51 protein-coding genes (2 of these 51 only partly in view) are annotated in these 57,085 nt (G+C 73.7%); 23 read left to right on the forward strand and 28 right to left on the reverse strand.

The features are described 5' to 3' along the window. Positions 1-1,425 carry the 5' portion of a hypothetical protein gene (locus ACGF5G_RS18000; protein WP_393263942.1) on the reverse strand. It extends 840 nt beyond the left edge of the window, so only the first 1,425 of its 2,265 coding nucleotides appear in the window; its start codon is at positions 1,423-1,425; its stop codon lies off the left edge, out of view. A 183-nt stretch (positions 1,426-1,608) separates the two neighbouring features. Here ACGF5G_RS18000 and ACGF5G_RS18005 point away from each other — a divergent pair, with 183 nt between their 5' ends. Then, positions 1,609-3,531 (forward strand): hypothetical protein, encoded by a 1,923-nt coding sequence (locus ACGF5G_RS18005; RefSeq protein ID WP_393263944.1) that lies wholly within the window; start codon positions 1,609-1,611, stop codon positions 3,529-3,531. 67 nt (positions 3,532-3,598) lie between these two features. On the opposite strand, the gene ACGF5G_RS18010 is transcribed toward ACGF5G_RS18005, so the two are convergent. After that, positions 3,599-5,635 (reverse strand): hypothetical protein, encoded by a 2,037-nt coding sequence (locus tag ACGF5G_RS18010; protein WP_393263946.1) that lies wholly within the window; start codon positions 5,633-5,635, stop codon positions 3,599-3,601. 371 nt (positions 5,636-6,006) lie between these two features. On the opposite strand from ACGF5G_RS18010, the gene ACGF5G_RS18015 reads away from it, so the two are divergent. Together ACGF5G_RS18015 and ACGF5G_RS18020 are read left to right on the forward strand one after the other, a co-directional pair. After that, on the forward strand, positions 6,007-7,578 hold the full coding sequence (locus ACGF5G_RS18015) for an LLM class flavin-dependent oxidoreductase (RefSeq protein ID WP_393263948.1): 1,572 nt from the start codon (positions 6,007-6,009) through the stop codon (positions 7,576-7,578). Positions 7,579-7,661: 83 nt separating this feature from the next. Further along, positions 7,662-8,090, forward strand: a complete 429-nt coding sequence (locus ACGF5G_RS18020; RefSeq protein WP_393263950.1) for an archease — start codon at positions 7,662-7,664, stop codon at positions 8,088-8,090. Between the two features lie 13 nt (positions 8,091-8,103). On the opposite strand, the gene ACGF5G_RS18025 is transcribed toward ACGF5G_RS18020, so the two are convergent. The 8 genes from ACGF5G_RS18025 to ACGF5G_RS18060 form a co-directional block, all read right to left on the reverse strand. Next, a complete protein-coding gene (locus ACGF5G_RS18025; RefSeq protein ID WP_393263952.1) occupies positions 8,104-9,312 on the reverse strand; it encodes an RNA-guided endonuclease InsQ/TnpB family protein in 1,209 nt (402 codons plus the stop codon). Positions 9,313-9,410: 98 nt separating this feature from the next. Continuing rightward, on the reverse strand, positions 9,411-10,829 hold the full coding sequence (locus tag ACGF5G_RS18030; protein ID WP_393263954.1) for an RtcB family protein: 1,419 nt from the start codon (positions 10,827-10,829) through the stop codon (positions 9,411-9,413). Positions 10,830-10,857: 28 nt separating this feature from the next. Beyond that, positions 10,858-11,484 carry a GNAT family N-acetyltransferase gene (locus tag ACGF5G_RS18035; protein ID WP_393264430.1) on the reverse strand — a complete coding sequence of 209 codons (627 nt, stop codon included), beginning with the start codon at positions 11,482-11,484 and terminating at the stop codon, positions 10,858-10,860. A 100-nt stretch (positions 11,485-11,584) separates the two neighbouring features. Continuing rightward, positions 11,585-12,454: a carbohydrate ABC transporter permease gene (locus tag ACGF5G_RS18040; protein ID WP_393264433.1), complete on the reverse strand. Its 870-nt coding sequence runs from the start codon at positions 12,452-12,454 to the stop codon at positions 11,585-11,587. Positions 12,455-12,492: 38 nt separating this feature from the next. Continuing rightward, a complete protein-coding gene (locus ACGF5G_RS18045; protein WP_393263956.1) occupies positions 12,493-13,530 on the reverse strand; it encodes an ABC transporter ATP-binding protein in 1,038 nt (345 codons plus the stop codon). After that, positions 13,527-14,849, reverse strand: coding sequence for an ABC transporter substrate-binding protein (locus ACGF5G_RS18050; RefSeq protein ID WP_393263958.1), 1,323 nt, complete (start codon positions 14,847-14,849; stop codon positions 13,527-13,529). The genes ACGF5G_RS18045 and ACGF5G_RS18050 overlap by 4 nt, the downstream gene beginning before the upstream one ends. A gap of 26 nt (positions 14,850-14,875) precedes the next feature. Next, positions 14,876-15,730 (reverse strand): carbohydrate ABC transporter permease, encoded by an 855-nt coding sequence (locus tag ACGF5G_RS18055; protein ID WP_393263960.1) that lies wholly within the window; start codon positions 15,728-15,730, stop codon positions 14,876-14,878. A 26-nt stretch (positions 15,731-15,756) separates the two neighbouring features. Continuing rightward, on the reverse strand, positions 15,757-18,549 hold the full coding sequence (locus ACGF5G_RS18060) for an exo-alpha-sialidase (RefSeq protein WP_393263962.1): 2,793 nt from the start codon (positions 18,547-18,549) through the stop codon (positions 15,757-15,759). Positions 18,550-18,990: 441 nt separating this feature from the next. On the opposite strand from ACGF5G_RS18060, the gene ACGF5G_RS18065 reads away from it, so the two are divergent. The 4 genes from ACGF5G_RS18065 to ACGF5G_RS18080 all read left to right on the forward strand — a co-directional run bounded on the left by ACGF5G_RS18065 (position 18,991) and on the right by ACGF5G_RS18080 (position 22,347). Beyond that, the gene (locus ACGF5G_RS18065; RefSeq protein WP_393263964.1) at positions 18,991-20,670 is read left to right on the forward strand and encodes a serine hydrolase; all 1,680 of its coding nucleotides are present in this window, start codon (positions 18,991-18,993) and stop codon (positions 20,668-20,670) included. Between the two features lie 150 nt (positions 20,671-20,820). After that, positions 20,821-21,723 carry a pentapeptide repeat-containing protein gene (locus tag ACGF5G_RS18070; protein ID WP_393263966.1) on the forward strand — a complete coding sequence of 301 codons (903 nt, stop codon included), beginning with the start codon at positions 20,821-20,823 and terminating at the stop codon, positions 21,721-21,723. A gap of 110 nt (positions 21,724-21,833) precedes the next feature. Beyond that, complete coding sequence (locus ACGF5G_RS18075; RefSeq protein WP_393263968.1) at positions 21,834-22,070, forward strand: preprotein translocase YidC; 237 nt, start codon at positions 21,834-21,836, stop codon at positions 22,068-22,070. Positions 22,071-22,119: 49 nt separating this feature from the next. After that, positions 22,120-22,347 (forward strand): hypothetical protein, encoded by a 228-nt coding sequence (locus tag ACGF5G_RS18080; RefSeq protein WP_393263970.1) that lies wholly within the window; start codon positions 22,120-22,122, stop codon positions 22,345-22,347. Between the two features lie 31 nt (positions 22,348-22,378). Here the strand turns inward: ACGF5G_RS18080 and rnhA are convergent, their stop codons facing one another. Further along, the gene (rnhA, locus tag ACGF5G_RS18085; protein ID WP_393263971.1) at positions 22,379-22,858 is read right to left on the reverse strand and encodes a ribonuclease HI; all 480 of its coding nucleotides are present in this window, start codon (positions 22,856-22,858) and stop codon (positions 22,379-22,381) included. A 130-nt stretch (positions 22,859-22,988) separates the two neighbouring features. After that, complete coding sequence (locus tag ACGF5G_RS18090) at positions 22,989-24,239, reverse strand: lycopene cyclase family protein (protein ID WP_393264435.1); 1,251 nt, start codon at positions 24,237-24,239, stop codon at positions 22,989-22,991. Between the two features lie 146 nt (positions 24,240-24,385). Between ACGF5G_RS18090 and ACGF5G_RS18095 the strand changes: the two genes are divergently transcribed. Together ACGF5G_RS18095 and ACGF5G_RS18100 are read left to right on the forward strand one after the other, a co-directional pair. After that, complete coding sequence (locus ACGF5G_RS18095) at positions 24,386-25,495, forward strand: hypothetical protein (protein ID WP_393263973.1); 1,110 nt, start codon at positions 24,386-24,388, stop codon at positions 25,493-25,495. Positions 25,496-25,759: 264 nt separating this feature from the next. Continuing rightward, complete coding sequence (locus tag ACGF5G_RS18100; RefSeq protein ID WP_393263975.1) at positions 25,760-26,584, forward strand: inositol monophosphatase family protein; 825 nt, start codon at positions 25,760-25,762, stop codon at positions 26,582-26,584. A 36-nt stretch (positions 26,585-26,620) separates the two neighbouring features. On the opposite strand, the gene ACGF5G_RS18105 is transcribed toward ACGF5G_RS18100, so the two are convergent. Further along, positions 26,621-27,157 carry a GNAT family N-acetyltransferase gene (locus tag ACGF5G_RS18105; protein WP_393263976.1) on the reverse strand — a complete coding sequence of 179 codons (537 nt, stop codon included), beginning with the start codon at positions 27,155-27,157 and terminating at the stop codon, positions 26,621-26,623. A 142-nt stretch (positions 27,158-27,299) separates the two neighbouring features. On the opposite strand from ACGF5G_RS18105, the gene ACGF5G_RS18110 reads away from it, so the two are divergent. The 7 genes from ACGF5G_RS18110 to ACGF5G_RS18140 all read left to right on the forward strand — a co-directional run bounded on the left by ACGF5G_RS18110 (position 27,300) and on the right by ACGF5G_RS18140 (position 33,010). Then, a complete protein-coding gene (locus tag ACGF5G_RS18110; RefSeq protein WP_393263978.1) occupies positions 27,300-27,674 on the forward strand; it encodes a hypothetical protein in 375 nt (124 codons plus the stop codon). Between the two features lie 463 nt (positions 27,675-28,137). Next, positions 28,138-28,626, forward strand: coding sequence for a hypothetical protein (locus ACGF5G_RS18115; protein WP_393263980.1), 489 nt, complete (start codon positions 28,138-28,140; stop codon positions 28,624-28,626). A gap of 89 nt (positions 28,627-28,715) precedes the next feature. After that, a complete protein-coding gene (locus ACGF5G_RS18120; RefSeq protein WP_393263982.1) occupies positions 28,716-29,336 on the forward strand; it encodes a class F sortase in 621 nt (206 codons plus the stop codon). Positions 29,337-29,399: 63 nt separating this feature from the next. Next, positions 29,400-30,503, forward strand: coding sequence for a magnesium and cobalt transport protein CorA (locus tag ACGF5G_RS18125; RefSeq protein WP_393263984.1), 1,104 nt, complete (start codon positions 29,400-29,402; stop codon positions 30,501-30,503). 426 nt (positions 30,504-30,929) lie between these two features. Next, the gene (locus tag ACGF5G_RS18130) at positions 30,930-31,859 is read left to right on the forward strand and encodes an STM4015 family protein (protein ID WP_393263986.1); all 930 of its coding nucleotides are present in this window, start codon (positions 30,930-30,932) and stop codon (positions 31,857-31,859) included. Positions 31,860-32,099: 240 nt separating this feature from the next. Continuing rightward, positions 32,100-32,471 (forward strand): hypothetical protein, encoded by a 372-nt coding sequence (locus ACGF5G_RS18135; RefSeq protein ID WP_393263987.1) that lies wholly within the window; start codon positions 32,100-32,102, stop codon positions 32,469-32,471. Positions 32,472-32,593: 122 nt separating this feature from the next. Then, on the forward strand, positions 32,594-33,010 hold the full coding sequence (locus ACGF5G_RS18140) for a YchJ family protein (protein WP_393263989.1): 417 nt from the start codon (positions 32,594-32,596) through the stop codon (positions 33,008-33,010). A gap of 36 nt (positions 33,011-33,046) precedes the next feature. Here ACGF5G_RS18140 and ACGF5G_RS18145 read toward each other — a convergent pair whose 3' ends face one another. The 8 genes from ACGF5G_RS18145 to ACGF5G_RS18180 form a co-directional block, all read right to left on the reverse strand. Next, positions 33,047-33,604, reverse strand: coding sequence for a gluconokinase (locus ACGF5G_RS18145; RefSeq protein ID WP_393263991.1), 558 nt, complete (start codon positions 33,602-33,604; stop codon positions 33,047-33,049). Next, positions 33,594-34,823, reverse strand: coding sequence for a D-mannonate dehydratase ManD (manD, locus tag ACGF5G_RS18150; RefSeq protein WP_350708225.1), 1,230 nt, complete (start codon positions 34,821-34,823; stop codon positions 33,594-33,596). The genes ACGF5G_RS18145 and manD overlap by 11 nt, the downstream gene beginning before the upstream one ends. A 33-nt stretch (positions 34,824-34,856) precedes the next feature. Beyond that, positions 34,857-35,810, reverse strand: a complete 954-nt coding sequence (locus tag ACGF5G_RS18155) for a sugar kinase (protein ID WP_393263993.1) — start codon at positions 35,808-35,810, stop codon at positions 34,857-34,859. Continuing rightward, positions 35,807-36,445 carry a bifunctional 4-hydroxy-2-oxoglutarate aldolase/2-dehydro-3-deoxy-phosphogluconate aldolase gene (locus ACGF5G_RS18160; protein ID WP_393263995.1) on the reverse strand — a complete coding sequence of 213 codons (639 nt, stop codon included), beginning with the start codon at positions 36,443-36,445 and terminating at the stop codon, positions 35,807-35,809. The genes ACGF5G_RS18155 and ACGF5G_RS18160 overlap by 4 nt, the downstream gene beginning before the upstream one ends. Before the next feature lie 4 nt (positions 36,446-36,449). Then, entirely contained in the window at positions 36,450-37,598 is a 1,149-nt protein-coding gene (gene dgoD / locus ACGF5G_RS18165; RefSeq protein ID WP_393263996.1) for a galactonate dehydratase, read from the reverse strand. 7 nt (positions 37,599-37,605) lie between these two features. Next, complete coding sequence (locus tag ACGF5G_RS18170) at positions 37,606-38,421, reverse strand: carbohydrate ABC transporter permease (protein WP_393263998.1); 816 nt, start codon at positions 38,419-38,421, stop codon at positions 37,606-37,608. Continuing rightward, positions 38,418-39,368 (reverse strand): sugar ABC transporter permease, encoded by a 951-nt coding sequence (locus ACGF5G_RS18175; protein ID WP_363706493.1) that lies wholly within the window; start codon positions 39,366-39,368, stop codon positions 38,418-38,420. The genes ACGF5G_RS18170 and ACGF5G_RS18175 overlap by 4 nt, the downstream gene beginning before the upstream one ends. Before the next feature lie 81 nt (positions 39,369-39,449). Next, positions 39,450-40,736 (reverse strand): sugar ABC transporter substrate-binding protein, encoded by a 1,287-nt coding sequence (locus ACGF5G_RS18180; protein WP_350708213.1) that lies wholly within the window; start codon positions 40,734-40,736, stop codon positions 39,450-39,452. Between the two features lie 142 nt (positions 40,737-40,878). Between ACGF5G_RS18180 and ACGF5G_RS18185 the strand changes: the two genes are divergently transcribed. After that, on the forward strand, positions 40,879-41,640 hold the full coding sequence (locus ACGF5G_RS18185) for a FadR/GntR family transcriptional regulator (RefSeq protein ID WP_393264001.1): 762 nt from the start codon (positions 40,879-40,881) through the stop codon (positions 41,638-41,640). A 221-nt stretch (positions 41,641-41,861) separates the two neighbouring features. Then, positions 41,862-42,596, forward strand: a complete 735-nt coding sequence (locus ACGF5G_RS18190) for a DUF4287 domain-containing protein (protein ID WP_393264003.1) — start codon at positions 41,862-41,864, stop codon at positions 42,594-42,596. Positions 42,597-42,716: 120 nt separating this feature from the next. Here the strand turns inward: ACGF5G_RS18190 and ACGF5G_RS18195 are convergent, their stop codons facing one another. The 5 genes from ACGF5G_RS18195 to ACGF5G_RS18215 all read right to left on the reverse strand — a co-directional run bounded on the left by ACGF5G_RS18195 (position 42,717) and on the right by ACGF5G_RS18215 (position 49,456). Continuing rightward, positions 42,717-44,075: an MFS transporter gene (locus tag ACGF5G_RS18195; RefSeq protein WP_393264005.1), complete on the reverse strand. Its 1,359-nt coding sequence runs from the start codon at positions 44,073-44,075 to the stop codon at positions 42,717-42,719. A 200-nt stretch (positions 44,076-44,275) separates the two neighbouring features. Then, entirely contained in the window at positions 44,276-45,235 is a 960-nt protein-coding gene (locus ACGF5G_RS18200; protein ID WP_393264006.1) for a hypothetical protein, read from the reverse strand. A gap of 140 nt (positions 45,236-45,375) precedes the next feature. After that, complete coding sequence (locus ACGF5G_RS18205) at positions 45,376-46,602, reverse strand: hypothetical protein (RefSeq protein WP_393264008.1); 1,227 nt, start codon at positions 46,600-46,602, stop codon at positions 45,376-45,378. 44 nt (positions 46,603-46,646) lie between these two features. Beyond that, positions 46,647-48,272, reverse strand: a complete 1,626-nt coding sequence (locus ACGF5G_RS18210) for a serine/threonine-protein kinase (RefSeq protein ID WP_393264010.1) — start codon at positions 48,270-48,272, stop codon at positions 46,647-46,649. A gap of 308 nt (positions 48,273-48,580) precedes the next feature. Beyond that, the gene (locus ACGF5G_RS18215; protein WP_393264012.1) at positions 48,581-49,456 is read right to left on the reverse strand and encodes an SPFH domain-containing protein; all 876 of its coding nucleotides are present in this window, start codon (positions 49,454-49,456) and stop codon (positions 48,581-48,583) included. Positions 49,457-49,705: 249 nt separating this feature from the next. Here ACGF5G_RS18215 and ACGF5G_RS18220 point away from each other — a divergent pair, with 249 nt between their 5' ends. Further along, on the forward strand, positions 49,706-51,574 hold the full coding sequence (locus tag ACGF5G_RS18220) for a transketolase (RefSeq protein ID WP_393264438.1): 1,869 nt from the start codon (positions 49,706-49,708) through the stop codon (positions 51,572-51,574). Here ACGF5G_RS18220 and ACGF5G_RS18225 read toward each other — a convergent pair. After that, complete coding sequence (locus ACGF5G_RS18225; protein WP_393264014.1) at positions 51,540-52,448, reverse strand: ATP-grasp domain-containing protein; 909 nt, start codon at positions 52,446-52,448, stop codon at positions 51,540-51,542. The two genes, ACGF5G_RS18220 and ACGF5G_RS18225, sit on opposite strands and share 35 nt — an antisense overlap. A 25-nt stretch (positions 52,449-52,473) precedes the next feature. Between ACGF5G_RS18225 and ACGF5G_RS18230 the strand changes: the two genes are divergently transcribed. The 3 genes from ACGF5G_RS18230 to ACGF5G_RS18240 all read left to right on the forward strand — a co-directional run bounded on the left by ACGF5G_RS18230 (position 52,474) and on the right by ACGF5G_RS18240 (position 54,711). Then, positions 52,474-53,133 (forward strand): SigE family RNA polymerase sigma factor, encoded by a 660-nt coding sequence (locus ACGF5G_RS18230; protein WP_393264016.1) that lies wholly within the window; start codon positions 52,474-52,476, stop codon positions 53,131-53,133. Then, on the forward strand, positions 53,130-54,317 hold the full coding sequence (locus ACGF5G_RS18235) for a hypothetical protein (RefSeq protein WP_393264017.1): 1,188 nt from the start codon (positions 53,130-53,132) through the stop codon (positions 54,315-54,317). The genes ACGF5G_RS18230 and ACGF5G_RS18235 overlap by 4 nt, the downstream gene beginning before the upstream one ends. Positions 54,318-54,423: 106 nt before the next feature. Continuing rightward, positions 54,424-54,711, forward strand: a complete 288-nt coding sequence (locus tag ACGF5G_RS18240; protein ID WP_393264019.1) for a DUF1905 domain-containing protein — start codon at positions 54,424-54,426, stop codon at positions 54,709-54,711. Positions 54,712-54,753: 42 nt separating this feature from the next. On the opposite strand, the gene ACGF5G_RS18245 is transcribed toward ACGF5G_RS18240, so the two are convergent. Then, positions 54,754-56,238 carry a peptidoglycan DD-metalloendopeptidase family protein gene (locus tag ACGF5G_RS18245; protein WP_393264440.1) on the reverse strand — a complete coding sequence of 495 codons (1,485 nt, stop codon included), beginning with the start codon at positions 56,236-56,238 and terminating at the stop codon, positions 54,754-54,756. Between the two features lie 392 nt (positions 56,239-56,630). On the opposite strand from ACGF5G_RS18245, the gene ACGF5G_RS18250 reads away from it, so the two are divergent. After that, on the forward strand, positions 56,631-57,085 hold the 5' portion of the coding sequence (locus ACGF5G_RS18250; RefSeq protein ID WP_393264021.1) for a DUF4185 domain-containing protein. Its footprint extends 661 nt past the window's final position; only the first 455 of its 1,116 coding nucleotides appear in the window; it begins with the start codon at positions 56,631-56,633; its stop codon lies off the right edge, out of view.

Raw genomic sequence — 57,085 nt, forward strand, 5'->3', positions numbered from 1 at the left:
GCCGCCCCAGAGGCCGTAGTCGGGCGTGCTGCCGACGTAGACCCGGCTGCCGGCCGAGGCGAAGGCGATCGGGCGGTTCTGGCCCTCGGGTTGCAGCCGGAACAGCTCGCGCGGATTGGTGCCGAGGCGGTACGGCTGGGTCGGGTCGTAGACGAGCACCCCGCCGTACGGGTAGACGCCCTGGTACATCTTCCCGTCGTGCCAGCCGAAGCCGTCGGCCTGCCCGAGCCGGCCCACGTTCGTCACCGCGCCGGTGGCCGGGTCGAGCACGGCGAGGTTGCCGTTGATGTAGAGGTTCGTCCAGATCCGGCCGTCCGGGCCGGCGGTGATGTTGTTGATGTCCAGCGCCTGCGGCGGGAACGGCAGCCGGTAGCGCTCGCTGGCGCCGGTCGCCGGGTCGTACCGCAGTGCCTGCCCGGCGTAGTTGCCGACGACGGCGTAGAGCTGGCCGTCGAGGAAGCCGAAGCCGATGCCCGCCCCGTCGCTGCGCACCGGCGCGCCCGCGGCGTCGCGCACCGGCCCGGCGGTGTCGGTCGGCAGGTCGTAGCGCCAGAGGTCGGTGCCGGAGGTGAAGTAGACCGACCGGCCGTCGGGGGCGAGCGGCGAGGTGCCCCGGGAGCCCATGGTGAAGCCGTCGGCCAGGACGGCGCCGGTGTCCGGGTCGAGGACGAGCGCCTGGAGCTTGCTGCGCTTGACGAAGAGCTTCCCGCCGACCAGGTTGATGTCGTACGGGTGGTTCGCGTCGCCGCGCAGCGCCTCCGGCCAGATGTCCCGCTTCTCCCCCGTGGTCAGGTCGAGGCGGATCAGGTGGCCACCCGTGCCGACCGCCGCCCACAGCACGTTGCGCGCGGCGTCGACCGCGACGTCGATCACGTACTGCTCGCCGGGGTGCATCCGGCCGTGGTCACGGAACCCCTCGCCGGGTGCGTAGGAGAAGACGTGCGCCCCGGGGTAGGTGCCGCCGTAGACCCGGCCGTCGGCGCCGGGGCGCAGGCCGTAGAGGACGGTCTGCCCCGGCACGGGTGCGCCGAGGTCGACGGTGGCCCGGGTGTCCGGGTCGTACGAGTAGAGGTGGGCGTTGGGGTAGCTGCCCGCGTAGACGGTGCCGTCGCCGGCCTGGGTGATGCCCCAGGCGCCGGAGGAGTCGGGCAGGTAGGCGGTGTCGAGCAGTTCCCGGGTCACCGGGTCGGCCACGCTGAGCACCCCGGGCGAGCCCATCTGGACCCCGTAGACGACGGGCCGGCCGGCAGCGCCGGTGCCGTAGTGGCCCTCGAAGACGGTGAGGGCGGTCTGCTGGACCCCGAAGTCGGTGACCGCGCCGGGCGTGGGGGCGGCCGGCACGGCCGTGGCGGGGGCGGCGGGCAGCAGGGCGGCGGCGAGCGCCAGGGCGACGGCGGGCACAAGGGGACGACGTAACGGCGACACGGCGCGACCTCCACGTTCGACGATGCCGGCACCCTATTACGGTGGCGTCCGGAACTCCAGAGGTACCGATGAATGCCTGCGCCCAACCGGTGCGGATTCCGCGCCGAGGGCTCGACACGGCGCGATCAGCGTGGTGGGCTGTGACGGTTAGAGCCCGGACCGAAACCTGAGACTCTGGAGGTCGTGTTGCGACGTACCGCGCTCACCGCGGCCCTGCTGCTGGCCGCCGCCACCCTGGCGGTCCCGGCGGGGCCCGCCCACGCCGAGGCGCCCCCGCCCGGCGCCGTCACCGACCTCGGGCCCGCCTCCGAGGTCACCTCGGTCAACGGCTCCGAGCTGATCGACGGGACGATCTACACCGCGACCGGCGGCGTGAACCCGGTCGTGGTGGGCGGCTACGACCTGGCCGCGCAGACGGTCGACCAGCGCTACGAGCTGCCGACCGGCGGCGGCGCCTGGGCCACCACCTCGGTCGGCACCGACCTGTACGTCGGCACCTACGAGCCGGGCGACCTGTACCGGGTGGACACCACCGGCACCGGGGTCACCAAGGTCGCCGACGTCTCCCCCGACCGGTACATCTGGGCCCTGGACACCGCGCCCGACGGCGTCGTCTACGGCGGCACCTACCCCGGCGGGCGGGTCTTCTCCTACGACCCCGCCACCGGCGCCACCCGTGACTACGGCGTCGCGGTGCCCGGCGAGCAGTACGTGCGCAGCATCGCCGTCGACGCGACCACCATCTACGCCGGCGTCGGGGCGCACGCCCACCTGATCGCGATCGACCGGGCCACCGGCGCGAAGCGGGAGATCCTGCCGCCCGAGTTCGCCGACCGCACCTTCGTCGGCACCCTCGCCCTGGAGAACGGCCTCCTCGCCGCGGCCCTCTCCCCCACCGGCACCATGCTGCTGATCGACACCGCGAACCCGTCGAGGTACGAGGTGGTGCAGACGCCGGACAGCTTCATCACCGCCATCGCCGTCGACCCGGCGCGCAACGACGTCTACCTCGGCACCCGCCCCTCCGGCACCCTGCGCAGGTACGACCGGGACACCGGGCAGCTCAGCACCCTCGCCGTGCCCTACGACGGCGCCTCCTTCGGCCGGATCTTCGTCACCGGCGACCAGTTGCGCGGAGTCGTCACCAACACGGTGGTCACCTACGACCTGAACACCGGCGAGCTGACCGGCGTCGACCTCACCCAGGCCGGAATGCCGCCGGCGCCTGAACTGGCCATGGCGATCGCCACCGACGGCCCCCGGGTGTACGTCTCCGGCAAGGCCGGCGTGCAGGTGCACGACCTGGCGGCGGGCACCTCCACCCGGCGGTTCCTGCCCGGCGAGGCCAAGGCCATGACCCCGGTCGCCGGCGAGATCTGGATGTCGGTCTACACGCTGGCGTACCTGTTCCGGATGGCGTCCGACGGCGACCCGCGCCGGGTCGCCGCGATCGGCGCGGAGCAGACCCGGCCGCTCGACGCGACCTGGTCCCCCGCCGACGGACTGCTGGTCGTCGGCACCGAACCGGACTACGGCCGGTACGGCGGCGCGGTCAGCCTCTACGATCCCCGCACCGGGGCCCTGCACGTGCACCGTGACGTCATCGCCGACCAGTCGATCCGGTCGGTGGCGGTGAAGCACGGCACCGCCTTCCTCGGCAGCAGCGTCAACGGCGGCTTCGGCACCACCCCGCGCGCCACCGAGGCCCGGCTCGCCGGCTTCGACCTCGCCAGCCGGACGAAGACCTGGGAGATCACCCCGGTCCCCGGCGCGAAGCAGATCGTCGACCTCGTGGCCACCGGCGACCGCGTCATCGGCCTCACCGAGACCGGCGTGCTCTTCGCCGTCGACCGGCGCACCCGCCAGGTCGTGTCGACCGCCGCCGTCGCCCCGGGTCAGAGCACCCTGGTGCAGGTCGGCGCGACGATCTACGGCACCAACGGCAGGGACGTGTGGCGGCTCGACCCGGCGACGATGACGGTCACCCCGTTCGTCACCGGCCTGAACGCGCAGTGGTACGGCGGCGGGGCGCTGCTCACCGCCGCCCCGGACGGCTCGGCGCTCTACGCGCTGCGCGGCCGCAACCTGGTCCGCATCCAGCTCTAGGCCCCGGCACGACCGACGGCGGGCCGGCGCTCGGAGGAGATCGCCGGCCCGCCGTCCGCGTCGGGGGTCAGCCCGTCACGGTGACCCGGTGCAGGTGCTCGCCGGCCCCGACGAAGAGCCGCCCGTCGGGGTGCACGGCGAGGAACTCCGCCGGCTGGTCCAGCAGTTGCCGCGTCGCGCCGGTGCCGAGGTCCACCTGGACCAGCAGCCGCCCGCGGACCAGCGCGTACAGCAGGTGGCGGGATGCGTCGTAGCCGAGCTTGGCGCGGCTGTCGGCGACCCCCGGGGCGAGCTGGACGCGCTGGGTGACCGAGCGGGTGGCCAGGTCGACGGCGAAGAGCTGACCGCCGGCCAGCCCCCACAGCAGGCCGCTCCGGTCCACCGCCAGGGCGGGGATCGCCGTCGCGCCTGGCACCGGGACGAACTGGAACGCCTCGCTGTCGGTGGCGACGTCCCAGCCGAACAGTCGCGCCTCGGTCTGGGTGGGTGCAGGGACGCTGTACCCGCCGGAAACCGAGGTCCCGCCCACGATCAGGCCGTTGACGTGGGCGAGGCTGACGATCGACTGGTCGGTCACCACCGGCCGGTGCACGCGCGCCGCGCCGGTGGCCTTGTCGACGACGGCCAGCGCCCCGCCGAGGGTGGTGTTGGGCATCGTGCCGTAGGCGACGCTGTCCCCGGCGTCGGTCAGCGCCCGCGCCCGCACCTGGTCGGCGGCCTTCAGGTCGAGCAGCTTCACCGGGTTGTCCGCGCTGCCCGGCAGGCCCGGCGAGTACTCGGGGCTGCTCCACGGCTTCGCCGGGTCGTACCGGTAGAGCCGCGAGTCCGGGTACGCCCCCAGCCAGACCTGGCCGCCGGTCTCCAGCACGCTCTCCACCTGGGCGAAGCGCTGGAACGTCGACACCCCGGTGTCGGGGTCGACGCGGGCGAGGCCGCCGTTGAGGTATCCGCCGACCCAGACCGCGCCGGAGGCGCCGACGTGCAGCGCGGCGATCGGGATGGGCTCGCCGGGCACGTCCGTCCGCACCACGTCGGCGCGGCCGGTGACCGGGTTCCAGCGGAACATGTCGCCCCGCCAGAGCAGCCCGGCCAGCGTGCGGCCCGGCCAGTCCGGGTCGGCGAGGGTGACCCAGCCGATGCCCCGGTTGTTGACCACCCGCCCCGGGAAGGCCAGCGGCGTGTCGGTGAAGCTCCCGGTGCCCGGGTGGTAGCCGGTGAGCCGGCCGGCGCGGGTGAGGTAGACCAGGCCGCCGGGGCCGGGCGCGGAGACGTCCAGCCCGGCGACGTCGTCGATCAGGTCGGTCCACCGTCGCCCCACGGTGTCGTACACGCCGAGCCGGCCGTTGATGGCGGAGCCGAACCGCGCGTACACCCGCCCGTCGTGGGCGTTCAGGTCGTACACCGTCTGGCCCGTGCCCGCGCCGAGCCCGTCGGGCAGGGGCAGCTCCCGGATCTCGCCGCTGACCTTGTCGATCTCGAAGAGGTGGGCGTCCGGCTGGGTGCCGGCGTAGACCTTGTCGGCGGTGACGGCGAGGCTGCGGACGTACTGCGCGCCGGGAAGGACCTGGCCGTAGTCCCGGGTCGCCCCGGTGGCGGGGTCGTGGGCGAAGACCCGGGCGCCGGGAAAGGTGCCGCCGTACACGACGCCCGCGTCGTCCACGGCGATCCGCCAGATGTACGTCTCGGAGGGCAGCGGCCGGCCGAGGTTCTCGACGGGACTGTCCGGGCCGGGCCGGCGGCGGTACAGGTCGCCGGTGCTGTACGCGCCGACGTAGACGGTGCCGTCGGGCGCGGCGGCCACCGCGTACGAGCCGGGTGCGCCGGTGAGCTCCTGGTCGGAGACCGTCCGGCCGGTCGCCGGGTCGATGGCGGCGAGCCGGGCCGGCTCGCCGGAGACGGCGGACCAGAGCACCGGCCTGCCGTCCGGGCCGGGTGCGACGGTCCCGCCGATGAGCAGGACGTCGCGCAGCGGGATGCCGAAGGGGTCGACGGTCACCCCGGCGGCCGGCTCGGCCGACGCGGGCGACGCGGGCCAGGCGGCGGGGACGGCCGGTGCCACCGCGAGGGCGGCGGCGTAGCGGATCAACGTGCGGCGGTTCGTCATGAGCGCCTGCTCCTCTTCCCGCGACCGCCGGAGGCGCCGGCGGTCGAGCCGTAACGGTCGGATCCGGAATTGCAGCGGGAGCACCCGGGCGACTGACTTCCTCCCCCGGACGCCGGGACCGACCCGTCGCGCGACGAGCACCCGGCTCGGGGAGGGGCGCATAACGGTCCGGTCCGTAAGGACCCTAGGGGGCCTATCTACCGACGTCAACGCCCCCGCCGTGGGGCGGCCCTCCACCGGGGCACCGGGGCCCCTGCCCGACCGCCGCCCCGCCCCTCGGGATCGTCGGTCGGGGGCGGCCGACGTCCGCGCCCGGCATACCATCTGCCGTGCGGCTCGGGCGCAGCCGCGGGACAGGGAGAGAGGCCGACATGGGCGACTACGGGCACCCGTTGACCTTCGGGTCGTTCCTGACGCCCGGAAACGCCGACCCGAGCCGGGTGGTGGGCCTCGCCGTGCTGGCCGAGCAGGTCGGGTTCGACCTGGTCACCTTCCAGGACCACCCGTACCAGCCGGCGTTCCTGGACACCTGGACGCTGATGAGCTTCGTGGCGGCCCGGACCCGCACCGTCCGGCTGGCCGCGAACGTGACGAACCTGCCGCTGCGCCCGCCGGCCGTCCTGGCCCGCAGCGTGGCGAGCCTCGACCTGCTCTCCGGCGGCCGGGTCGAGCTGGGCCTGGGCGCCGGCGCGTTCTGGGAGGCCATCGAGGCCATGGGCGGGCGTCGGCTCTCCCCGGGGCAGGGCGTGCGGGCCCTGGCGGAGGCGATCGAGGTCATCCGCCAGGTCTGGGACGCGGACGCGCGCGGCGGCGTCCGGGTCGACGGCGAGTTCCACCGGGTGGTCGGCGCGAAGCGGGGCCCCGCGCCCGCCCACGACGTGGGCATCTGGCTCGGCGCGTACAAGCCGCGCATGCTGGCCCTGACCGGGCGCCGGGCCGACGGGTGGCTGCCGTCGCTGGGCTACCTCCAGCCCGGCGACCTCGCCCGGGGCAACGCCGCCATCGACGAGGCGGCCCGGGAGGCGGGCCGGTCCCCCGGCGACGTCCGCCGGCTGCTCAACGTGACCGGCCGCTTCACCCCGGTCGGCCGCGGCCTGTTGCAGGGCCCGCCCGAGCAGTGGGCGGAGGAACTCGCCGAGCTCGCGCTCGGCGACGGGATCAGCACCTTCATCCTGGGCAGCGACGACCCCGAGGACCTGCGGCGCTTCGCCGCCGAGGTCGCTCCCGCCGTACGCGACCTCGTGGCCGCCGAGCGCACCGCCGCCACCGCGCCCGACGCGCCGGGACCGGTGCCGGTGACCGCCCCGACGGAGCCGCCGGTCGAGCGTCCGCCCGCCGGGGCGGGAGCCTTCGCGGTCGTGCCGACGCCCGACGACGGCGTCCGCCGCAGCGCGATCCGGGTCTGGGACGAGACCACCCGGCCGACGGGCCCCGCGCCGGACCCCGCCCGCACCTACACCCCGCACGACCAGGCCGGCGCGCAGCACCTCGTCGACGTGCACGACGGGCTGCGGGCCGAACTCGCCCGCCTCCACGACCTCGTCGAGCAGGTGGGCGCCGGGCTGCTCGACGCGGGCACGGCCCGCTCGCACATCAGCACCATGACGATCCGGCAGAACAAGTGGACGCTGGGCACCTACTGCGAGTCGTACTGCCGGGTGGTCACCACCCACCACACCCTCGAGGACCGGGGGATCTTCCCGCACCTGCGCGCCGGCGACCCCCGCCTCGCGCCGGTGATCGACCGGCTGGAGCAGGAGCACCACGCCATCCACGACGTCCTGGAACGGGTCGACCGCGCCCTCGTCGCGTTCGTCTCCGTCTCCGACGGGATGGCCGAACTCCGCGCGGCGGTCGACCTGCTCAGCGACACGCTGCTGTCCCACCTCGCCTACGAGGAGCGCGAACTCGTCGAGCCCATCGCCCGCCTCGGCCTGCGCTGAGCCCGTGTCGGCCCGCACCGAAGCCCGCCTCGGCCTGCGCGGACCCGCCCCGGCGCGGCGGCCCGGTGACGGATGATCGGGGCATGGAACGACGACCGGAGCGCGGGCACCGCTGCGTGCCGCACACCGCCGACGTCCGCATCGAGGCGTGGGCGCCTACCCGGGAGGAGTGCGTGGCCGAGGCGGTCGCCGCGATGGTCGGGACGTTCGTCGACCCCGCCGGGGCACCGCCCGGCGGCGAGCGGGAGTTCCGTGCGCCGGCCGGCGACGACGAGGACCTGCTGGTGGCCGTACTCGACGAGGTGATCTTCCGGATGGAGACGGAGGGCGAGCTGCCGCTGCACAGCGAGGTGGCCGACGACGGCGCCGGCGGCCTGACGGTGCGCTGGCGCACGGCGGGCACCGACGCCGTCGAGCTGGTCGGCGCGGTGCCGAAGGCCGTCTCCCTGCACGAGCTGCGCTTCGGCCGCGACGGCGAGGGCTGGTCCTGCGCGGTGACCCTCGACGTTTGACATCCTTCCCCGCCTAGAGTCGGGGAATTCCCACCCTCGCAAGTTGGGGTTCCTGGTTCACCGCAGACCGCACGGAAGGAGTTCCTTCGTGTCTGACGTCCGCTCCGCAGGCGTTTTGTGTCTCGACCAGCCCGGCCGCGACAGCGATGTTCTGGGCGGCGTTGACGTCCCGGTCATGCCGGGTGCCGCAACCCGGACACGACCAATGCCGTGTGCCGAGGGAAAGCTGGGCGAGCAGGTGCCCGCACGCCGAACACGTCTTCGACGACGGGTACCAGCGGTCCACCACCGCGAGGATACGGCCGTCGCGGTGCGCCTTGTAGGTCAGCAGGGTACGGAACTCGGCCCAACCGGTACGCGAGATCGCTCTGGCCAGGCAGCGGTTGCGGACCATGTTCGCCACCGCCAGGTCCTCCACCGCGATGGCGGCGAACCGGCGCACCAGGGCGGTCGACTGCTGGTGCAGGAAGTCCCGACGCGCGTCACGTACCCGCGAATGCGCCCGCGCCACCCTCCGTTTGGCTTTGGCGCGGTTGGCGGAACCCTTCTGCCGGCGGGCCATCATCCGCTGATACCGCTTGAGTCGGCGTTCCCTCCGTTCCATGTGCCTCGGGTGGGGGATGCGCTCGCCGGTGGACAACACCGCGAAGTCGGTCAGACCGAGGTCCACGCCCACCACCCCAGCCGTCGGTTCGGGTGCGACGGGTGCCTCAACGTCGACGGCGAACGTCACGAACCAGCGGCCGTCCGCCTCACGCGACACCGTCACCATCGTCGGACCCAACCCCGCCACGTCCAGGTCCGGCCACGACCACACAAACCGCAGCACGCCAGGTGTCTTTCCCAGCAACAGGTTTCCGCCGCGCAGCCGGAACGCCGACCGGGTGAAACTGGCGGACTGGCGGCCGTGCCGCGACTTGTACCGCGGATACCGGGCCCGCTTGGCGAAAAACGCCGTCATGGCGGTGTGCTGGTGCCGCAGCGTCTGCTGCAACGGCACCGACGACACCTCACCCAGAAACGCCAGATCGGGCTGCTTCTTCATCTCCGTCAACGCCCGATCCGTCTCCGCATAGGAAGTGGACTTCCCTTCGGTGTGCCAACGAGCATGACGGGCAGCGAGAGTGCGATTCCAGACCACGCGCACACACCCGAACGTGCGGTTCAACACCACCGCCTGCTCCGGCGTCGGGTAAGCCCGACACCTGTACGCCGTCCGCACAAGACCAAGCTAACCACAAAGGACAGTCACAGCTGACAACGCATCCGGCGTTCCTCCCCGCACTGCGGGACGGGGCATCCTGGCGGTGAGCCGCCGGCTCAGCCCTTCACCACACCGAGCGGCACCAGCCGGGCCACCTTCCGGCACAGCCCGGCACCCTCGGCCGCCGCCACCACCGCCGAGATGTCCTTGTACGCCGACGGCATCTCCTCGGCCAGGCCGCGCCGGGACGCGCCGCGCACCGCGATGTCCTGCGCCTCCAACTGGCCGCGCGGGTCCTGGCCGCGCTCGGCCTTCACGGCCTGCTTGCGGCTCTGCACCCGCCCGGCCCCGTGGCAGGTGGAGGCGAACGCGGGCGCCCCCGGCACGCCGGTGAGCACGTACGAGCCGGTGCCCATCGAACCGGGGATCAGCACCGGCTGGCCGACGTCGCGCAGGTCGTCGGGCAGGTCGGCGTGGCCCGGGGGCAGCGCGCGGGTGGCGCCCTTGCGGTGCACGCAGAGCGCGCGCCGCTCGCCGTCGACGTCGTGGTCCTCGATCTTGGCGAGGTTGTGCGAGATGTCGTAGACCAGGTCCAGCCGGCTGCCGGTCACCCGTGCGAAGACCTTCCGGGCGGCGTCGGCCAGCAGTTGCCGGTTCGCCCGGGCGTAGTTGGCGGCGGCGGCCATCGCGCCCAGGTAGGCACGGCCCTCGTGGGAGGAGACCGGCGCGCAGGCGAGCTGCCGGTCCGGCACGTGGATGTTGTGCCGGGCCATCACCTTCTCCATCGCGCGGACGTAGTCGGTGCAGATCTGGTGGCCCAGCCCCCGCGACCCGCAGTGGATCATCACGCAGACCTGGCCGGGGCGCAGACCGAAGACGGTCGCAACGGTGTCGTCGTACACCTCCTCGACGGCCTGCACCTCGAGGAAGTGGTTGCCGGAGCCGAGGCTGCCGACCTGGCGCGCACCCCGCTCGATCGCCCGCTCGCTGACCTCGGCCGGGTTGGCGTCGCCGACGGCGCCGTAGTCCTCGCAGCGGTGCAGGTCCCGCTCGACGCCGAAGCCGCGCTCGACCGCGTACCGGGAGCCGCCGCGCAGCACCGCGTCGAGTTCCGAGCGAGAGGAGAGGTGCCACACCGCGCCCTTACCCATCCCGCGCGGGGTGGCCTCGCCCAGCCCGTCCATCAGCGCGTCGAGCCGGGGCCGCAGCCCGTCGCGGTCCAGGTCGGCGGCGAGCAGCCGGACCCCGCAGGAGATGTCGAAGCCCACCCCGCCGGGCGAGACCACCCCGCCGTGCGCGACGTCGGTGGCGGCCACCCCGCCGATCGGGAACCCGTAGCCCCAGTGCACGTCGGGCATGGCGTACGAGGCGTCGACGATGCCGGGCAGCGTGGCGACGTTCGCGACCTGCTCCAGCGACTTGTCCGCCCCGGCGTCGGGCAGCAACGACCGGGACGCGAAGACCACACCCGGCACCCGCATCGGGTCGTGCCGGTCGATCCGGAAGCGGTACGGCGACTCCTCGACCAGCTCCATTCCCGGCGGCTACCCGGGCGAGCGCCCCTTACACCCGCGTCCCGGTGTCGGCCCGCCCGGCCGGCCGGCGCATCGCCCAGACGCGGGGACCGCCGTCGGGCACCCGCGCCTGGCCGGTGACCGCGAAACCGAGCCGCTGGTAGAACCGCACGTTCGGCTCCGACGAGGTCTCCAGCACCGCCGGCAGGCCGGCATGGTCGGCCTCGGCCAGGCCGGGCCGCAGCACCCGGGCGCCCAGCCCCCGGCCCTGGTCGGCCCGGCGCACGCCGACGGTGGCGAGCAGGAACGCCGGCTCGGCCGACCGCAGCGAGGCGCAGGCCGCGTCGGCGGCGAGCAGCGCCGCGTGCCGGTCGCCGGCCAACTCGGCGTTGCGCGCCGCCACCCCGGCCCAGACGTCGTCCGGGACCGGCCGGTCGGGGCGCAGCCACACCGCCACGGCGACCGGTCGACTGTCGGGGCCCACCGCGGCCCAGGCGTCGCCGTAGGGCAGCCCGACCGCGTCGACGGTGCCGGCGAACATCGCCTCCAGCCGCTCCCGATGCCGGTCGGCCGCCACCGTCCAGGCCATCCAGGGATACCCGTCGAAGGCGTCGGCGAGCACGGCCGCCGCCCCGGCGGTCGACTCCGGCCCGATCCGGCGTACCTCGAACTCCATGCCGCCCTCCTCGCGCGCCGCCACCCGGTCGGCGCAGTGCGCGATCATGTCACGGCGTCCGGGGCCGGCGCCCGGGAATTTCGGGCTCGCGCCGGGCTCCTCACAGGCGGTAGAACGCGCGGTAGCGGCGAATCAGCCGCCACTGCACCACCACCGCCGCCACGGTCAGCAGGATCATCACCAGGGTCGCGGCGGCCGCGTAGCCGTAGCGCAGGTACTCGAAGCCGGTGCGGTAGACGAACAGCGACAGGTAGGTGGTGGCGTACGGGGGCGGGCCGCCGTCGGTGACCACGAACGCCGGCACGAACGTGAAGTGCAGACTCTGGATGGCGTCGCGCACCGCCAGCAGCCCGAGCACCGGCGCCATCAGCGGCAGCGTGATCCGACGGAACACGTCCCAGCCGGTGGCGTCCTCGATCGCGGCCATCTCGTAGACGTCGCGGGGCAGCGCGCGGCGGGCCGCCAGCAGCACCACGAACGTCTCCCCCATGGTGAACAGGCTCATCAGGATGATCGCGGCCCGGGCGTCGGTCGGGTCGGTGAGCCACTGCGGCGGGGTGCGGCCCAGCGCGGTCAGGCCGTTCTCCCCGCCGGTGCGCAGCAGCTGGTTGATCGGGCCGTAGAGCGGATTGAGCAGCCACAGCCAGAGCAGCCCGTAGGCGATCTCCGGCACCGCCGTGGGCAGCACCGCCGCCGTGCGGGCGGAACCGACCCCGAGCGCCCGACGGTGCAGCAGCAGCGCCAGGCCGAGCGCGAAGAGCACCCGCAGCGGTACGGCCACCAGCGCGAAGACCAGCGAGTTGGTCAGCGACACCCGGAACACCGGGTCGTTGACCAGCGCCGTGAGGTTGTCCAGCCCCACCCAGCGTGGCGGGCGCAGCAGGTCGTACTCGGTGAAGGCCAGCGCCAGGGTGACCGCGGCGGGCAGCAGCACCAGCCCGACCAGGCCCACCAGGTACGGCGCCAGCATCAGCGCCAACTGCCGGCGGGAGCGGCGGTCCGTGGTCGTCACGGGGCGTACCGGCGGCCGGAGTCGGCGTGGAAGACGTGCACGTCGGCCCAGCGCACGCCGACGCGTACCGCCGCACCGCGCTCGGGCCGGCGGGCCGCGGGCACCCGGGCGACGACCGGGTGCCCGCCGGCGAGGGTCAGGTACGCGTACGCGTCCTCGCCGACGACGTCGACCCGGTCGACGGTGGCGTCCGTGCTGTCGGCGGCGTCGAGGGTGACCGCCTCGGGCCGGAAGCCGATCTCCAGCTCCTCGGCGGCCCCGACGGGCGCGGTGCCCGACGGCACGAGCACCCCCGCGGCCGGGAGCAGGTTCATCGCCGGGGAGCCGACGAAGCGGGCGACGAAGGTGCTGGCCGGGGTGCGCCAGATCTCGTCAGGCGTGCCGACCTGCTCGATCCGCCCGGCGCGCAGCACGGCGATGCGGTCGGCGAGCACCAGGGCCTCGGTCTGGTCGTGGGTGACGTGGACCATCGTGGCGCCCAGCCGGTCGTGCAGGGCGCGCAGCTCGGCGCGCAGCTCCACCCGCAGCGCCAGGTCGAGGTTGGACAGTGGCTCGTCGAGCAGGAACACGTCGGGCTCCCGCACCAGGGCGCGGGCCAGCGCCACCCGCTGCCGCTCCCCGCCGGAGAGCTGCCCGGGCCGCCGGTGCAGCAGGGCGGCGCAGCCGACGGCCTCGGCGGCCGCGCGGGCCCGATCCCGGGCGACCGCGCGGGGGGTGTCGCGCACCTCGAGGCCGAAGGCGATGTTCTCGGCGACGGTCAGGTGCGGGAAGAGCGCGTACGACTGGAACACCATCGACACGTTGCGCCGGCCGGGACGGTCGGCGGTGACGTCCCGGCCGGCGATGCGGACCCGGCCGGCGGTGACCGGTTCCAGGCCGGCGACCACCCGCAGCACCGTCGACTTGCCGGCCCCCGACGGGCCGAGCACCACCAGCAGTTCCCCCCGGGCGACGGTCAGGTCCACCTCGTGCAGCACCGTCGACCCACGGTAGGCGGCGGAGACGCCCGCCAGGGCGAGGCCGGGGTCGCTCACCCGTGCTCGCCGCGGGCGAACAGGGGGCGGGTCTGCTGGTCGAGGTCGCGGATCACGTCGTCGAGCCGGTCACCCCGGTGCATGGCGTTCTCCAGGATGCCGTACGTCGCGTCCTCGATCTCGGGCCAGGTGGAGACGGTGGGCAGCGCCCGGACGGTGGGGATGGCGTCGAGGAAGACCTTCGCGCTGCGCGGCGGCTGGGCCGGGCCGAGGAACGCCGGCGACCGCGACACCCCGATGTGGGACGGGACGGTGCGGCCGGTGGCGGCGACGATGCGTTGGCCCTCCTCGGCGATGGCGAACTCCAGGAACCGCCACGCGGCGTCCTTGCGCTTCGCGCCCCGGGTCATGCAGTACGCGTCCGAGTGCAGCACCCCGACCTGCTCCTTGTATACGGGCAGCGGGGCGACGTCCCATTCGAAGCCGGTTATGGAGCGGAACGTGGTGGTGGAGCGGCGGGAGCTCATCAGCATGGCGAGCCGGCCGTTGGCGAACCGCGACTCGTCGTCCTCGGCCTCGACCTCCTCGTCGGTGGGCACCACCCCGTACGCCAGCCGCAGGTCGACCAGGTTCTTCAGCGCCTCCCGGGCGGGCGGGGTGTCCAGGGTCAGGCGGGTCGGCCTCGTCGGGTCGTCGACGAGCTGGCCGCCGTTGGACCAGACGAACGGGGCGAGCCGGATGATGGACGGCTCGACGCCGAGGCCGTGCACGGCGGGGCGCAGCGCCGCGCCCTCGCTCTCGGTGGCCTTGACGACCACGCCACGGGAGTCGCGGGTCATCGCGGACGCGGTGGTGAGCAGGTCGTTCCAGGTCCAGCCGGCCTTCGGCTCGGGCACGCCGTACTTCGCGAAGAGGGTGCGGTTGTAGTAGACGGCGAGGCTGGAGACGTTCTGCGGCAGGCAGAGCTGCCGGTCCTTCCACCGGAACGCGTTCCACGCCACCGGGTAGTAGTCGGCCGGGTCGACGGCGTCGGAGGCGGCGAGCCGGTCGTCCAGCGGCTCGATGACGTCCTTCGCCGCGAACTGGCCGTAGAAGCGGTAGTTCATCAGGAACAGGTCCGGCGGGGCACCGCCGGCCACCGACGTGGCCAGCCGGGCCAGCAGGTCCTTGCGGTCGCTGGCCTCGACGAGCTGCACGTCGGCGCCGGGACGCGCCTTCTCGTACGCCTCGACGAGGGTGCGGTAGGCGGCGAGTTCCTCCGGCGCGCCGAAGACCAGCAGCCGCACCGGGCCGTCGTCGGACGCCCCGGAGCCGGAACCGCAGCCGGTGGCGGCCAGCACGGCGGCGAGCAGCAGGGCGAGCAGCGCCTTCGGTCTCATCGTCGGTTCTCTCTCCGGTCGCATCGTCAGTCTCGTCCCGTCGGGTCGTCGTGGTGGAGGAAGCGCCGCTGGGCGAGCACGAAGACGGCCAGCGCCGGCACCGTGGCCAGCACCGCGCCGGCCAGGAACACCGGGAAGTTCGTCGGGTCCAGCACCGACAGGGAGCGCAGTGCCAGCGGCAGGGTGAACAGGTCGCGGTCGTAGACGTAGACCAGCGGGTCGAGGAAGTTCGACCAGGTGAGCACGAAGGTGAGCGCGGTGAGGCCGGCGGTGACGGGGCGGACCAGCGGGAGGGCGACCCGCCACCAGGTGCGCATCGGCGAGAGGTCCTCCACCAGGCAGGCGTCGTAGAGGTCCGCCGGCAGCGCCCGGAAGGCCAGGTAGTAGACCAGGACGTAGAGCGGCGAGGTGCCCAGCAACGCCGGGGCGACCAACGGCACCAGGGTGTCGGTCAGGCCGAGCAGCCGGAAGATCGCGAATCGGGGCACCAGCAGGGCCGTGGCCGGCACCATCAGCGCGACCAGGGAGGCCGCCACGACGACGCCGGTGGTGCGCGGGGCGAGCCGGGCCAGCGCGAAGCCGGCCAGGGCGGCGACGAGCACGCTCAGCGGCACCGCGACGACCGCGACCAGGACCGAGTTGAGCGAGGCACGCAGCAACCCGCCCAGCTCGACGGCCTGCTGGTAGCCGGCGGTGGAGACCGGCTCCGGCACCAGCCGCGGCGTGGGCGGCGGGGGCAGGCCGGGCTCGGTGAGCGAGCCGGAGAGCAGCAGCAGCAGCGGCGGGACGAAGACGAGCAGGACGAACGCCGCGCCGAGGGTGCGCCAGGCCCGGCCGGCCGCCTCGGGCAGCGGTGAGGGGCCGCTCGCGCGGCCCCTCACCCGGTCGTTGCCGATGGTCGACTTCCTCAGAGCGCGAGCTGCCAGGCGCCCAGGCCGTGCGAGGCGGCGTAGAGCACCCGCTTGCCGGGCACGACGGTCAGCCCGGCGACCTCGACGTTCGGCATGCCGCGGGCCGCCTTCACCCAGGTCGTGCTGCCCCTGGCCAGCCGCAGGACACCGAAGTCGGTGGCCGCGTAGAGGTCGCCGGTGACGTCGTCGCGGACCAGGTCGGTGATCGGCTGGTCGCCGAAGTCGTACGACCGGTCGGCCCAGGTCGCGCCGGTGCCGGCCAGCTTCACCTCGAACGCGTGGCCGAGGGTGGCCGGGGTGTTCGAGTTGAACCCGCTGTAGGAGACCCACGCCCGGGCCGGGTCGGCCGGGTCGACGTGGATGCTGGTGACGAAGCGGTTGGGCGTGGCGGCGGTGTCGATCCGCGTCCAGGTGACCGCGGCGGCCGGCTCGGCGTCGACGTTGCGGGACACGAACACCCGCCCGGTGCTGGTGGCCGCGTACGCGGTGGACGAGTCGGTGGCGACCCGCTCGACCACCGAGACCGCGCCGCCGGCCCGGTCGCCCCAGGCGGCGTCGGTCAGGTTGACCGTGCCCAGCGGCGCGAAGTCGCCGCACTGTGCCTCGAACGTGCCGGTCCAGGTGTTGCAGATCCGGTCGGCCTCCGCCAGGCTCCGGTCGCCGAGGCCGAAGGTCTTGGTCCGGTAGACGGTGCGGGAGGTGCCGGCGAAGATCGTGCCGCTGACCTTCGGGTCGCTGACCACCGGGGCGTAGAACAGGGTGCCCGGGTGCCCGAAGATCGGGTCGGAGATCGAGATCCAGCTGCCCACGTCCCCGTTGTCGAAGTTCACCTCCGGCGAGGCGTCGTAGAAGGTGTGGAAGCGGAACTCCGGCTTGCCGACGTCGAAGCCCGACGCGCCGCCGTCACCGATCATCGTGTTGACCCAGCGGCTGCGCTGGCCCTTGTTCTCCCAGGTGCCGTTGTCCTGGGTGCCGCCCTGCAGCAGCGTGTGGTCGTGCGGGCTGGCCGACAGGCTGATGAACTGCAGCGTGTTCATGCCCTTGTTGATGCCGTCCAGCTTCGACGGGATCCGCGACAGCATCTGCTTGCAGCGGTCCTTCTGCGCCTGCGTGGCCAGGTTGCGGTCCGGGTTGTCGCACCAGGCCGACCGGTCCACGAACTCGCCGCTGGAGCGCATCACGCCGCCGTCGTTGGCCTCGAAGAACTGGTACGGGTTGCGCGGGTTGGTGACCAGCGCGTGCTGGTCGGGGTGCAGGCCGTTGGGGTGCAGCTCGTCGGTGCCGTCGTAGGTCATGTCGGTGCCGCTGACCCCGGCGTCGGTCGACAGCACCACCGCCCGCTTGTGGGCGACGGTCTCGCCGTAGACGTAGGCGCCGCCGGTGTAGACGATGTCCGGGTGCCCGGCCGGGGTGTGCACGAAGACGTCGTACCAGCACTGGCCGGTGCACTGGTTGTAGGTCGCGAAGCCCGGGTCCGCCGGGTTGGCGCTGGTCAGGTCGGCGAACGCGGGGGCGCCGCCGGCCACGTCGTCGCTGCGGAACAGCCGCGAGTACGGGTTGCCGATGTTGCCCTCGTAGACGTACATCCGGGTCTTGCCGTTCGGCAGGGCGGTCACGTCGATCGCGGCCCGGGTCTGGAAGACGGCCGGGTTCAGCGACGGCTTGATCTGCGTCCAGGTGGCGCCGGCGTCCGCCGAGCGCCACACGCCCCGGGCGTACGAGGAGGCGTAGACGATGTTCGCGTCGCGCGGGTCGAGCTTGACGTAGCGCACCCCGCGCGGCGAGCAGGCGGCGGTGTTGGCATACTCCGCGGCGCTGCCGGTGCACTGGGTGGCGTCGGCCGAGCCGTTGTGGATGAACCTCCAGCTCGCGCCGCCGTCGGTGGACTTGTAGAGGCCCCACTTCTCGGCGTCGGGCACCGGCCGCGTGACGCCGGTGCAGCAGGAGCCGGACATGCCCCGCAGCGCCGTGGTGGTGGCGACGTAGAGGGTCCTGGGGTCGCCGGGCTTGATCGTGATCTCGCCGATCCCCTTGCCGGCGAGCGCGTCCTTGCCCAGCGGGCCCGTCCAGGTGACCCCGCCGTTGGTGGACTTGTAGAGGCCGACGCCGCCGACGCAGCCGGAGGCGCAGGTGTTGGCCTCGCCCGTGCCGACGTAGATGGTCAGCCCGGTCTTGTCGTTACGGTCGATCTTGACCGAGCCGGCGGCGTTGATGCCGAGCGGCCCGCCCAGGTAGAACCACTTCGGCTCGGGCGCGAGGACGTTCAGGGTGCCCCAGACGCCGCCGCCGGCCGGCGTGACGTACGCCCGGCAGAGCAGGGCGTTGCAGTCCGGCGCGATGTCGATCGAGGTGACCCGGCCGCCCGCGACGTACGCGTTCGGCACGTAGTTGCCGGCGTTGCGGAACTCGGTGAACGGGTAGAGGGCCTCGCTCGGGCCGACGTTGACCCAGCCCCGGCTGCCGCCGGCGCGCCGCTCCGCGGCCGAGTACGCCGCCTTCGACCGGTCCATCTGGGCGATGCTGATCGTGCTGGTCGGGTACGCGCGCTCCAGGAACTCCTGCTGCGCGGCGTTGCCCGGGCCGTCCGGCGACATGCCGTCGTTGCCCGGCACGGCCTGGCGCAGCCGTTCCATGTGGGCGCCGAGCGCGCCGGGCATCTCCCCGTCGCCGGACGCGGCGGCGGGAGCCGGCACCTGGGCGCCGGCGAGGTGGATTCCGACGAGACCGGTCGATGCCACCAGGGCACCGACCGCCAGTCCCACGAGCAGGTGGCGACGTCTGCGCTTCACGAGGGTCCCTCCGGCAGATAGGGGCCGCCGCACGGTCCTCCGGATTGGCGACCGTCGCTGGCAGCGTCCACGGTGGAGAATGGCAGAGCGCATCGACGTGGGCAATCCCCCGCATGGACCGGGATCAACGTATGGTTGCATCCGCATGGAACGGGCAGTGCGGCACCATGCCAGCGCGTTACGAGAACCACCCGAAATCGCCGTCGTCACCGGCGCCGACTCCGGCATCGGCAAGGCCCGCCTCGCCCGCCGCCGCGTACGTCACCGGCGCGTCCTGCCCGTCGACGGCGGCATGTTGCCGATGGGACCGCAGGCCAACGCGCTCACCTCCCACGACTGGCGGTCGGTGCGAAAGTGGCGTGACGGCCGTCGACCGGACTGTCCAATCTCGAATCCTCTTGTAGGGTCTCCCCAGCTAGATCAACTACACGGGGAGATGTCGTGCGGGCAGTCAGCAGGAGGACGTTCGGAAAGCTCGTCGGCGCGGCCGGCGCCGGTGCCGCCGGTGCCGGCACGCTGCTCCACGGGCCGGCGCGGGCGGCGGACGGGTGGGTCGCCACCGGCACCGCGGTTGCCGGGCTGAGCAGCTTCGACGACGCCATGAAGTCGTTCATGCAGGCGCGCGGTGTCAGCGCCGGGCAGCTCGCGGTGGCGTACAACGGCCGGCTCGTGCTGGCCCGGGGCTACGGCAACAACTCGGCGGAGACGATCCAGCCGACGTCACTGTTCCGCATCGCGAGCCTCAGCAAGTCGCTCACCGCGGCGGCGGTGCTCCGGCTGGCGCAGGACGGCCTGGTCGGCCTCGACGACCCGGTGACCTCGGTGCTGGACTTCATCCCGCCGACCGGGCAGTCCGTCGACCCGAGGCTGCCGCAGGTGACCCTGCGGCGGCTGCTGCAGCACCTCGGCGGCTGGGACCGGGACCTCACCTTCGATCCCCTGCACGGCCGGGACCACGTCATCGCGCAGGCGCTGGGCGTGCCGCTGGAGCTGCGCAAGGAGGACGTCCTGCGCTACATGGCCGGCCAGCCGCTGCAACACAACCCGGGCAGCACCGTGGCGTACAGCAACTACGGCTACTTCCTCGCCGGCCGCGTCGTCGAGAAGGTCACCGGCCTGTCCTACGAGGCGTACGTCAAGCAGAAGCTCCTCGCGCCGTTGGGCATCACCCGGATGGCGCACGGGAAGGCCCTGACGCGGCTCGCCGGCGAGGTCGGCTACCGGTCGCAGTACACCGGGCGCACCGTGCTGGACGACTCGGGCACCATCGTGCCGGCCCCGTACGGCACCTTCAGCATGAGCCTGCGCGACGCCAACGGCGGGTGGGTCGCCTCGGCGGTGGACATGGTCCGCTGGGCCACCATGCTCGACGGGGCCGGTGGCGTGCTCGACGGCGCCTCGCTGGCCAAGGTCACCGCGGTGCCGTCGACCGGCGTGAACGGCAACGGCTGGTACTACGGCCTCGGCTGGGCCGTGCGCCCCTTCGCCACCAGCGGCGGGACGAAGTACAACATCTGGCACACCGGCAGCCTGGCCGGCACCTACACCCTGCTGGTCAAGAGCTACCAGGGCATGAGCTGGGCGGCGCTGTTCAACCAGCGCGACGATCCCTCCGGCCTCAACTACGGCGACATCGACGGCGCGCTGTGGGCCGCCTCCCGCCAGGTGACCAGCTGGCCGACGCACAACCTCTGGTCGACGTACTTCAGCCCGTGGAGCACCGTGGTGGACGACACCACGGCCGGGCGCTTCACCGCCAGCAGCAACTGGGCCGTCTCGTCCAGCCTCACCGGCCGGTACGGCACCAGCTACCGTCGGGCCGTCCCGGTCGCCGCCAGCGACGTCGCCTGGTACAAGGTCGACGTCCCCGAGACCGGCACCTACCGGGTCGACGTCTGGTACCCGGCGTCCACCGGCAACAGCGCCGCCACCCCCTACATCGTGGCCACCTCGACGGGCAACAAGACGGTGCACGTCGACCAGCGGAGCAACGGCGGGAAATGGGCCTCGCTGGGCACCTACACCCTCGCCCAGGGCGACGGCAACAAGGTGGGTGTGAGCCGGTGGACCTCGGGCACCGGCTACGTGGTCGCGGACGCCATACGCGTCACCCGGGTCTGAGCGTTTCGTGGCGGGGCGGGCGGGGCCCGACGCGCGCTCTGCGCTGGTGGCCCGGCCCGCCGAGCGGGCCACCAGCGCCGCGCGGGACAATGGGAGGTCCGCCCCGTCCCGGCGAGCGGAAGGGTCACGATCGGCAGGAGAACGGTCAGCGTGTCGGAAACACCCCGGTCGTCATCGTCGGCGGCGGACGACCTGCGCGCCGACTGCGCCCGGTGCTTCGGGCTCTGCTGCGTCGCGCCCGCCTTCTCCGCGTCGGCCGACTTCGCCATCGACAAGCCCGCCGGGCGGCCCTGCCCGAACCTGCGGGCCGACTCGCGCTGCGGCATCCACGCCGACCTGCGCGACCGCGGCTTTCCCGGCTGTACAGTCTTCGACTGCTTCGGCGCCGGGCAGCGGGTGGCCCAGCACACCTTCGGCGGGCGGGACTGGCGCGACGCACCGGAGACCGCGGCGAGCATGTTCGACACGTTCGCGGTGATGCGGCCGCTGCACGAGCTGCTCTGGTACCTGACCGAGGCGCTCGCGCTGCGCCCGCCGCACCCGCTGCGCGACGAGCTGACCGGCGCGCTCGCCGAGACCGAGCGGCTGACCCGGGAGCCCCCCGAGACGCTGCGGGCGCTCGACGTGGACGCGTACCGGGGGCGGGTCAACCCGCTGCTGTCCCGCGCCGGGGACGCGGCCCGGGCGCGGGGCGGCCGGGCCGGTGCGGACCGGCGGGGCGCCCAACTGTTCGGCGTCGACCTGCGCCGGGTCGACCTGCGGCGGGCGAACCTGCGCGGGGCGCTGCTGATCGGGGCCGACCTGCGCGGCGTCGACCTCGGCCTGGCCGACCTGACCGGCGCCGACCTGCGCGGGGCGGACCTGCGCGGCGCGGACCTGTCCGGCAGCCTGTTCCTGCACCAGTCGCAGCTCGACGCAGCCCGGGGCGACCAGCGCACCGCACTGCCGCCCGGCCGGACGCGCCCCGGGCACTGGTCACCGCTGGCGCTCACCCCGGTGCGCCACGCGCCGCGCGCCCCCGGGCGACCCGGCCGTCCCACCCGGCGGCGCTGACCCCGCTTCCGCCCGCCGGCCACCGTCCGGTGCCGCAGCGGGCCGACGTTTCACCCCGTCGGCGCCGGGTAGCCGGGACCGGACGGCACGGCGGCGACGGGGAGGCAGCGGTGGGGTATCGGGCACGCGACGGCGAGCTGCCGGTCGACCCGGCGCACGCCGAGGACGAGGCCGGCCAGGCCCGGCTGGTCCAGGTCGAGGCGGACACCGACGTCCCGGCGCCGGACGACACGACGGCGAAGCCCGACCTGGTCACCGAGGACAACGGGTCCGGCGTGGCGGGCGGCGCGTCGGGCAGTTCCAGCGGCGGGTCCGGCATGCCGGGTCACCCGGACGCGGCGCATTGAGCCCGGGATCGGGCGTTTGCGATCACCCCACGGGGGCAGGAGGGGCGGCATGACCGAACAGAACCGTACCGACCGGGCCGCCACCGACGAGCCGGACGGCGCGACGGCCATGCAGGCGTCGCTGCGTCCGCCGGGTGAGTCCCTGAGCGGCACCGACGACACCGGCGACGACTTCGCGGACCTGCCGGCCGAGGACCGGCGCTCGGCCCGGGAGGTCAGCCGCGCCGGCTACGACGTGGCCGACGTCTCCGGCACCGGCGACCCGAACCGCGAGTAGCGTCCGCGACGCCGGCCGCCGGCTGACCGGGTCAGCGGCCGGCCGGGACCGCGGCGGCGCGGGCCTCGGTCATGCCGCGGTTGGCCAGCGCGTCGGCGCGCTCGTTCTCCGGGTGGCCGTTGTGCCCCTTCACCCACAGCCAGGTGACCCGGTGCCGGGCGCACGCGGCCTCCAGCCGCTGCCACAGGTCGGCGTTCTTGACCGGTTGCTTCGCGGCGGTCCGCCAGCCGTTGCGCTTCCACGAGGCGAGCCAGCTGGTGATGCCGTTGCGCACGTACGTGCTGTCGGTGTGCAGCTCGACGGTGACCGGCCGGGTCAGGCTCTCCAGGGCCTGGATGGCGGCCATCAGCTCCATCCGGTTGTTGGTGGTCGGGGTCGCCTCGCCGCCGCAGAGCTCCCGCTCGTGCGCGCCGTAGCGCAGCACCACGCCCCACCCGCCGGGGCCGGGGTTGCCGCTGCACGCCCCGTCGGTCCAGATCTGCACGACCCTGCCGGTCGTCTCGTCCGCCATGTCGGCAACCTACCGAATCCCGACCGGCTCTCCCGCCGTCGGGGCAGCCGACCCGGCGTCGCGGCTGTCGGTCCTCGGACGGGAGGGCCGGCCCGGCCGCCACGCCCACCAGGGCAACCGCGCCCCGCCGTCAGCCGTCGGCGTCGGTCCGGCCGCCGAGCACCGGCGGCGGGACCGTCCACGTCGCCGACCGGCGGGCCGGGTCGAGGCGGTCCCTGAGCCGGGCGCCGACGTCGCCGGCAGCGGCGGCGACCATCGGCAGCAGCCGGGTGGAGCTCATCACCGCCAGTTCCTCCGCCGGGGTGGTGGCGCCGTCGAGGAACCGCAGCACGCGCTCGGCCGGGTTGCGGTCGAAGAGCCGGTCGAAGAACTCCGGCCCGCCGACGCCGCCGGCGTCCAGCGCCCGGAGCGCGACCGCGTCCATCCAGCGGTGCCGGCGGGGGTACGCGGGCCCGGGCACCGGCGGCCGGCCGGCGGCGAGGGCAGCGGCGACCTGCTCGGCCTGGCGGCGCATGGCGGAGAAGGTGAAGCCGGTGGAGGGCCGGGTGGCGCCGCCCGCCGTGCCGAGGCGGACCACCCGGGGCGAGGGCCGGGCGTCGAACGGGCCGTCGGTCATGGGGATCACGCCGTTCTCCACCTCCCGCACCCGCAGCCGCGCCGGGTCGAGGCCGAGCAGGTCGCGGTAGCCGGCCAGCGCGGCGTCGTACCCCGCGTCGCTGAGCAGGTCGGGTGAGAACTCCGTGTACTCCACCAGGGCGTACCGGTCGCTGACCGGCAGGACGTAACCGAACGACACGCCCCGGGCGGGCTGCGGGGTGCGGAAGTCCATCAGGACGGCCCGCGCCGGGTCGAAGACCGGCGCCTCGGACTCCAGCCACCAGCCCCGGAAGTGCTGGAGCCAGTTGGTGCGGCCGGGCCGGCGGGGCGGCCGGGGCCGGGAGTCCAGCACCCAGGACGCGCGCACCGCCGGCCGGCCCCCGCCGACGTGCACCGTGACGTGCCCGCCGTCGTCGTGCAGGGTGTCGACGGGCGCGACGATCCGCCGGATGCCGAGCCGCCGCTCGGCCTCGGCAGCCCGGTCGTAGACCGGGCCCGAGCGCAGCATGGCGTACCGCAGCGGGGCGAGGTCCAGGACGCGGCGGCCGGCGGGCGTCGCGACCTCGACCTGTTGCCAGCTCGCGGCCAGCAGCGGGTCCAGGTCGTTGCCGGGGTGGTCCCAGAACGCCCAGGTGCGGTCCTGGCCGCGCCGGTGGACCGGGTCGACGACGGCGACCCGCAGGTCACGCACACCGTGCCGGTCCAGGGCGGCGAGCACCAGCGACGCGGCACCGCCGCCGCCGACCAGGGCCAGGTCGACGTCCAACGGTGCGGAGGCGGTCACGTCGACCACGCTGCCACACCTTCCCGACGACCGGCCACCGGCCGGCCGGGCCGGCGGTCGCGGGCACCCGCCGGGCGCCGGACGGCGGTAGGGTGCCGGCGGTCGCCCGACGGGCACCGTCGCCACCACCGGAGGGTCCGCACCGCATGAGCACCACGGCCGCCAACGCCCTCACCGCCCGCTGGGCGTCCAGCCTCGACGGGGAGCAAACCGTCCTGTCCGGTGCGGGCGTGTACCCGCTGCTGGCGCTGCTCGCCCCCTACGCCGGCGGCCCGGCCCGCGAGGAGCTGCTCGCGGTCGCCCCCGACCCGGCCCGGTTCGACCTGGACCGCTCCCCCACCACCCGGCTCGCGCTCGCCACCTGGGCGCGGCGGGACCTCCGGCTGACCGAGCGGTGGCTGCGGGAGCTGCCGGCGGCCATGCGCGGGGAGTTGACCGGCGACGAGGCGCAGGACCAGCGGGCCCTCGACGAGTGGGCCGCCACCCACACCGACGGCCTGGTCCCCCGGATGCCGGTGCAGGTCACCCCGGACACCGCGATGGTCCTGGCCAGCGCGCTGTCGCTGCTGACCGAGTGGGCCGAGCCGTTCCGGGACGCCCGGTGCGAGCCGGCCGGCGGGCCGTGGCGGGGCCGCCGGCTCGCCGGGCTGGGCCGGCTGAGCCACGACCTCGACGCGCTCGGGGTCGCCGACACCGCCGTCGGCCCGCTGAGCCTGCTGACCGTGCGCGGCACCGCCGACGTCGACGTGGTGCTCGCCCTGGGCCCGCCCGGGCGCACGGCGGCGGAGGTGCTGCCCGCCGCGATCGGCGGCCTCGGCGCGCCGTCCGCGCTGCCCGCCGCCGCCGGCCCCGGGGTCACCGAACAGGTCCTGGACGCGTACGACGACCGGCCGGAGCTGTACGTCTCCACGGTCGGCTTCACCGTCTCCGCCGACCACGACCTGCTGGAGCGGCCCGCGACGTTCGGCCTGGCGACCGCCACCGGGGACGGCGACCACTTCCCCGGCATCGCCCGGCTCCTGTCCGTCTCGCAGGCGCGGCAGAGCGCGACGGCCACCTTCAGCGCGACGGGCTTCCGCGCCGCCGTGGTCACCGCCCTCTCCACGCGGGCGGGTTCCGCCCCGCCGCGACTCACCGCGCGCCGGCGGCGGGTGCGCCTCGACGTCGACCGCCCCTTCGGGTTCCTCGCCGTGCACCGGTTCACCGGGCTGGTGCTGCTCGCCGGCTGGGTGACCGATCCCGCGGTGCGGGACTGACGCCGAGAGGTCTGGGACACCGACGTCAGGATCGGGACCACGGGGCCGCTGCCTGGTCGCTGTCGAGCTGCCCTCACAGATGGGGCACACCGCGCCGCGCAGCCCGACCGGAGTGTGATGCGACGGGGTGGTCCTACAGAAGGGGCAGCTCGACAGCGCCCATGGCACGCCACCAACCCATCGGCAGACCTGTCGAGGCGGTCACCACCCGACCGCCCCGCCCGCCGCCGCCGACGCCGACGGGCGCTGGTCTACCGTGCAGCCATGGCGCACACCGACCCCGATCTGGCCATCGCCGCGGCGGAGGCCGGCGCGGCCGTCGTACGGGCCCGCTACGGCGGCACGTTGGACCGGTTCGACAAGGGCCCCGGCGACTTCGCCACCGTGGCCGACCTGGAGTCGGAGCGGGCCATCCTCGACGTCCTGCGCGGTGCGCGGCCGAACGACGCCGTGCTGGGGGAAGAGAGTGGGCACAGCGGCTCCCGCTCGGCGACCCGGACCTGGCTGGTCGATCCGCTCTGCGGCACGCTGAACTACGCGGCGCGGACCCCGCTGGTCGCGGTGAACGTGGCGTTGCGCGTCGACGCGGAGATCACCGCCGCGGCGGCCGCCGACCCGCTCGCCGGGGAGCTGTTCTGGGTCGGCGACGGCCGCGCCCACGTGCGCCGCGACGGCGTCGACGAGGCACTGGTGCCGTCGGCCCGGTCGCGGCTGGTGGACGTCGACCTCGACCCGCCGTTCCCGAACGCCCCCGTGTTCGACGCGCTGCGGCTGCTCGCCGATCCGGAGTTCGCCACGCGGTTCCGTCCCCGGGTGCTCTCCACGACGCTGGCGCTGGCGTGGGTGGCCGCCGGGCGGCGGGCCGCGTACGTCACCGACCGGGACGTCCGGGACAGCGTGCACTTCGCCAGCGGCATCGCCCTGTGCCAGGCCGCGGGGTGCGTGGTGACCGGCCTGAGGGGACAGCCCCTGCACACCGGCGTCGGCGGGCTGCTCGTCGCGGCGGACGCGGAGACGCACGCCGCCCTGCTGGCCCTGGTCGACCGTCAGTTCCGCGCGACACAGGAGCGGACGGCTGTCCTGCCCTGACCGGCACGCCGGCCGACCGGGCGGCGCGTCAGGCGCTCAGCGGTCCCCCGCCCGGGTGCGGTAGACGACCAGCCGGCGCAGCGGGCCGGACTCGACGTCCGGGTCGTCGAAGTCGTCGGCCGGGTCGGTGGTCATGCCGAGGCGGCGCATGACCGCCTGGGAGCGTACGTTCGTCGTGGTGGTGATCGCCAGGATCTCCGGCAGCCCGACGGTGTCGAAGCCGTACCGCAGGACGGCCCGGGCCGCCTCGGTGGCGTAGCCGTGGCCCCAGGCGGAGCGGGCGAGCCGCCATCCGGCCTCCACCCCGCTGACCGGGAGCCCGTCGTCGACGCGGTCCAGGCCGGCGAAGCCGATGAACCGGCCACCGTCGCGGACCTCCACGGCCCAGAAGCCGTAGCCGAGCGTGTCGATGTCGGCCTGGAACGACCGCGCCGAGGCGGCGGCCTGCTCGGCGTTGAGCAGCGGGCCGAGGTGCTCGCGCACCTCGGGGTCGGCGTTCATCGCCGCCCACGGGGCGAGGTCGGAATCCCGCCAGCTCCGCAGCAGCAGCCGTTCGGTCCTGATCTCCGTCACCGGGCGACCCTATCGGCTCCCGCCGACACCGGGCACGCGGGATTCGCGCGACACCGGCACGCCGCCGTTGACAATAATTAGTTACATATGTCACCTTAAATGCGCACTGCCACGGGGCGGTACCCACGGGGAGGTCCATTACATGTTGAAGAGAGTCGTCGTCTCGGCTGCGGTTGTCGCCTCATCGTTGGTCGCCGGCGCACTGGCGGTTCCGGTGGCCGCCCAGGCCAGCACTCGTTACGGGTGCACCTATCCGCGCGTGTGCTTCTACCTCACCCCCGCGGACTGGACGGCACAGCGGCCGACTGCGGCGTATCAGGACGTTACCAGCACCTGGCAGACTCTCGGCTCGTCAAGCCGTGGCTCCGCCTACGCCTTCAACTCCCGCAACGACGACGTCGCCTACTTCCACTTCACCAACGGCAGGCAGATATGCCTCCGCCCGGACAGTCCGCTCTACCTGTCCCAGTACGGCACCGTCGACAAGATCCGGATTTCCAGTTCGTCAACCTGTTAGCCCCTTTCTTGAAGGCCGCCCGGCCGGTAGGCCGGGAACGCGAAAGTGCCTTCCGGGCTGGCAGGACGAGATTTCTCGAGGTCTCATCTGCCTGTTCCGGAGGGCACTTTTCCGTGCGGGTCGAACACCTAACCGGTTCGGTGCGCACAGGGCGACGGCGGCGGCGCGACGAGACCGGCCCGCCCCGCGCATCGTCCCCGCAACGGGGCCGAGACCGACCCAGCCCCGACAGCCCGGCACTGACGGCATCGACCCCGGCGAACCCTCGCGGGCGGGCCGTGCCGGCATTTCCGCTGCTCCCTCCGCCTCCGGGGTGGACACGTGACGGCAACGAGGATTTCTCATTTTCACCGGATCGGGGGTCCAACCCTCCTAGGGTTGGTCACACCGGTGCTAGTCACGGAGTTGGCCACCCGAACGACGTCCCACGCAGTCAGCGGACGAAAAGTGAGGGAAGACGCGTATGAAGGTCACAACAGTTCTCGTATCGGCGGCGGTCGGCGTGGGCCTCAGCACGCTCCTGCTCCCGGGCGCCGCGCTGGCCGACACCGTCGTGTCACCTGCCACCACTCCGGTCGGCGGGACGGTCGTGCTCACCGCGACGACGTGCAACCCCAAGTCCGGCGACGCGATCTTCCACGTCACCGGTCCCGACCGCGACCAGAACGTCCGGTCCACCACGGCGGCGGCCGGCGGCGGTCTGAGCGCGGAACTCTTCACCGCCGGGTTCACCCTGGGCACCTACACGGTGACCGCGACCTGCGGCGACGGCAGCGCGGCCGGCAGCGCGACGTTCACGGTCACCCCGATCGGCGGCGCCCAGGCCGGCGGCCGCGACGGCACCGACGGGGCCGGCGCGCTCGCCGCCGGTGGCGTCCTGCTCGGCTCCGCCGCCGGAGGCGCCCTGATCCTGGCCCGCCGCCGACGCCACATGGCCGGCGCCACGCTCTGACCGACGGCCGAGCCGTCCATCCTGAGACGGGTGCCCGCACCGGTGAACGCCGGAGCGGGCACCCGGGCGAACGCGTACGGAGGTGGAACGTGGGCTGGCGCAGGCCCGGGTGGGCGGTCGCGGTCATCGCCCTGCTCGGCACCACCGGGCTCGCCCTGGTCACCGCCGGGGTGGCGACGGCCCCGCCGCGCCCGCCCCGGCCCGGGGTCGCCGACGCGCCGCCCGGGGCCCGCCCGGCGCCGTCGGTGCCGCCGCTGGACCGGGCCGAACCGGTGGACGTGCGGATCCCGGCCATCGACGTGCGGGCCCCGATCGTCCCGGTCGGCGCCGACGCCGACGGGCGCCTGGAGGTGCCGCCGCTGGACCGACCCACCCTCGCCGGCTGGTACCGGCACGGAGTCAGCCCCGGCGAGACCGGCAACGCGGTGATCGTCGGGCACGTGGACTCCGCCGCCGGGCCGGCGGTCTTCTTCGACCTCGGCCGGCTCCGGGCCGGCGACACGGTGCGGATCACCCGCGCCGACGCCAGCGTCGCGACGTTCGCCGTCGACGGTGTCGCGTCGTACCCGAAGGACCGCTTCCCCACCGACCTGGTCTACGGCCCCAGCGGGGCGGCCGGCCTGCGCCTGATCACCTGCGGCGGCCGGTTCGACCGGCGCGTTGGCAGTTACGTCGACAACGTCGTCGTCTTCGCCACCCGGGTGCCGTGACCCCCGATTCGCCGGGCCCGAGTACGGTGGCCGCGCGGATGCCGGCGACGCGGAGGTGGACGGGTGGCGCAGCGGGTGAGGGAGCGGCTGCGGTTGTCGGCCGTGTTCGACCGGCTGCTCGGCCGGCCGGTCCCCGGGCAGCGCGAGCGGGAGCCGCGACGGTCCAACCCGGACGCCGTGGTGGACTGCGCCGTCTACGTCGACGGACGGCGCGAGCCGGGTCGCCCGCACTACGCCGACGCGTACGCCCGCTGTCGCCGCAGCCGCGGCGCCTTCGTCTGGTTGGGTCTGCACGAGCCGGACCCGGCGGTGATGGCGGCGGTCGGCCGCACGTTCGGACTGGACGACCTGACGGTCGAGCAGGCGCTCACCGACGGCCACCGCCCCACGGTGCGGCGCGACGGCGGCGTGACCCTGCTGGTGCTGCGCACCGCCGGGTACGTGGAGCACGCCGAACTGACCGACACCTCGGAGGTGATCGACACCGGCGACGTGATGGTGCTGCTCGGCGACCGCTTCGTCATCACCGTGCGGCACGGCGCCGCGGGCGCGCTCACCCCGGTCCGCGCCGACATCGAGCGCCGCCCGGCAGTGCTCGCCGAGGGCCCGTGGGCGGTGGCGTACGCGGTCTGCGGCCGGATGGTCGACCTCTACCTGGAGGTCGCCGGGCACGTGGAGCGGGACCTGGAACGGGTCGAGGAGACGGTCTTCGCGCGCGACCGGTCCGCCGACATCCAGCACATCTACCAGCTCAAGCGGGAGATCGTGGAGTTCAAGCGGGCGGTGCAGCCGTTGCAGGCGCCGCTGCGGTCGCTGCTCGACGAGCGCCCCGACAACCCGCCGCGCGGCCTGCGCCGCCGGTTCGTCGACGTGGACGCCCGGCTGACCCGGGCGGTGGACCGGGTCGCCGCCTACGACGACCTGCTCAACTCGATCCTGCAGTCCCGGTTGGCGCAGCTCGCGGTGGACCAGAACAACGACATGCGCAAGATCGCCGCCTGGGCCGCCATCGCCGCCACCCAGACCGGGATCGCCGGGATCTACGGCATGAACTTCGCCACCATGCCCGAGCTGAACTGGCGCTACGGCTATCCGGCCGCGCTGGGCCTGATGGCACTGGTCGCGGTCACCCTGCACCGCCTCTTCCGCCGCTCCGGCTGGCTCTGACCGGAGGTCGCCACCCGCCCGGTCAGGCCGAGCCGGAGATTCCCCGGCAGCGGCCTCGCGAGTTGGCCTGACCGTCGGCCGCTACCCTCGCCCACGTGATGTGGCAGCGGTACATGGCGGCTGTGGAGCGACGACCGGCTGCACGCCAACAGCGCCGGCCACGAGCGGATCGCCGCCGCGCTCGCGCACACCGTCGGGCTGCCGGAGACCGACGACGGTTGGACGCGCCCGCTGGAGATCGCACCGCGCCGTCGGCGCCACGAGGTGTTCCGCGCCGAGTTGGCCTGGACCCGCCGGCACCTGCTGCCCTGGCTGGTCCGGCACGCGCGCGGGCGGTCCTCCGGCGACGACCGGTCGCCAGGCGACCCGTGCCGCTGCCGGTCGAGAAAGCGATGACCGAGAACACAGCAACTGAGGAGTTGCACCATGCCGGGTGACCTAGACACGTTTCACGGCCTACCGGTCGTCGACTTCACCAGTGACGGTGACCTGCAGGAAGCAGCGTCGGTGGCATGGCGCGTGAGTGGTGGCGGGTGCGACAGCGACCAGAGCTTCGCGGAGACGTGGCAGCAGTTCCTCCAGGCGGTCGACCTCGCCGGGGTACGAGCCCTGGTATTCGGCGGCTGGGCGGACGCATATGAGTTCGACCCCGCGCCCATTCTCGACCTGGCCGTCGCCGCAGCGGACCGACTGACCGGCCTGCGAGCCTTTCACTTCGGGGACATCTCCTACGAGGATTGCGACATCTCCTGGATCCGGCAGACCGATGTGACCCCCCTGCTGAGCGCCTACCCTCTGCTGGAGCGGTTCGAAGCGCGCGGCGGGCCAGGCATAGCCGTCTCACCGCTGCGCCACACTTCGCTGCAGTACCTAGAGTTCGAGAGCGCTGGCCTTCCGGTCCAGGTGGCGCGCGGACTCTGCGCCTCCGAGTTGCCCGCGCTGAAGGAACTGGAGCTGTGGCTCGGAGTCCGGGATCGCGGGGGCGACACCGCCGTTGCTGACCTGGCAGCGCTGCTCTCCGGCGAACGCTTCCCTGCGCTGCGTCACCTGGGACTGCTCAACAGCATGCTGCAGGACGAGATTGCTGCGGCGGTCGCCGAGGCTCCCGTCGTCGCACAGTTGCGGTCCCTGGCCCTGTCCATGGGCGCCCTGTCGGACACCGGCGCCGCGGCGCTTCTCAACGGCCGGCCGCTCACTCACCTGAGGTGGCTCGACCTCCAGCACCACTACCTCAGCGCGGCCATGATGCGTCGGCTGCGGGATGCCCTGGAGCCTTCCGGGGTCGAGATCGACCTCAGCGACGGTAGGAAGGACCCGGGCGACAGCAAGTGGCGCTACGTCGCGCTCCCCAGATGACATGTCGGCGGTCGTCATTGCGAGGGTTCCAGTCCGTCGACGCTCGGGGAAAGTCCCTGCGAGCCTGACCGACCGATCGGCCCACCGGCAGGGCCGATTTCCGTCGCGCCGACTGGTCCGATCCGGCCCGCGCCACGCGCCCGCGTGTACCGGCCGGCCGGACGCCCAGCACCTGCCGGCGTTTGACCGCCGGGGCCGGGGGAAGACGGTGCGCCCAGGGCCGATTCCCGAGGAGCGACGATGGCGGACGCAGGACGGGCCAGGAAGGCCACCGGGGCACGCAAGGCCCCGATGAAGCGGACGGCGGCGGCGAAGAAGGTGGCGACGGCCACGAAACGGGCCACCGGGACGACCGCGGCCAAGACCCCGGGTGAGAAGCCGACATCGACGACGCCCCGGGTGGCCCGGAAGAAGGCCACCTCCGCCACGGCGGCCCCCACCCGCACCCGGAAGGCGCCGGCCACGAGCGCGCCGGCGAAGAAGGCGCCCGCGAAGAAGACGGCGAAGGCCGCCGCGACCCGTGCCGGCGCGGCCACGAAGGCACCGGCCCGCAAGGCGACGACCATGGAGTCCTTCGGCAACCGGCGGACAGCCCGGACGAGCGGCCGCTGACCCGGCCCGCACGACGGGTGCTCCGGCGGCGGACCGAGCCGTCGGCGTACGGCGCCGGGGTCGGACGCCCGCGTGCCGGGTCCGGACGCCGGTCGCGGCGGACCGTCGGCCAGAATGGGCCCGTGGCGACCAGACCCCGCCGGAGCGCGGCCGACGACCCCGACCGGACCTGCCCGTGCGGGTCCGCCCAGCCGTACGCGCAGTGCTGCGGGCGACTGCACCGGGGCGAGGCCGACGCGGCGACGGCCGAGGCGCTGATGCGCTCGCGGTACAGCGCCTTCGCCGTCGGCGACACCGCCTACCTGCTGCGGAGCTGGCACTCCTCGACCCGGCCGCGCCGGCTCGACCTGGATCCGAGCCAGCGCTGGACGGGGCTGGAGATCGTCGACGCCGACCGGGGCGGGCTGTTCGACACCACGGGCGTCGTCGAGTTCCGCGCCCACTACCGCGCGGGCGGTCGGCCGGGGACGCAGACCGAGCGCAGCCGATTCGTCCGCGAGGACGGGCGCTGGGTCTACGTCGACGAGTTGCCCGGCTGACACCGGCCCGGCAGCCGCCGGGCCGGTGCGCCGCGGCTACCCGCCGGTGGGGAGGCCGGTGCGCAGGCCGAGGCCGTCGACCGCCGCCGAGACGAGTTCGTCCGGCGCCAGCGAGACGTCGAGCACCAGCACCGACTCGTCCGGGTGGGGCTGCTCCAGGGTCGCCAACTGCGACTCCAGCAGGCTCGCCGGCATGTAGTGCCCGGCACGCCGGGCCATCCGGTCCCGGATCACCTCGGCCGGCCCGTCCAGGTGGACGAACTCGACGCTCGGCGGCCCCTGGCGCAGCACGTCGCGGTAGGAGCGCTTCAGCGCCGAGCAGGCCAGCACCGTCGACACGCCCTCGGCGGAGCGGGCCGCCATCCATGCGGCCAGGTCGCGCAGCCAGGGCAGGCGCGCGGCGTCGTCCAGCGGCACGCCGGCCCGCATCCGCGCCACGTTGGCCGGCGAGTGGAACTCGTCCGCCTCGGCGAAGGTCAGGCCGGTACGGTCGCTGATGCCCCGGGCCACGGTCGTCTTGCCGGCCCCGGACACCCCCATCACGACCACGTGCCGGGTCGCGGCCGGGCCGCCCGGGCGGCTCTCACCAGTCATGGACCGTCCCGTCCTTGAGCCGGTTGAACGGCAGGTAGGCCGGCACGTACGGGAACTTCGCCGCGGCTTCCTCGTCGAGTTCCACGCCGAGCCCCGGCTGCTCGCCCGGGTGCAGGTAGCCGTCGGTGAAGGTGAACGACTGCCGGAAGACCTCGTTGGTGAGCGGCCCGTGCTGCATGTACTCCTGGATGCCGAAGTTGTGGATGGCGAGGTCCAGGTGCAGCGCGGCGGCCATGCCGACCGGCGAGATGTCGGTCGGGCCGTGGATGCCGGACTTGATCTGGTACTGGGCGGCGAAGTCGAGCAGCTTGCGCATGGCCGTGATGCCGCCGGTGTGGGTGACGGCGGAGCGCACGTAGTCGATCAGTTGCTCGCGGATGAGGGTCTGGTAGTCCCACACCGTGTTGAAGATTTCCCCGATGGCCAGCGGGGTGGTGGTGTGGTGGCGCACCAGCCGCAGCGCCTCCTGGTTCTCCGCCGGGGTGCAGTCCTCCAGCCAGAACAGGTCGTACGGCTCCAGGGCCTTGCCCAGCTTCGCGGCCTGGATCGGGGTCATCCGGTGGTGGCCGTCGTGCAGCAGCGGCAGCTCCGGGCCGAACTCGTTGCGGACCGCCTCGAAGACGCCGGGCAGGTGGCGCAGGTAGGCGCGGGTGTCCCAGTCCTCCTCGGCCGGCAGCGGGGTGCGCTGCGCCGGCTCGTAGTCGTACCGCTTGCCGTCGGCGCTGGGCTGGGCGGCGACGCCGTACACGGCGTTGATGCCCGGCACGGAGGTCTGCACGCGGATCGACCGGAAGCCGAGCTCCAGGTGCCGGCGGATCGAGTCGAACAGCTCCGGGATGTCGCGGCCGGAGGCGTGGCCGTAGGCCATGATGCCGGTGCGGGAGGCCCCGCCCAGCAGCTGGTACAGCGGCATGCCGGCGGCCTTGGCCTTGATGTCCCACAGCGCCACGTCCACCGCCGCGATGGCCGCCATGGTGACCGGCCCGCGCCGCCAGTACGCCGAGCGGTACAGGAACTGCCAGGTGTCCTCGATGCGGTGCGGGTCGCGGCCGATCAGCAGCGGGACGACGTGGTCGCGCAGGTACGAGGCGACCGACAGTTCGCGGCCGTTGAGGGTGCCGTCGCCCAGGCCGGTGATCCCGTCGTCGGTGGTGATCTTCAGGGTGACGAAGTTGCGGTCGGGGCTGGAGACGATGACGTCAGCGGCGACGATCTTCACGGGATGCCTTTCTTCTACAGGTGCGCGGGGCGGCTAACGGAGAACGCTGCCCGTCTCGTGGCCGTCGAGAAGGGACAGTTCGGCGCGGCGGGGCAGCCCTTCGCAGTCGCCTCGGCTGGAGACCGCGAAGGCGCCGAGGGTGGCCGCGCGGCGCAGGCGACCGGCCAGGTCGAGCCCGTCGAACCAGCCGGACAGGTAGCCCGCGGTGAACGCGTCCCCGGCGCCGACGGGGTCGACGGCGGTCACGGTCAGCGCCCCGACGTGCTGGACGTCGTCCGGGGTGTGCGCCCGGGCCCCGTCGGCGCCCAGCTTGACCAGGACGGTGTCCACGCCCCGCCGGAACAGGTCCGCCACGACCGTGGCCTCGTCGGCCCCCGGGTCGCCGACGAGGTCGAGCTCGTCGGCGGAGGCGATGACGACCGAGGCGTACCCCGCCAGCGGGGTGAGCACCTCGCGGGCGGCGTCCCGGGACCAGAGGCGGGCGCGGTAGTTGACGTCGAGGCAGACGGGGATGCCCGCCTCGGCCGCGGCCTCGGCGGCCCAGCGGGTGGCCGCGCGGGCGGTGTCGGACAGCGCCGGGGTGATCCCGGTCAGGTGCAGCATTCCGGCGCCGGCGGCCAACGGCGTCCGCAGGTCGTCGGCGCGCAGCGCCGACCCGGCCGATCCGGCCCGGTGGTACTGCACCCGGGTCAGGTCGGCGGTGCGCTGCTCCAGGAACATCAGGCCGGTCGGCCGGTCCGGGTCGCGGGTCACGCCGTCGACACCGACGCCCTCGGCGCGCAGCTGCCGCAGCGTGTACTCGCCGAACTCGTCGGTGCTCACCCGGCCGGCCCAGGCGGCCCGGTGGCCCAGCCGGGCCACCCCCACCGCCACGTTGGACTCGGCGCCGGCCAGGTGCATGGTCAGCGGCCCGCCGGCGGCGAGCGGGCCAGCGGAGCGCAGCGACACCATGGTCTCGCCGAAGGTGAGCAGGTCGGGCGCGGTCATGACGCGGCCGGCTCCCGCACGGCGGCGAGGTAGGTGCGGGCCCGCGTCCGCAGCGCGTCCAGGTCACCGCCGGAGGCGGCGTCGCCGACCAGCGGCCCGCCGACGCCGACCGCGATCGCGCCGGCCTTCAGGTAGCCGGGCACGTCGGCCAGGCCGACGCCGCCGACCGCGACGAACGGGATGTCCGGGAACGGATCGCGCACCGCCTTGAGGTACGCCGGGCCGCCGACCGACGACGGGAACAGCTTGATCGCCGACGCGCCCATCCGCATCGCGGTGTACGCCTCGGTCGGGGTGAACGCGCCGGCGGCGACCGGGATGCCCCGGCGGGCCGCCTCGGGGATCGACTCGACCACGGCCGGCGTCACCACGAACTGGGCGCCCGCGGCGGCCACGTCGGCCACGTCGGCGGCGGTGAGCACGGTGCCGGCGCCGACCAGGGAGCCGGCGGGGGCGACCCCGCGCAGCGCCTCGACGGCCCGCAGAGCGTCCGGCGTGGTGAGGGCCACCTCGACGAGGCGTACGCCCTCCTCGAGCAGGGCGGTGCCGGCGGCGATCGCGCCGGCGGTGTCGGTGCCCCGGATGACCGCGAGGATGCGGGCGTCGGTGAGTTCGGCGGTGAGGTCGAGGGTCATGTGATCACCATTCCGCGTAGGAGCCGTCACGGTGCCGCCACGTGGGGCTGCGCCACGAGTGGCCGCGCTTGTCCGCCGTTCGCACGGCCTGTTCGTCGATCTCGATGCCGAGTCCGGGCGCCGTGAGCCGCTCGACGTACCCGTCGACGAACGTCAGCGGGGTCTTGTCGAGGCAGTAGTCGAGCACCTCGGCGCCGAGGTTGTAGTGGATGCCGATGCTCTGTTCCTGGATCAGGTAGTTCGGCGTGGCGAAGCCGACCTGGAGGCAGGCCGCGAGGGCGATCGGCCCGAGCGGGCAGTGCGGGGCGAGCTGCACGTCGTACACCTCGGCCAGCGCGGCGATCTTGCGGACCTCGGTGATGCCGCCGGCGTGCGAGAGGTCCGGCTGGGCGACCGCGATGCCGGCCTGCAGCACCGGCAGGAACTCCTGCCGGCTGTAGAGCCGCTCCCCCGTCGACACCGGGGTGGTGGTGGAACGGACGAACTCGCCGATGAGGTGCGAGTTCTCCGGGACCACCGGTTCCTCGAGGAAGAACGGCCGGTACGGCTCGAGCAGCGGGGCGACCCGGCGGGCGGTGGCGAGGGTGAAGCGGCCGTGGAAGTCGACCGCCACGTCCCGCTCGTCGCCGAGCACCTCGCGGGCGGCGGCCACCCGCTGGACGACGCCGTCGAGTTCGGCGACCGACGCGACCGGGCTCATCTTCCCGGACGCGTTCATCTTCACCGCGGTGAGGCCGGTCTCGACGGCGGCGGCGATCTGGTCGCGGACCTCGGCGGGTTCGTCGCCGCCGACCCAGCCGTAGACCCGGATCCGGTCCCGGACCGGACCGCCGAGCAGCTGGTGCACCGGCGCGCCGAAGTGCTTGCCGGCGATGTCCCACAGCGCCTGGTCGAGCCCGGACACGGCGCTGGCCAGGATCGGCCCGCCCCGGTAGAACGAGCCCTTGGTCATGACCTGCCAGTGGTCCTCGATGCGCAGCGCGTCCTGGCCGATGAGCAGTTCGCTGAGCTGCTCGACGGCGGTGCGGACGGTCTCGGAGCGGCCCTCGCAGGTCGCCTCGCCCCAGCCGACGATGCCGGAGGAGGTCTGCACCCGGACGAACAGCCAGCGCGGCGCGACGAGGAAGGTCTCGACCTTCTCGATTGTCGTCATGGCGTCCTCAGCCCTTCGTGGCGCCGGCGGTGAGGCCGGAGACGATGTACTTCTGCACGAACAGGGCGATCACCATGATCGGCACGGTGACCACGGTGGCCGCCGCCATCAGGCCGCCCCAGTCGATGCTGGCGTAGCCGACGAAGTCGAAGATCGCCACGGGGAGCGTCTTGGTGTCGGCGCCGGAGAGCACGAGGGCGAACATGAAGTTGTTCCAGGAGAAGATGAAGGACAGGATCCCCGCGGTGGCGATGCCGGGCACCGACAGCGGCAGGGTGATCCGCCGGAACGCGCCGATGTGGGTCAGCCCGTCGACGAGCGCCGCCTCCTCGAGTTCGCCGGGCAGGCCGTCGAAGTAGCCCATCATGATGTAGACGATCAGCGGCAGCGAGACGAACATGTGGCTGAGGATCAGCACGGTGAAGCCGCCGACCATCTGCAGGTTCGAGAAGACGTAGTACCAGGGCACCAGCAGCGAGACGCCGGGGATGACCCGGGCCATGAGCACGACGAGCGCGGACTTCTTCATGTTGAAGCGGCTCATCGAGTACGCGGCGGGCACGCCGAGCAGGAGCGACAGCACGGTCGCCGCGAACGCCACCCAGAGGCTGTTGCCGATGAACTGGACGTAGTTCGCCTGTTCCAGCACCGTGCCGTAGTTGTCCAGGGTGGGCGAGAAGGAGAACGCCTTGTCGGTGTCGTAGATGTCGACGTTGGTCTTCAGCGACGCGAGGATCATCCAGAGCAGCGGCGCCATCAGCGAGAACACCACGACGACCAGGGCCACCGCCCGGAAGACCTTGAACGGCCTGCTCGGCTTCATCGGTCCAGCCCCTTCTTGCGGTAGGTCAGGGCCCACATCACCCCGATGATGATCAGGAAGAAGATGATGAGGACCGTCGACGAGACGCCGTAGTCGTTGTAGTCGAAGCTGAGGCCGTAGGCGTAGACGTTGAGGGTCTCCACCTCGTGGAACGACCCGCCGCCGCGCCCCTTGGTGGCGTAGAGGATGTCGAAGGTCTTCAGGGCGTCGATGCCGCGCAGCAGGACCGCGACGATCACGGTGGGCATCAGCAGCGGCAGGGTGACGTGCCGGAACCGCTGCCAGGTGCTGGCGCCGTCGATCAGCGCCGCCTCCTGCGGCTCGTCGGACAGCGACGTCAGGCCGGCGAGCAGGATCAGCACGACCATCGGCGTCCACTGCCAGATGTCGATGAACATCGTCGTGGGCAGGGCCGAGCTCTGCCCGGACAGCCAGGGCTGGGGGCCGATCCCGACCCAGCCGAGCACCTGGTTCGCCATGCCGATGTTGGGGTCGAAGATCAGCCGCCACATCATGCCGACCGCGACCGGGGTGGCGACCAGCGGCAGCAGGATCGCGACGCGGACCCACTTCTCACCGCGGAACGGCCGCCACAGCAGCAGGGCGATCGCCATGCCGAGCACGACCTCGAAGAGGAGCACGACGCCGGTGAAGAGGGCGGTGCGCCACACGGCCGGCCAGAAGCGGTCGGTGTCGGTGAGCACGTCGAGGTAGTTCTGGAAGCCGATGAACTCGCTCTCGGCGCGTACCGAGCCCTCGGCGTCGGTCAGGCTGAGGTACCCGGTCCAGGCCACCGGGAAGACGATCAGCACGGCGACGAACGCCATGGCGGGTGCCGCGAAGAGCCACTTGCGGTGCTCGTTGGCCCAGCGCGACCAGGCCGAGGTCTCCGGGGACGCCGGACGCGCCTCGGTCGATCTTTTGACTGGTGTGGTGACGGCTGACATGAGGTCTCCGGGTGGGGGGTCAGGGCCAGCGTCCCGGCGCGGGGTGGCGGAGCCGGTCGGCTCCGCCACCTGCGCTTCGGGCTACTTCGCCTCGTCGTCGAGGAACTTCTGGAACGCCTCGTTGGCCGCGTCCGCCGAGGCGGCCGCGTCCTTGCCGGTGATCGCGTCGACGATCGGCTGGCCGACGATCTCCCGCGCCTGGGCGACCTTCACGACCAGCGGACGGTCGTGGCCCACGCCGTTGGCGGTGCTGACCGTGGTGGCCTCGGCGAGGTCCTTCGGGTAGCTCGCCGAGCCCTCCGGGTTCTCCCAGACGGACGTGCGGGCGCTGGGGACGCCGGCCTTCTGCTGCGCCAGCGCCTGCTCCTTGCCGGCCGCCCACTGGATGAACTTCCAGGCGTTGTCCTGGTTCTTGGACGTCTCGTTGACGCCGAGCGCCCACGAGGGGATGTTGTACGGCTTCGAGCCGGCCGGGCCGGCCGGGAAGGCGGCGAACCCGACGGTCTCGGAGACCTTCGACTTGGCCGGGTCGGTGGCGTTCTTGTAGAGCGAGTTGGCCTCGGTGTAGAAGGCCGCCTTGCCCTGGGTGAAGATCGCCATCGCCTCGGACCAGCTCATGTCGGTGCTGATGTTCTCCGGGCCGTGCTCGCGCAGCAGCCCGCCGTAGTAGGCGTACGCCTGCTTGGCCTGGTCGGTGTTGACCGACGCCTTGCCGTTGGCGTCGACGAAGTCGCCGCCGAAGCTGTAGAGGAAGCTGGAGAACTGCGTGACGGCGGCCGCCTTGCCGGTGCGGGACACGAAGCCCGCAACGCCCGGGTTGTCCGCCTCGACCTTGGCCGCCTGCGCCTTGAGCTCGTCGAGGGTCTTCGGCGGGGCCGTGAAGCCGGACTTCTCCAGCAGGTCCTTGCGGTAGTAGAGGACCTCCTGCTCGGTGATGATCGGCACCCCGACCAGCTTGTCCTCGTAGCTGGTGGCCTGCACCGGCCCGGTCTGGAAGTCGCCGAACTCGAACGCGCTGTCCGACTTGGCCTTGTCGGTCAGGTCGGCCAGGTACTTGTTCTTGGCGAACAGCTTCCCCTCCTGCAGGGGCCGGTACATCATCACGTCGATGTCGCTGGATCCGGCGTTCAGCTTGACGTTGTACTGGTCGGAGAGCTGGTCCTCGCCGAGCTGGGTCACCTCGACCTTGAGGCCCGTCTGCTTCTCGAACTCCGGCAGCGCCTTCTTGATGTTGTCCGTCCAGACGTGGTTCACCAGCGTCACGCGCACGGTGTCCGAGCCGCCGGCGTCGTCCCCGCCACCGCAGGCGGACAGGCCGAGGGCGACGACCATCGCCAGGGAAGTCCCGATAACTGATCGACGTCTCACGTCCATCTCTCCTTATGCCGTGGCCGTGGCCGGGCCCGACGTGGGGCCGCCACCTCCCTGTTTACATCCGCTTAACGTCGGGATGCTAGGCCGAAAAAGCAGATTTATTCAAGAGGTAGACCCAACTGATATGATCAGCCGTGTGAAACCGTCCTCCCCAGGGGTCGCAGTCGCCCCGATCGCCCCTGCCGAGGCCGGGCTGCACGCACGCGTCCTCGACCACCTCGGCACGGCCATCTGCGGTGGCGAACTGGCGGCCGGGGCCGTCCTCAACATCGACGAACTGGTCGAGCGGTATGCCGTGTCCCGCTCGGTCGTCCGCGAGGTCCTGCGGGTGCTCGCCTCGATCGGGTTCATCGAGACCCGCCGACGGGTCGGCGTCATGATCCGTCCGACGGACGCCTGGAACGTCTTCGACCCGCAGGTGATCCGCTGGCGGCTCGCCTCGTCCGGCCGCATCGCCCAGCTCCGCTCGATCACCGAGCTGCGCACCGCCGTCGAGCCGCACGCCGCCCTGCTCGCGGCCAGCCGGGTCGGTCACGACGAGGCGAGCGACCTCGTCGGGCTCGCGGCGAAGATGTGGGCCGCCGGCAAGGCCGGCGACGAGGAGCGCTTCCTGCGGCTCGACATCGAGTTCCACCGGCGGGTGCTGGTCGCCTCCGGTAACGAGATGTTCGTCCGGTTGCAGGAGCTGGTCGCGGAGGTGCTCACCGGCCGGCACCAGCACCACCTCATGCCCCACCACCCGCACGAGCAGGCCCTCCAACTGCACGCGGAGGTGGCCCAGGCGATCCAGCGGCGCGACGGCGAGCGCGCCCGGCGGGCCATGGTGCAGCTCATGGAGCAGGCCTTCGACGAGATGAGTTCGATCTGGGAGCAGACCGGCGAGACCGCCGGCCCCTGACCGCTGCCCCGACCCGTCCCGCTCCCGCCGTCCTTTCGCCCGGCGTATGCTGGTGGCGGCGCCGTCCCGCGCCTCACCTCCCTACCGGTGCTCACGCCACCGGCGTCGCGGAGGCAAAGGGAGCCTCGCGCTCTCGGGATGCCGTGCCACATGCCCTGATCCGGCGCGGTCGACGGGAGCGTGGGTCCCTGCGACCCGCGCCGTCGACGAGGGAGCATGTGATGACGCGTGACAAGTCGTTCAAGACCCGGGTCCGGGCCCGGATGGACAAGACCGGCGAGAGCTACACGACCGCCCGCCGGCAGCTCGTCGCCCGGTCGACCGCCGCCGCGCCCGAGCCCGCCGCCGCACCGCCCGCGCCGCCGAAGCCCGCGCCGGGCGCGACGTCGTCGGGCACGGCGGTGCAGACCGCGCGGATCTCCGACGCGCTCGTCCGGGAACGCACCGGCCGCGGCTGGGACGAGTGGTTCGCCCTGCTCGACGCCTGGGACGCCACCGGGCGTACGCACACCGAGATCGCCCGCTGGCTGGCCACCACGCACGAGGTGCCGGGCTGGTGGGCGCAGAGCCTCACCGTCGGGTACGAACAGACGCGCGGCCTGCGCGCCCCCGGGCAGCGGCGCGGCGGCGGCTTCTCCGCCGCCGGCAGCCGCACGGTGGCCGTCCCGGTGCGGCGGCTCTTCGACGCCTTCGCCGACGACGCGCTGCGCCGCCGGTGGCTGCCCGGCGCGGAGGTCCGGGTCCGCACCGCCACCGCGCCCCGGACGTTCCGCGCCGACTGGGGCGACGGGTCGACTCGGCTCGTGGTGGGCTTCGCCGCCGTGGGCGAGACGAAGTCCCGGGTGTCCGTCCAGCACGAGAAACTGACCGGGGCGGAACAGGCGGCCGAGCTGAAGGCGTACTGGCGGGACCGGCTGGCCGCGCTCAAGCACCTCCTGGAAGGCACGGGCCGATGAGCACACGTCCGTCGCCGGCACCACCCCTCCGATCCGGCCACCAGCGGTCGGACCGGCACCTCGCCGGCTGACGGCGCGCCGGCCCGGCGGCGGTCACGCCGACCGCCGCCGGGCCCGTCGTCAGCCGACGCGACCGGCGGCCACCCGACCCGGCCCGCCTCGGGACCGCCGGCCGCCGCCCGTCACCAGGAGCAGCGCGACGATCAGGTACGGCACGGCGGCCACCGCGAAGGCGAACCCGTTGCCGGCCCCGGTGGCGAGCAGGCCGTACCCGCCGTAGACGGCGATGATCGTCACGTCGGTGGCCATCCCGGCGAGCGAGGTGACCGTGGCCCGGCTGCTGCCGGTGACCCGGGCCTGCAAGCGGGCGTCGGCGAGCACGGTGGCGAGTTGGAAGCCGCAGAACGCGGCCGCGACCAGCACGAACCCGACGGGCCGGGCGAGCAGCGCCCCGGCGGCCAGGGCCACGCCGGACACCGCCAGCAGCCCGGCGTACCCGCGGGTGGTCAGCCGCTCCCCCGCCGGGGCGAGCAGGCCGCCGGCGCTCACCCCGGCCCAGATGAGCAGGAGCAGCAGCGGCACGCTCGCCTCGGCGACGCCGGTGTCCCGCGCCAGCAGCGGCGTGTACTCCTCGAGGGCCCCCCAGACCGCCGCGACCGCCGCGACCAGCAGCACCGCCGCGCGGACGGCCCGGTCGGCGTGCGCCTCGGCGAGCCCGGCGCGCAGGCTCGCCCACCAGCCGAGGTCGTCGTCGCCGTACTCGTCGCCCGCGTCCCGTCCCGCCTCGGCGGCCCGCCCGGTCCACTCCTGGCTGGCGGTCGCGGCCGGGCCGGCGGTGGTGGCCGCTGCCGGCCCGGCCGCGGGAGCGGCAGCGGCCACCGGGGCGTCGCCCCGCCGGTGTTCGGGGAAGCGGGTGGCGACGGCGGCGGCGAGCAGGCAGGCGAGCACGCTGGCCACGCCCACCGCCGGGTAGCCGCCGACGGCGAACACCGGGCCGGCCAGGACGATCGAGGCGAGCACGCCGAGCGTCTCGGCCGTCCTGGCCCGGCCGATGACGCGGGCGTACCGGCCGGCGGCGTCGAGCCGGTCGAGTTCGTCGAAGACCAGCGCCTCCAGCGCACCCGAGGCGAGCGCACCGCCGGCGCCCCACAGCACGAACCCGACGGCGAAGGCCGGATACGAGGGGACGAGCACCCAGAGCGCGAAGCCGGCGGCCGTGACGAGCGGGGCGAGGGCGAGCAGCAGCCGCCGGGAGACCGCGTCGGCGAAGGCGCCGGAGGGCACCTCCAGCAGGATCCCGCTGGCCGACCAGATCACGAACAGCGAGGAGATCTGCCAGACCGACAGGCCGGTGTCGCTGAACAGCAGCGCGTACAGCGGATAGAGCAGAACGAGTTCACCGAGGAACGCGTACCCGTAGAGGATGGCCGCCAGCCGGCGGACACGCGGATCGGGCACGCGCACAGTGTGGACAGTCATGAAGCCTTCCCGTGGAGACGAAGCGGACGCCGGACGTACGGCGTCCGCGGCGGCCCACGGGGGCGACCGTCAGCGGTGCATCAACATCGCCACGTCATGCCGGCGATGTTAGGCGGCGGCGGCCCTGACGGCCATGCCGTACCGCGACACGCGTCGGGGTGGGACTCGTGCGGATCCCACCCCGGAACGCGGCGGCACGGTCAGCGGCGGAACTTCTCCTGACCCATCGGCGGGATGACCATGGTGGCCTCGGCGTCCTGGCCGGTCGGCTGCGCCGGGACCGTGGCGCCGGTCGAGGTGACCTGGGTGGCGTCCGGGTCGACGTGGGGCGCGGCCGGATCGGCGGGGCGCGGCACGACCTGGGTGGCGTCGGCGTCCACGGCCGGGCCGGCGGGTTCACCGGCACGGACGACCTGGGTGGCGTCGGCGGCCGGCTCGGTCAGGTGGGTCTCGGTGTCGCGGCGGCCGGCCTGGTAGGCGCGGGCGTGCGTGGCGATCAGGTGCGACTCCTGCTCGGCGCGGGTCAGCCAGGACTCCCAGCGGCTCTGCATCGGACGGACCAGACCGCCGCCGACCCCGACGACGAGGATGCCGCCGACGGTGGCGAGCACGGCGACCAGCACCGGGGTGGTCACGGCGGTCGCCACACCGATCTGGTTGAGGGCGGCGATGACGCCGAGGCCGAGGATGAACACCGAGGCGATGCTGGCCAGGATGCGGCCGTACGACAGCCCGCCCAGGGCGCCGCTGATGATGTCCTTGACGGCGTTGGCGATCGCGGCGGCGACCACGACAATGACGATCGCGACGAAGGCACGGGGCAGCCAGGCGATCACGCCGGCGATCAGGTCCGAGACGGGATTCGGGCCCCAGATGCCGAACGCGAGCTGGAGGGTCACCAGCAGCACGCCGTAGTAGGCGAGCTTCGCGACGATGTCGCTGGCGTCGTACCGGGACCGGGCCAGGGCCCGGCGGATCCCGCCGCGCTCCACCGCGCGGTCGAAGCCCACCCGCTCCAGCACCTTGTCGACGATCTTGAGCACGGCCTTGGCGATCAGCCAGCCGACCACCAGGATCGCCACGAAGGCCACGGCCTTGGGCAGGAACAGCATCACCGAGCGGAGGGCGTCCCCCACCGCGTCGCCGAAGTCGTCTCTCATGGGAATCCTCCACACGGGTGTCCGTCTCGTCGCGCCCGACCTACCCTCGGCGCCGGCCGGGGAAACACCGGTCGGCGCCGGGCGGCGTCGCGTCGACGCGACGGTGCCGGCGGGGCCGCGCGCCCGCTCGGCCGGGAGGGTCAGCGGCGCCGGCAGTCGTAGGCGACCGGGGCCTGGGCCTGCACCGGGGACGGCGAGGTGATGTTGACCGTGGCCGTCTCGGTCGTGGTGCCCACGCCGCTGAAGGCCCAGCGCAGCGTCAACTCGACGGTGCGCTGGCCGCGGCCGACCCGCTCGGTCAGCAGGCTGCCGGGGGCGCTGCCACTGCGCAGCCATTGGTAGCGGATCTCCCCCGCCCGGCCGTTGGTCGACACGGTGGCCACCACGTCGACGGTGACGTCGCACCGGTCGCCGGCCGGCCGCGGCACCGCCACCGTGACCCCGGTGACCTCCAGAGGGCTGATCCGCTGCCAGAGATAGAGGCCGACGACGGCGAGCAGCGCGACGGTGAGCACAGTGGAGAGCACCGAGGTGACGGTCCGCCACGCCGGCCGCCGCCGGCGCGGGGGCGTCGGCACGGGCCAGGCGGGCGCGACCGGTGGGGTGGCCGGCACGCCCGGCCCGAACCGCACCTCGCCGCCCACGGGCACGAGGGACGCTCCCGTACGCCCGCCGAAGACCGTCCCCGGCCCGGCCCCGGTGGTACGCCCCGTCCCGACCGCCGTCACCGGGCCCGTCGGCTCCTGCCCGCTCGGCTGCGCCGTCGTCCACGGCCCGGACCGCCCACCCGCATCGACCGGCAGCCGGCCGGGGTCCACGCGCGGGGACGGCACGGGACCGGCGGGCGGGGCTACCCGCCACCCCGGCGCGAGGTGCGCCGTGGGCTCTCCCCCGCCGAGGTGCCCGGTGGCGTCCCCAAGGTTCAGGTGCGCCGTAGCTTCCCCCTGGGCCAGGTGTGCCGTGCCGTCTCTGGCGGCCGGGTGCCGCATCGTCGGCGCGCCGCCGGGCAGGGGCGCGGTCGGCTCGCCGGAGCCGGGGTACGACGTGGGCTCGCCGGAACCCAGGTAGGCCGTGGGCTCACCGGAACCCGGGTAGGCCGTCGGCCCGCCGGAACGCAGGTAGGCCGTGGGCTCGCCGGAACCCAGGTAGGCCGTCGGCCCGCCGGAACCCGGGTAGGCCGTGGGATCACCAGAGGCCAGGTGTGCCGTGGGCTCGCCAGCACTCACGTGCGCGGTGGGTTCGTCGGAGGCGGGGTGTGCGGTGGGCCCGGTCGGGTGCGGGACGCCGTCGAGCCGGGCGGTCGCCGCGGCGTCGACGGGCAGCCGGTGGGTGGGCAGCGCCTCGGTCTGGTCGTTCGGCTGGGTCACGGCGGCCCGCCCTCCGTCATCGTGGTCGACATCCGGGCCACCGATCAGCCCGGGGTGCAGAACGGGCGGAGCGTCACGTGGACCGGCGAACTCTCGGGCGAGGCGTTGCCGGCCTCGTCGACCGCGACGACCCGGACCGGGATCCGGGTGCTGTCGCCCGGCCGGGGCAGGTCGCGCAGGACGCCACGGAACAGTCCACGACGGTCGGCCGTCATGGGCACCTCCGTGGTGCGGCCGTCCAGGGTGTACCGGAAGCTGACCCGCAGTCTCCCGGCCGTCGTACGGTCGTCGGAGACGACGGCGGACACGGTGCTGGACGTGGGCCCGTACGGACAGCCCTCGGGGTCCAGCGCGGTCGGGCTTGCCGCGACCTGCCCGACGGAGGGCGCGACGGTGTCCGCCGGCGGTGGCGGGCTGGTGCTGGCCGACGCGGTCGGCGAGGCGGAAGCGGACGGGGACGACGACGCACTCAGGCCGGTTGACGCCGGGGCGGCCGTCGTCGCGGTGGGCGTGGCGGACGCCGGGACGGGGGTCGCCGCCGCCGTCGGCGTGGGCGGCGCGGCGGCCGGGGCGGACGCCTCGCCGGTCGGACCCGCCGTCGCCTGCGGGGCGGCCGCCGCCGGCACGGTCTCGTCGCGGCTGGCGTAGCTCAGCCCGGCCCCGCCGACCAGCAGTGCGGCGACCAACCCGCCGCCGAGCAGCGCCGCGCGGGCCCGGCCCGCGCGCAGCCAGGTCCACCGGCCGGTGCCCCCGCCCAGTGCGGTGCTGGCCAGGCTGGTGGCCCCGCCGGTGCCGTCGGGGAACGGGAAGAGGGCGGCGAGCAGGGCCGCCCGGCGGGCCAGCTCGCGCAGGCCGCGCTCCTCCCACTCCGGTCCGTACGCGCCGGCCGCCACCTGCTCCAGCACGGCGAGGAAGACCTGCGCGGGTTGCGGTCGCTCGGCCGGTTGCTTGGCCATGCCGTGCCGCAGCAGGTCGTGCACCGGCTCGGGAGCCGGGTCGGTGGGGATCGGCGCCCGAGCGTGCTGCTGGTGCAGGGTGAACAGGTCCCGCCCGTCGTAGGGCGGCCGACCGGTGAGGCACTCGTAGAAGGTGGCGGTGGCCGCGTAGATGTCGCAGGCCGGGCTGGCCGGGGCGCCCGTCCACTGCTCGGGGGCCATGTAGCGGGGGGTGCCGGTGACGCTGACCCCGGAGGTCTCCCCGACCGGCATCGCGATGCCGAAGTCGGCCAGCTTGCTGGTGCCCTCGGCGGTGACCAGCACGTTCTCCGGCTTGTAGTCGCGGTGCACCACGCCCCTGGCGTGCGCGGCGCCGAGCCCGGCGAGCGATCCCTTGAGAACGCACAGCGCCGACTCCGCGGTGGTGGGGCCGTGCGCGCGCAGCATCTGCCGCAGCGATACGCCGTCGACCAGCTCCATGACGATCGCCGCGCCGGCGGGCGACTCGACGTACTCGTAGAGCCGGGAGACGTGCGGGTCGTCGATCTCGGCCAGCAGCCGGGCCTCGTCCCGGAACGCGGTGCGGAACGAGGGGTCGTCACCGATGCCGCCGGTGAGGTACTTGATGGCGACCGGGGTGCCGGTCGCGTCGTGCACGGCGAGGTCCACCCGGCCGGACGCGCCGGCGCCGAGCTGCCGGACCGGGCGGTAGCCCGAGACCTGCCAGCCGGTCACGCGCTCACCTCCCCACCCCGGAACGGACAGCCTCCGTGGCTGCCTCGGTGGCCATTGTGGTCGCGCCGGGCGGTGGATCCATCGGCGCAACGGCTGCTTCCGGGCTCCGGACGTCCCGCTCGGCGCGGCGGGGTGGCGGCATGGTCGGTAACGGACACCGCCCACTCGTAGCACCCTCTCGCAAGCGTCGTCGCCGAGCGGGCGGCCACCCGCCGGCTCGGCGGGCGGTGGTCGTACCCGGGCAGCCGGGCGAACCGGCGACGGAGGCGGCGGCGCGCCGAGGTCGGCAGTCGCGGGCCGGCGAGGGGTCAGGCCGGGGGTCGGCGGCGGCCGTCGCCGGGCGCGGCGGCGGGCGCCGGCGCGGCGCGCTCCGCCGTGGGGGGCTGCGCCGCCGGCGGCTCGGCGTCGCGGGCGGGTTCGGCGCTGCGGGTGAACTTGTCGAAGAAGCGCAGCAGCTCGACCGGGAACGGCATCACCAGGGTGCTGTTCTTCTCCGCCGCCACGTCCACGACGGTCTGCAGCAGCCGGAGCTGGTACGCCCCGGGGGTCGCCGCCATCGCCCGGGACGCGTCGGCGAGCCGGCGGGACGCCTGGTACTCGCCGTCGGCGGCGATCACCCGGGCGCGGCGCTCGCGTTCCGCCTCGGCCTGGCGGGACATCGACCGCTTCATCCCCTCGGGCAGCGCGACGTCCTTGACCTCGACCCGCTCGATGAGCAGCCCCCACGGCTTCTCGGTCGGCGCGTCGATGACGGCCTTCAGCTCGGTGTTGATCCGCTCCCGGTCGCCGAGCAGGGTGTCCAGGTCGGCCTTGCCGATCACCGACCGCAGCGCGGTCTGCGCCACCTGGAGCACGGCCGCAGGGTAGTCGCGGACGTTGACCAGCGCCTTCACCGGGTCGACGACCCGGTAGTAGACGACCGCGTCGACGGTGAGGGTGACGTTGTCCCGGGTGATGGCGCCCTGCGGGGGCACGCCGATCACGGTCGTCTGCATGCTGACCCGGACCATCCGGTCGGCGATCGGGACGATCAGGCGCAGGCCGGGCTCGCGGACCGGTTGCAGCACGCGGCCGAAGCGGAAGACGATGCCGCGCTGGTACTGCTGTACAAGCCGGATGCTCAGGGCGCCGACGAGCGCGAAGAACACGACCACGATCACCGCGCCGATCACGACGGCTTCCATGGCACCCCCGATCCGTTCGGCTCCCCGGGCCCCCCTTTCCCGCTGCGTCGCCGGATAGTCCTGCCTCTCCGGCGGTCGTCCGGTCGGCCGCCGGCGCCCCTCGGGGCAGATCGGTGGTTGCCGGACGCCGGGCGGTTTTCCTGGCTACGGTACGGGGAGCAGGCCGGCGGGGGCTGCCCGGCCGTGGGTCGGGCGGTCCGGCAGCACCGGGCCGAGGAAGGCCGATCGCTGGAGGCGATGCCGGTGACGATGGAAGCAGAGCGCACTCTCCGCGCCGACGAGATCACCGAGCTGGGCGAGCTCGCCGCGCAGTTGCGGGTGGACGCGATCCGGTGCAGCACCCGAGCCGGGTCCGGTCACCCGACCTCCAGCCTGTCCGCCGCGGACCTGCTCGCCGTGCTGGTCACCCGGCACCTGCGCTACGACTGGTCGGATCCGGGCGCTCGCGCCAACGACCACCTGATCTTCTCCAAGGGCCACGCCTCGCCCCTGCTGTACGCGGTCTTCAAGGCGGTCGGGGTGATCAGCGACGAGGAGCTGGTGGAGACCTACCGCCAGTTCGGCTCGCGCCTGCAGGGGCACCCGACACCGGTGCTGCCCTGGGTCGACGTGGCCACGGGCGCGCTCGGCCAGGGGCTGCCCGTCGGTGTCGGGATCGCGCTGGCCGGCCGGTACCTCGACCGGCTGCCGTACCACGTCTGGGTGTTGTGCGGGGACAGCGAGACGGCCGAGGGCTCCATCTGGGAGGCGCTGGACAAGGCGAGCCACTACGGGCTCGGCAACCTGACGGCGATCGTGGACGTGAACCGGTTCGGGCAGCGAGGGCCGACCGAGTTGGAATGGGACCTGGACACCTACCGGCGGCGGGTCGAGGCGTTCGGCTGCCGGGCGGTCGTCGTCGACGGTCACGACCTCGCCGCCGTCGACGAGGCGCTGGGCCGCGCCCGGCAGGCGACGGGTCCGACCGTGGTGCTCGCCCGGACCGTGAAGGGCAAGGGCGTACCCGAGGTCGAGAACAAGCCGGGCTGGCACGGCAAGCCGTTCAAGCCCGACCTGGCCGACCGCGCCGTCGACGCGCTCGGCGGCGTACGCCAGATCCGCGTCGCCGGCCCACGCCCCGAGGCCGCTCCGCCGCCCGCCGCTGCCGCCGGCGCGCCACCGGAGCTGCCCCGGTACGACCGGGGGGCGAAGGTCGCCACCCGCAACGCCTACGGCGACGCGCTGCGCGCGCTGGGCGCCCGGCCGGACGTGGTCGCGCTGGACGGCGAGGTCAGCGACTCGACGCGCGCCGACCGGTTCGCCGGGGAGTATCCCGACCGGTTCTTCGAGATGTTCATCGCCGAACAGCAGCTGGTCGCCGCGGCGGTCGGTTTGCAGGTACGCGGGTACCGGCCCTTCGCCTCGACCTTCGCGGCCTTCTTCTCCCGCGCCTACGACTTCATCCGGATGGCCGGCATCTCCGGGGCCGACATCGCCCTGTCCGGCTCGCACGCGGGGGTGGAGGTGGGGGCGGACGGCCCCTCGCAGATGGGGCTGGAGGACCTGGCGGCGATGCGCGCCGTCCACGGGTCGACCGTCCTCTACCCCAGCGACGCCGTGTCCTGCGCGGCCCTGGTGCGGGAGATGGTCGACTGCGGGGGCATCACCTACCTGCGGACGACCCGGGGGGCGTACCCCGTCCTGTACGGCAACGACGAGGACTTCCCGGTGGGCGGCAGCAAGCTGCTGCGCGGCGGCGACGACGACCGGGTAGCGCTGGTCGGGGCCGGGGTGACGGTGCACAACTGCCTCGCCGCCGCGGACCGGCTGGCGGGCGAGGGCGTCGCGGCCCGGGTGATCGACCTGTACTCGGTGAAGCCGCTGGACCGGCAGCGGTTGCTGGACGCCGTCCGGGTCACCGGCGGCCGGCTGGTGGTGGTGGAGGACCACTACCCGGAGGGTGGCCTCGGCTCGGCCGTGCTGGAGTCGCTGGCCGACCTCGCCGAGCCGGTGCGGGTGACGCACCTCGCCGTCCGCGGCCTGCCCACCTCCGGGACGTCGAGCCAGCTCATGGACCAGGCGGGAATCGGGGTGGAGGCGATCGTCACGGCGTCGCGCGCCGCGCTGTCCCGAGACTGAGCGGGCGGGCGACGGGTGGCCGCGCAGCCGGGTCGGTGAACAGAGCGCCGACGAGTGCTTCCGGTGCGATGGTGACCGGCCGGTCGCTGACCTGCCCGTCGCCGAGTTCGACGATCCGCCACACCCCGTCGGCGCGCAGGGCCAGATCCACCGTCACGAAGGGCAACCGCAGCGCCGCGATCGACGCGCCCAGCGGACACGGGTCGAAGTCCGCGGGCGGGGTGTCGTGCGGGCTGTCCGGGTGCGCGCCGACCAGGACGCAGCCGCCGTCGATCCACCACCTGCGGACCTCGGCGCCGGCGAACCGCTCGAACCGGCGCAGCACGAGGCCACCGACGACGTCCTCCGCGCGCAGGTCGAGGAACCGGCTCGCGATCGCCCAGGCGGCGTCACCGTCGTCCAGGTTCGGGATGAACGCCGCCTCGTGCCAGTGGTGCTTCATCGACTTGGTGAAGTCGCGTAGCACCGCTGGCCCGCCGCCGAGGTCGCACCGCGCCCGCTCGAAGTCGGCGCGCCGTGTCCCGACCGTCCACGTCGTACGCGGCGTCAATTCGGCGAGGTCGGGATACCAGCCGGGCAGCTCGTGGGCCCGCATGTACTGCTCGGCGCTCGTCCGCAGCGTGACGCCACGGCCGGCCAGCGCTGCGGCGAAGGCGGCGTACCGCTCGCTGCGCAACATCCACCCGCGGTAGACGGCCTCGCCCTCCACCGTTATTCGGGACACCGCCCGCGGCACGTCGTCGCCACGGGCCAACGCGTCGTGGTCGACGAGGGCGACCGCGACGCCCGCGGCCCGGGCCGCGCGTGTCTCCGGCGCGAAGTGGTCATCCGGACGACGCGGCCGCAGCGGGTCCGCGGGAACGATCAACAGCATCCGGTGGATGTTGCCCGATCGGCCCGTGGGACGCGACCGCGTTCCCGTCGGCGATGCCGGCGGTGGTGCCGGGCGACGGCGACTTCCCGTCGCCGCGCACCAGGACAACCGATCGGCGGGCGAGTGCGTCCTTAGTCCGAGCAGTCGGATAGGGCGGTGTGGAGGTTCGATAGACGAGGTTGCCGAGGACGCGTTCCGGTCGTTCGTCGCGGCGCGTTCGGCGGCGCTGCTGCGCAGCGCTTACCTGCTGGTCGGCGACCGCGACAGGGCCGAGGACCTGCTGCAGACGGTGCTCATCAAGACGTACGTCAGGTGGTCGCGCATCCGGGACCCCGCCGCCGTCGAGGGGTACGTGCGGCGGGCGCTGGTCACCACCGCGACGTCGTGGTGGCGGGGCCGGGCGTACCGGGAGCGACCGGTCGACACGGTGCCGGACCGCGGCGGCGTGGACGAGACGGACGCGCGCCTGGAGCACGACGCGATGTGGCAGCGCCTGCTGACGCTGCCGCCGAAGCAGCGGGCCGTGCTGGTGCTGCGCTACTACGAGGGCATGGCCGAGGCGGAGATCGCCGAGGTGCTGGACATCCGGCGGGGCACGGTGAAGAGCCACGCGTCGCGGGGTCTCGCCGCGCTACGCCGTCAACTGGAGGAACAGGATGCGGAGAAGGGGGCGGTGACGCCATGAACGACCGACCGGACCGGGGACTCGCCGACGCACTCGAGCGGCGGGCCGACTCGATCGCGCCGGGGCCTCGGCTCTCCGCCGAGGAGATCGTGCAGGCGGGACGCCGAGCGGCCCGACGACGGACCACGCGGATCCGGGTGTCCGCGGCGGCAGCGGTCACCGCGCTGGCGGTCGTGGCCGCGCCCGCCGTGATCGACGCCGTACGACGTCCGACCCATCCGGCGCCGGCCGCGTCCAGGTCGGAGCCGCCGCGCGGCCTGCCCACGGCCTGCCCGGTCGAGCGGCTGCCGGTGCCGGCGGGCAGCGTCATGGACATGGTGATCGGCATGGATCCGACCGGTCGCTACATCGTGGGTCGGACGAACCCCGGCCGCGGCGGCACCGGTCTCGACATGTTGATCTGGGACAACGGCCGCCTCCAGGTGATCCCGGTGCCGGGCGACCAGCAACTGCCCACCGACATCAACTCCCGCGGCGAGGCGGTCGGCGTCAGCGGCACCGTCGGTGAACGGGCGTGGATCTACCGCGACGGCACCGTGACGCATCTGCCCGGGCAGCCCTCGACGCGGGCCAACGCGATCAACGAGGGCGGTGTCGTGGTCGGTGCGAACGGGCTCCGACAGCCCCTGGTCTGGCGAACCCCGACGGACCAACCGACGGTGCTGCCGATGCCGGACGGCGACTGGGAGGGCGAGGCCAGCGACATCTCCGCCGACGGCACGATCGTCGGCACGCTCAACCGCCAGCGCACCACCCTGTTCCAGGCGTACGCCTGGTTGCCCGACGGCACGCTGCGGGAACTGCCGCCACCGGTCGTCGACGGCGAGAGGGCCGTCGCCACACGCGCGATGTCGATCTTCGGGGACTGGGTGGCCGGCACCGCGGATGGGCCACGCGGTGACGTCCCGACGCGGTGGAACCTGCGCACCGGCGAGGTCCAGACCTTCCCCGGGATGCGGATGGGCGGTCGCGGCGTCAGTGCCGACGGCTGGCTCGTCGGCAGCCGGGAGGGGCAGGGACTGCTCGCCAGCCACCAGGGCATGGTGACGCTGCCGGACCTGCACGACCACGACACCGACATGTCGAACTACGCCGTGGCGATCAGCCGGGACGGTCGCCTCGTCGCGGGTGGCGGGTCGGTCGGCGGTCCCCGGGCTGTCCCGGTGGTGTGGCGCTGCCGGTGACACTCCGACCCGGGGAGGCGCGGCCGGGCCGGGGTTGCCGTCGCGACGACCGTCACCGGCAGCCTCGGCCCGCCGCCGCGAAAGTTCGCGGCCCTATGCTGAGCCGATGGACGTGGAGTTCAGCGGCGAGATGTTCTTCTGGAGGGGCCCCGCGCCGTGGCACTTCGTCCCCGTGCCGGAAGACGACTCCCGCGAGCTGAACGCGACCTGCGCGTCCGTGAGCTACGGCTGGGGCATGATCCCGGTGACGGCCCGGATCGGGGGCACCGGGTGGCGGACGTCGCTGTTCCCCAAGGACGGGCGTTACCTCGTGCCGGTGAAGGCCGGGGTGCGCGAGGCCGAAGGGCTCGCGGTCGGAGACGCCGTCACGGTGCGCCTGGTCGTCGACGTCTGACCCGGGTGACCGGGTCGGGCCGGAGGCGTCCCGGCCGGGACCCTACAGCGCTCCGCCCCAGTTGTCGGTGGTGAGTCGGCCGGTGGTGTCGTCGATGAAGCGGTGTTCGAGGGTGCCGTTCGTCGTCCGGTAGAACACGTGGTGCTGGTTCGGAGTCGACAGTCCCGCCGGGTCGTCGGTCACCACACCACGGGCGCCCCAGTCGTCGACGCCCGGGTTGATCCCCGGCCACCAGTACCAGTGGACCAGGTCGCCCGAAGCCGTACGGGCGAAGACGTGCTGCTGATCGCGGTGCACGAACGCGTGCGGGTTCCCCACGAACCCACCACCGGGCCACACGCCACCGTTGAGCGTGCCGGACGGATCGTCGAAGAACCGATGCTGCAACCTGCCGTCGGCATTGCGGAAGAACACGTGGTGCTGGTTGCCGCCGTAGGAGAACCCGGTCGGGTCCGACGCCACACCCGAGGTCACACCCCAGTTGTCCGTAGCGGGGTTGATGCCCGGCCACCAGTACCAGTGGATCAACCCACCCGAGGCCGTCCGGGCGAAGACGTGCTGCTGGTCCCGATGCACGAACGCGTACGGATTCCCCACGAACCCACCACCCGGCCACACCCCACCGGCGATCTGGCCCGTGTTCAGGTCGTAGAAGCGGTGCTCCAGGTTCCCCTCCGGATTGCGGTAGAACACGTGCTGCTGACTGCCGTACGCGAAGCCGGTCGGATTCGACATCACCCGCCCGACCGTGTTCCAGTCGTCCAAGCCGGGAGAGGCCATGCCCGGCCCGAACCACCAGTGTCGCAACGTGTTGTCGCTCCCCCGCGCGAACACGTGCTGCTGACCGGCGTGCGAATACCCGACCGCCTTGCCCGTCAGCGGGCCCCCGCCCCAGTCCGCCCGCACCAGTCCCGCACCCGGCGACCACGACAGGTTCACCAACGACCCCGCCGCACCCACCGCCACGACGTGCTGCCCGTCGCCGAAACCGAACGCCCGACCGGCGACGGGCTCGGCGGGGCGACCGCAGTTGTCGCTGGTGAGGTACCGCTGGTGGTAGGAGCCCGGATACGGCGCGAGGGAGATGCCGTTGATGACGATGCTCTGCCCGACGCCGTTGTACAGCTGCTCGTAGTGGATGTGCGCGCCGAAGGAGTTGCCGGTGTTGCCGGTCAGCCCGATCTGCTGGCCCTGGGCGACTGTCGCGCCGTTGGCCACCGAGTAGGCGGCGAGGTGGAAGTAGTAGGTCTTCCATCCGCCGCCGTGCTCGATGGCGATGTAGTTGCCCGCGCCGCTGGGCTGCGAGTAGCGGTAGGCGGTGCCGGCTGCCGAGGCGAGCACGGGGGTGCCGTCGGTGACCCCGCCGTCGGCCCGGACGAAGTCCAGCGCCTGACGGACCTCGCTGCTGTGGTGGCTGTAGGTCCACCGTTGCCCGCACGGGAACGGGGCTTTGAAGGTGGGCGCGGCGGCGCCGGCGGGTGTGCCGGCCGCCACGGCCAGCGCCGCCCACGTCACCACGGCGGCCACGAGCGCCACGCCCAGTCGGCGGACGATGCCTACGGTACGCACGGGCGGCTCCTCGCTGCGGTGGTGGCGGCTGCGGAAACGGGCCGTGCGATCTGCGGTCGCGCCGGCCCGCCGGTCGGTCTGGGCGGTGCTCGGAGCGCGGGCGAGCGGGGCTCCGATGGCGCGAGTCTGGAGAAGGGCGGTGACGCCTGTCAATGGATTGACGAAAGTTTCCGGCAGGGTGTCACTAGCCACCCGCAAACATCCTTCGGCGCCGGAGCGCGCTTGACCGCGCCGGACGTTGGCCGTAGCTTCCAGCTATACATCGACGAGGGTCGCTTGATCAGGTCGGCATCCGTTCCGGCGCCACAGTTCTCCGCCCTGCCCGCCGCACGCTCGCGACAAGGACGGTCATGACGATCAACCGCCGCTCACTGCTCGGGAAGGTCGCCGTGGTCGGCGCGGCCGCCGCGGCCGCGCCGGCCCTGGCCCCCGGCGCGGCCCAGGCCGCCTACTGGAAGAAGCGCCTCACCGGCGCCGACCTGGACACCAACCACCGGTGGCAGGTCGCCGGCACCGACCTCGGCATACCGTACGTGCTGGAGAACGGCTCCATCGGCTACCTGTTCGGCGACACCTTCAACACGCCGTGGCCGGAGGGCCCGCCGCTGCCCAACGACTGGCGCTCACCGGTGATGCTGCGCTCCTACGTCCACCCGGGGTCGAGCGGTGGGATCGTCTTCGACAGCGCCGCCCGGGTCGCCGGCAACGGGCGGGCTCCCGAGCTGATGCACAACGGCCACAACGGCGTCGGCATCGACGGCCTCTGGGAGGTGACCGTCATCCCCAACGACGGCATCAGCTTCCC

Origin of the sequence: Micromonospora sp. NPDC047730, from assembly GCF_043204765.1 — a bacterium.
In the GTDB taxonomy this organism is placed as follows: domain Bacteria; phylum Actinomycetota; class Actinomycetes; order Mycobacteriales; family Micromonosporaceae; genus Micromonospora.

Bases quoted from the DNA above. Each gene is read 5' to 3' on its own strand.
- ACGF5G_RS18040 (WP_393264433.1), bottom strand. From the start codon at position 12,454: ATGCTGGCGCCGTACCTGGTGGGCCTGGTCGGGCTGGTGCTGCTGCCC.
- ACGF5G_RS18190 (WP_393264003.1), top strand. From the start codon at position 41,862: ATGACGCGTGACAAGTCGTTCAAGACCCGGGTCCGGGCCCGGATGGAC.
- ACGF5G_RS18100 (WP_393263975.1), top strand. From the start codon at position 25,760: ATGGCGCACACCGACCCCGATCTGGCCATCGCCGCGGCGGAGGCCGGC.
- ACGF5G_RS18015 (WP_393263948.1), top strand. From the start codon at position 6,007: ATGGGCGACTACGGGCACCCGTTGACCTTCGGGTCGTTCCTGACGCCC.
- ACGF5G_RS18175 (WP_363706493.1), bottom strand. From the start codon at position 39,368: ATGTCAGCCGTCACCACACCAGTCAAAAGATCGACCGAGGCGCGTCCG.
- ACGF5G_RS18235 (WP_393264017.1), top strand. From the start codon at position 53,130: ATGAACGACCGACCGGACCGGGGACTCGCCGACGCACTCGAGCGGCGG.
- ACGF5G_RS18225 (WP_393264014.1), bottom strand. From the start codon at position 52,448: ATGCTGTTGATCGTTCCCGCGGACCCGCTGCGGCCGCGTCGTCCGGAT.
- ACGF5G_RS18145 (WP_393263991.1), bottom strand. From the start codon at position 33,604: ATGACTGGTGAGAGCCGCCCGGGCGGCCCGGCCGCGACCCGGCACGTG.
- ACGF5G_RS18200 (WP_393264006.1), bottom strand. From the start codon at position 45,235: ATGAGAGACGACTTCGGCGACGCGGTGGGGGACGCCCTCCGCTCGGTG.
- ACGF5G_RS18135 (WP_393263987.1), top strand. From the start codon at position 32,100: ATGGCGGACGCAGGACGGGCCAGGAAGGCCACCGGGGCACGCAAGGCC.
- ACGF5G_RS18155 (WP_393263993.1), bottom strand. From the start codon at position 35,810: ATGACCGCGCCCGACCTGCTCACCTTCGGCGAGACCATGGTGTCGCTG.
- ACGF5G_RS18215 (WP_393264012.1), bottom strand. From the start codon at position 49,456: ATGGAAGCCGTCGTGATCGGCGCGGTGATCGTGGTCGTGTTCTTCGCG.
- ACGF5G_RS18130 (WP_393263986.1), top strand. From the start codon at position 30,930: ATGCCGGGTGACCTAGACACGTTTCACGGCCTACCGGTCGTCGACTTC.
- ACGF5G_RS18035 (WP_393264430.1), bottom strand. From the start codon at position 11,484: ATGGAGTTCGAGGTACGCCGGATCGGGCCGGAGTCGACCGCCGGGGCG.
- ACGF5G_RS18110 (WP_393263978.1), top strand. From the start codon at position 27,300: ATGTTGAAGAGAGTCGTCGTCTCGGCTGCGGTTGTCGCCTCATCGTTG.
- ACGF5G_RS18050 (WP_393263958.1), bottom strand. From the start codon at position 14,849: ATGAGACCGAAGGCGCTGCTCGCCCTGCTGCTCGCCGCCGTGCTGGCC.
- ACGF5G_RS18240 (WP_393264019.1), top strand. From the start codon at position 54,424: ATGGACGTGGAGTTCAGCGGCGAGATGTTCTTCTGGAGGGGCCCCGCG.
- ACGF5G_RS18095 (WP_393263973.1), top strand. From the start codon at position 24,386: ATGAGCACCACGGCCGCCAACGCCCTCACCGCCCGCTGGGCGTCCAGC.
- ACGF5G_RS18020 (WP_393263950.1), top strand. From the start codon at position 7,662: ATGGAACGACGACCGGAGCGCGGGCACCGCTGCGTGCCGCACACCGCC.
- ACGF5G_RS18160 (WP_393263995.1), bottom strand. From the start codon at position 36,445: ATGACCCTCGACCTCACCGCCGAACTCACCGACGCCCGCATCCTCGCG.
- rnhA (WP_393263971.1), bottom strand. From the start codon at position 22,858: ATGGCGGACGAGACGACCGGCAGGGTCGTGCAGATCTGGACCGACGGG.
- ACGF5G_RS18170 (WP_393263998.1), bottom strand. From the start codon at position 38,421: ATGAAGCCGAGCAGGCCGTTCAAGGTCTTCCGGGCGGTGGCCCTGGTC.
- ACGF5G_RS18030 (WP_393263954.1), bottom strand. From the start codon at position 10,829: ATGGAGCTGGTCGAGGAGTCGCCGTACCGCTTCCGGATCGACCGGCAC.
- ACGF5G_RS18115 (WP_393263980.1), top strand. From the start codon at position 28,138: ATGAAGGTCACAACAGTTCTCGTATCGGCGGCGGTCGGCGTGGGCCTC.
- ACGF5G_RS18080 (WP_393263970.1), top strand. From the start codon at position 22,120: ATGACCGAACAGAACCGTACCGACCGGGCCGCCACCGACGAGCCGGAC.
- ACGF5G_RS18010 (WP_393263946.1), bottom strand. From the start codon at position 5,635: ATGACGAACCGCCGCACGTTGATCCGCTACGCCGCCGCCCTCGCGGTG.
- ACGF5G_RS18220 (WP_393264438.1), top strand. From the start codon at position 49,706: ATGGAAGCAGAGCGCACTCTCCGCGCCGACGAGATCACCGAGCTGGGC.
- ACGF5G_RS18195 (WP_393264005.1), bottom strand. From the start codon at position 44,075: ATGACTGTCCACACTGTGCGCGTGCCCGATCCGCGTGTCCGCCGGCTG.
- dgoD (WP_393263996.1), bottom strand. From the start codon at position 37,598: ATGACGACAATCGAGAAGGTCGAGACCTTCCTCGTCGCGCCGCGCTGG.